Source organism: Pseudomonas sp. NPDC089547, assembly GCF_050280665.1.
Classification (GTDB): domain Bacteria; phylum Pseudomonadota; class Gammaproteobacteria; order Pseudomonadales; family Pseudomonadaceae; genus Aquipseudomonas.
On record NZ_JBNNVS010000041.1, the window covers coordinates 1 to 49,642 of the forward strand.

General features: G+C 56.6%; 39 protein-coding genes and 1 pseudogene. 15 read left to right on the top strand and 25 right to left on the bottom strand.

The window, feature by feature from the left end:
• Nucleotides 1-98: 98 nt before the first annotated feature.
• Nucleotides 99-1,907, bottom strand: coding sequence for a sodium-extruding oxaloacetate decarboxylase subunit alpha (gene oadA / locus ACQKPZ_RS22180; protein WP_427542201.1), 1,809 nt, complete (start codon nucleotides 1,905-1,907; stop codon nucleotides 99-101).
• Nucleotides 1,908-1,918: 11 nt separating this feature from the next.
• On the bottom strand, nucleotides 1,919-3,334 hold the full coding sequence (locus tag ACQKPZ_RS22185) for an acetyl-CoA carboxylase biotin carboxylase subunit (protein WP_427542204.1): 1,416 nt from the start codon (nucleotides 3,332-3,334) through the stop codon (nucleotides 1,919-1,921).
• A gap of 189 nt (nucleotides 3,335-3,523) precedes the next feature.
• On the opposite strand from ACQKPZ_RS22185, the gene ACQKPZ_RS22190 reads away from it, so the two are divergent.
• On the top strand, nucleotides 3,524-4,486 hold the full coding sequence (locus ACQKPZ_RS22190) for a LysR family transcriptional regulator (RefSeq protein WP_427542207.1): 963 nt from the start codon (nucleotides 3,524-3,526) through the stop codon (nucleotides 4,484-4,486).
• On the opposite strand, the gene ACQKPZ_RS22195 is transcribed toward ACQKPZ_RS22190, so the two are convergent.
• Complete coding sequence (locus tag ACQKPZ_RS22195; protein WP_391131305.1) at nucleotides 4,428-4,646, bottom strand: PA3496 family putative envelope integrity protein; 219 nt, start codon at nucleotides 4,644-4,646, stop codon at nucleotides 4,428-4,430. The genes ACQKPZ_RS22190 and ACQKPZ_RS22195 overlap by 59 nt on opposite strands.
• Before the next feature lie 212 nt (nucleotides 4,647-4,858).
• Entirely contained in the window at nucleotides 4,859-5,725 is an 867-nt protein-coding gene (gene hexR, locus ACQKPZ_RS22200) for a transcriptional regulator HexR (protein ID WP_391131303.1), read from the bottom strand.
• A gap of 103 nt (nucleotides 5,726-5,828) precedes the next feature.
• On the opposite strand from hexR, the gene zwf reads away from it, so the two are divergent.
• From zwf to ACQKPZ_RS22225, 5 genes are all read left to right on the top strand, one after another.
• The gene (gene zwf / locus ACQKPZ_RS22205; protein WP_427542210.1) at nucleotides 5,829-7,271 is read left to right on the top strand and encodes a glucose-6-phosphate dehydrogenase; all 1,443 of its coding nucleotides are present in this window, start codon (nucleotides 5,829-5,831) and stop codon (nucleotides 7,269-7,271) included.
• Nucleotides 7,272-7,360: 89 nt separating this feature from the next.
• Complete coding sequence (locus ACQKPZ_RS22210) at nucleotides 7,361-7,678, top strand: hypothetical protein (protein WP_427542213.1); 318 nt, start codon at nucleotides 7,361-7,363, stop codon at nucleotides 7,676-7,678.
• Between the two features lie 139 nt (nucleotides 7,679-7,817).
• Nucleotides 7,818-10,004 (top strand): DNA helicase II, encoded by a 2,187-nt coding sequence (gene uvrD, locus ACQKPZ_RS22215; RefSeq protein ID WP_427542216.1) that lies wholly within the window; start codon nucleotides 7,818-7,820, stop codon nucleotides 10,002-10,004.
• A gap of 99 nt (nucleotides 10,005-10,103) precedes the next feature.
• Nucleotides 10,104-10,958, top strand: coding sequence for a Tim44 domain-containing protein (locus ACQKPZ_RS22220; RefSeq protein WP_427542218.1), 855 nt, complete (start codon nucleotides 10,104-10,106; stop codon nucleotides 10,956-10,958).
• Between the two features lie 114 nt (nucleotides 10,959-11,072).
• Nucleotides 11,073-11,480, top strand: coding sequence for an SMI1/KNR4 family protein (locus tag ACQKPZ_RS22225; protein ID WP_284357001.1), 408 nt, complete (start codon nucleotides 11,073-11,075; stop codon nucleotides 11,478-11,480).
• A gap of 293 nt (nucleotides 11,481-11,773) precedes the next feature.
• On the opposite strand, the gene ACQKPZ_RS22230 is transcribed toward ACQKPZ_RS22225, so the two are convergent.
• Nucleotides 11,774-13,534, bottom strand: a complete 1,761-nt coding sequence (locus ACQKPZ_RS22230) for a cation:proton antiporter (RefSeq protein ID WP_427542221.1) — start codon at nucleotides 13,532-13,534, stop codon at nucleotides 11,774-11,776.
• A gap of 341 nt (nucleotides 13,535-13,875) precedes the next feature.
• Here ACQKPZ_RS22230 and ACQKPZ_RS22235 point away from each other — a divergent pair, with 341 nt between their 5' ends.
• A complete protein-coding gene (locus ACQKPZ_RS22235; RefSeq protein ID WP_003253263.1) occupies nucleotides 13,876-14,361 on the top strand; it encodes an acyl-CoA thioesterase in 486 nt (161 codons plus the stop codon).
• Here the strand turns inward: ACQKPZ_RS22235 and pdxY are convergent.
• Nucleotides 14,358-15,230: a pyridoxal kinase PdxY gene (gene pdxY / locus ACQKPZ_RS22240; protein ID WP_427542224.1), complete on the bottom strand. Its 873-nt coding sequence runs from the start codon at nucleotides 15,228-15,230 to the stop codon at nucleotides 14,358-14,360. The genes ACQKPZ_RS22235 and pdxY overlap by 4 nt on opposite strands.
• Before the next feature lie 121 nt (nucleotides 15,231-15,351).
• On the opposite strand from pdxY, the gene ACQKPZ_RS22245 reads away from it, so the two are divergent.
• On the top strand, nucleotides 15,352-15,744 hold the full coding sequence (locus ACQKPZ_RS22245; protein WP_391131289.1) for a DUF3301 domain-containing protein: 393 nt from the start codon (nucleotides 15,352-15,354) through the stop codon (nucleotides 15,742-15,744).
• On the opposite strand, the gene ACQKPZ_RS22250 is transcribed toward ACQKPZ_RS22245, so the two are convergent.
• The 3 genes from ACQKPZ_RS22250 to zigA are packed head-to-tail and all read right to left on the bottom strand — an operon-like array spanning nucleotide 15,745 to nucleotide 18,587.
• Nucleotides 15,745-16,716 carry a CobW family GTP-binding protein gene (locus ACQKPZ_RS22250; RefSeq protein WP_427542227.1) on the bottom strand — a complete coding sequence of 324 codons (972 nt, stop codon included), beginning with the start codon at nucleotides 16,714-16,716 and terminating at the stop codon, nucleotides 15,745-15,747.
• Between the two features lie 39 nt (nucleotides 16,717-16,755).
• Nucleotides 16,756-17,382 carry a DUF1826 domain-containing protein gene (locus tag ACQKPZ_RS22255; protein WP_427542229.1) on the bottom strand — a complete coding sequence of 209 codons (627 nt, stop codon included), beginning with the start codon at nucleotides 17,380-17,382 and terminating at the stop codon, nucleotides 16,756-16,758.
• Complete coding sequence (gene zigA, locus ACQKPZ_RS22260) at nucleotides 17,379-18,587, bottom strand: zinc metallochaperone GTPase ZigA (protein WP_427542232.1); 1,209 nt, start codon at nucleotides 18,585-18,587, stop codon at nucleotides 17,379-17,381. The genes ACQKPZ_RS22255 and zigA overlap by 4 nt, the downstream gene beginning before the upstream one ends.
• Nucleotides 18,588-18,702: 115 nt before the next feature.
• Here zigA and ACQKPZ_RS22265 point away from each other — a divergent pair, with 115 nt between their 5' ends.
• Entirely contained in the window at nucleotides 18,703-19,083 is a 381-nt protein-coding gene (locus ACQKPZ_RS22265; RefSeq protein ID WP_391131280.1) for a glutamine synthetase, read from the top strand.
• A gap of 25 nt (nucleotides 19,084-19,108) precedes the next feature.
• Nucleotides 19,109-20,014, top strand: coding sequence for a GTP cyclohydrolase FolE2 (folE2, locus tag ACQKPZ_RS22270; RefSeq protein WP_427542235.1), 906 nt, complete (start codon nucleotides 19,109-19,111; stop codon nucleotides 20,012-20,014).
• Here the strand turns inward: folE2 and ACQKPZ_RS22275 are convergent.
• Complete coding sequence (locus ACQKPZ_RS22275) at nucleotides 19,998-20,525, bottom strand: DUF3617 domain-containing protein (RefSeq protein WP_391131277.1); 528 nt, start codon at nucleotides 20,523-20,525, stop codon at nucleotides 19,998-20,000. The two genes, folE2 and ACQKPZ_RS22275, sit on opposite strands and share 17 nt — an antisense overlap.
• Nucleotides 20,526-20,656: 131 nt before the next feature.
• On the opposite strand from ACQKPZ_RS22275, the gene cls reads away from it, so the two are divergent.
• Entirely contained in the window at nucleotides 20,657-22,096 is a 1,440-nt protein-coding gene (cls, locus tag ACQKPZ_RS22280; protein ID WP_427542238.1) for a cardiolipin synthase, read from the top strand.
• 149 nt (nucleotides 22,097-22,245) lie between these two features.
• Here the strand turns inward: cls and cfaB are convergent, their stop codons facing one another.
• On the bottom strand, nucleotides 22,246-23,430 hold the full coding sequence (cfaB, locus tag ACQKPZ_RS22285; protein ID WP_427542241.1) for a C17 cyclopropane fatty acid synthase CfaB: 1,185 nt from the start codon (nucleotides 23,428-23,430) through the stop codon (nucleotides 22,246-22,248).
• A gap of 205 nt (nucleotides 23,431-23,635) precedes the next feature.
• On the opposite strand from cfaB, the gene lpdA reads away from it, so the two are divergent.
• The 3 genes from lpdA (at nucleotide 23,636) to ACQKPZ_RS22300 (ending at nucleotide 29,073) form a co-directional block, all read left to right on the top strand.
• On the top strand, nucleotides 23,636-25,036 hold the full coding sequence (gene lpdA / locus ACQKPZ_RS22290) for a dihydrolipoyl dehydrogenase (protein WP_391131271.1): 1,401 nt from the start codon (nucleotides 23,636-23,638) through the stop codon (nucleotides 25,034-25,036).
• A gap of 372 nt (nucleotides 25,037-25,408) precedes the next feature.
• Nucleotides 25,409-27,313, top strand: coding sequence for an ATP-dependent nuclease (locus ACQKPZ_RS22295; RefSeq protein WP_427542244.1), 1,905 nt, complete (start codon nucleotides 25,409-25,411; stop codon nucleotides 27,311-27,313).
• Nucleotides 27,310-29,073, top strand: coding sequence for a UvrD-helicase domain-containing protein (locus ACQKPZ_RS22300; protein ID WP_427542247.1), 1,764 nt, complete (start codon nucleotides 27,310-27,312; stop codon nucleotides 29,071-29,073). Before ACQKPZ_RS22295 ends, ACQKPZ_RS22300 begins: the two co-directional genes overlap by 4 nt.
• Before the next feature lie 672 nt (nucleotides 29,074-29,745).
• On the opposite strand, the gene ACQKPZ_RS22305 is transcribed toward ACQKPZ_RS22300, so the two are convergent.
• From ACQKPZ_RS22305 to ACQKPZ_RS22340, 8 genes are all read right to left on the bottom strand, one after another.
• Entirely contained in the window at nucleotides 29,746-30,984 is a 1,239-nt protein-coding gene (locus tag ACQKPZ_RS22305) for a hypothetical protein (protein WP_427542250.1), read from the bottom strand.
• A 487-nt stretch (nucleotides 30,985-31,471) separates the two neighbouring features.
• Entirely contained in the window at nucleotides 31,472-32,815 is a 1,344-nt protein-coding gene (locus tag ACQKPZ_RS22310; protein ID WP_427542253.1) for a hypothetical protein, read from the bottom strand.
• The gene (locus tag ACQKPZ_RS22315) at nucleotides 32,812-33,969 is read right to left on the bottom strand and encodes an ATP-binding domain-containing protein (RefSeq protein WP_427542256.1); all 1,158 of its coding nucleotides are present in this window, start codon (nucleotides 33,967-33,969) and stop codon (nucleotides 32,812-32,814) included. The genes ACQKPZ_RS22310 and ACQKPZ_RS22315 overlap by 4 nt, the downstream gene beginning before the upstream one ends.
• Nucleotides 33,970-33,986: 17 nt before the next feature.
• Entirely contained in the window at nucleotides 33,987-35,336 is a 1,350-nt protein-coding gene (locus ACQKPZ_RS22320; RefSeq protein ID WP_427542259.1) for a serine/threonine protein kinase, read from the bottom strand.
• An 18-nt stretch (nucleotides 35,337-35,354) separates the two neighbouring features.
• Nucleotides 35,355-35,834 carry a hypothetical protein gene (locus tag ACQKPZ_RS22325; protein WP_427542262.1) on the bottom strand — a complete coding sequence of 160 codons (480 nt, stop codon included), beginning with the start codon at nucleotides 35,832-35,834 and terminating at the stop codon, nucleotides 35,355-35,357.
• A gap of 376 nt (nucleotides 35,835-36,210) precedes the next feature.
• Nucleotides 36,211-37,554, bottom strand: coding sequence for an ATP-binding protein (locus ACQKPZ_RS22330; RefSeq protein WP_427542265.1), 1,344 nt, complete (start codon nucleotides 37,552-37,554; stop codon nucleotides 36,211-36,213).
• Nucleotides 37,551-39,560, bottom strand: a complete 2,010-nt coding sequence (locus tag ACQKPZ_RS22335; protein ID WP_427542268.1) for a transposase — start codon at nucleotides 39,558-39,560, stop codon at nucleotides 37,551-37,553. The genes ACQKPZ_RS22330 and ACQKPZ_RS22335 overlap by 4 nt, the downstream gene beginning before the upstream one ends.
• Nucleotides 39,557-40,516 carry a hypothetical protein gene (locus ACQKPZ_RS22340; protein ID WP_427542271.1) on the bottom strand — a complete coding sequence of 320 codons (960 nt, stop codon included), beginning with the start codon at nucleotides 40,514-40,516 and terminating at the stop codon, nucleotides 39,557-39,559. The genes ACQKPZ_RS22335 and ACQKPZ_RS22340 overlap by 4 nt, the downstream gene beginning before the upstream one ends.
• A gap of 608 nt (nucleotides 40,517-41,124) precedes the next feature.
• Here ACQKPZ_RS22340 and ACQKPZ_RS22345 point away from each other — a divergent pair.
• Nucleotides 41,125-42,708: a TnsD family Tn7-like transposition protein gene (locus ACQKPZ_RS22345; protein WP_427542274.1), complete on the top strand. Its 1,584-nt coding sequence runs from the start codon at nucleotides 41,125-41,127 to the stop codon at nucleotides 42,706-42,708.
• 112 nt (nucleotides 42,709-42,820) lie between these two features.
• Here the strand turns inward: ACQKPZ_RS22345 and ACQKPZ_RS22350 are convergent, their stop codons facing one another.
• The 6 genes and pseudogenes from ACQKPZ_RS22350 to ACQKPZ_RS22375 all read right to left on the bottom strand — a co-directional run.
• The gene (locus tag ACQKPZ_RS22350) at nucleotides 42,821-43,993 is read right to left on the bottom strand and encodes a TniQ family protein (protein WP_427542277.1); all 1,173 of its coding nucleotides are present in this window, start codon (nucleotides 43,991-43,993) and stop codon (nucleotides 42,821-42,823) included.
• Between the two features lie 147 nt (nucleotides 43,994-44,140).
• On the bottom strand, nucleotides 44,141-45,976 hold the full coding sequence (gene glmS / locus ACQKPZ_RS22355; RefSeq protein WP_427542280.1) for a glutamine--fructose-6-phosphate transaminase (isomerizing): 1,836 nt from the start codon (nucleotides 45,974-45,976) through the stop codon (nucleotides 44,141-44,143).
• A 3-nt stretch (nucleotides 45,977-45,979) separates the two neighbouring features.
• Nucleotides 45,980-46,756 (bottom strand): DeoR/GlpR family DNA-binding transcription regulator, encoded by a 777-nt coding sequence (locus ACQKPZ_RS22360; protein WP_427542283.1) that lies wholly within the window; start codon nucleotides 46,754-46,756, stop codon nucleotides 45,980-45,982.
• A 304-nt stretch (nucleotides 46,757-47,060) separates the two neighbouring features.
• On the bottom strand, nucleotides 47,061-48,428 hold the full coding sequence (gene glmU / locus ACQKPZ_RS22365) for a bifunctional UDP-N-acetylglucosamine diphosphorylase/glucosamine-1-phosphate N-acetyltransferase GlmU (protein WP_391131174.1): 1,368 nt from the start codon (nucleotides 48,426-48,428) through the stop codon (nucleotides 47,061-47,063).
• 122 nt (nucleotides 48,429-48,550) lie between these two features.
• A complete protein-coding gene (locus tag ACQKPZ_RS22370) occupies nucleotides 48,551-48,970 on the bottom strand; it encodes a F0F1 ATP synthase subunit epsilon (protein ID WP_016489909.1) in 420 nt (139 codons plus the stop codon).
• A 43-nt stretch (nucleotides 48,971-49,013) separates the two neighbouring features.
• Nucleotides 49,014-49,642: pseudogene (locus tag ACQKPZ_RS22375) on the bottom strand (F0F1 ATP synthase subunit beta); the annotation flags it as partial.

Consider the following 49,642-nt stretch of genomic DNA (forward strand, 5'->3'; position numbering starts at 1 on the left):
GAACGCCGGTTTGTTGATGTGTTTGCTCGCACGAACATCATCCATCAAACCGGCGTTCTTGTTTCTGTCTTTCCCGGGATTCCGTGAAGAACCTTAAATCAGCCCTCGATCTCGATCAGGATCTCACCCGGCGTTACACGGTCGCCCTTGGCCACGTGGATGGCCACGACCTTGCCGGCGATGGCGGCCTGCACTTCGGTCTCCATCTTCATGGCTTCGGTGATCAGCACGGCCTGGCCGGCCTTGACCATGTCGCCTTCCTTGACCAGCACATCAACGATGTTGCCTGGCATGTTGGTGCTGACGTGGCCCGGCTCGCTGGCCTGCTTGCGCTTGCTGCCGCCACCGCCGACAAACTCGTTGAGCGGCTCGAACACCACCTCTTCCGGCATGCCGTCGATCGACAGGTAGAAGTGACGCTTGCCTTCGGCCTTCACCCCCACACCCGTGATGTCTACGCGGTAGGTTTCGCCGTGCACGTCGATAACGAACTCGGTCGGTACGCCTTCACCGCCCGGGGCCGCCACCGCGCCGGCTTCCGGAATCGGCAGCAGGGCTTCTGGGGTCAGGGTGCCGGCTTCGCGCTCTTCGAGGAACTTGCGGCCGATGTCCGGGAACATGGCGAAGGTGAGCACGTCCTCTTCGCAACGGGCCAGGGCGCCGATGTCGCCACGCAGCTTGGTCATTTCCGGCTTCAGCAGGTCGGCCGGGCGTACGTCGATCACTTCTTCGCTACCGATCGCCTGACGGCGCAGCTGCTCGTTGACCACGCCAGGGGCCTTGCCATAACCACCCTGCAGGTACAGCTTCACTTCGTTGGTGATGGTCTTGTAACGCTCACCGGCCAACACGTTGAAGAACGCCTGGGTGCCGACAATCTGCGAGGTTGGCGTGACCAGCGGCGGGAAGCCAAGGTCTTCACGCACACGCGGGATCTCGGCCAGCACTTCGTTCATGCGGTTGAGTGCGCCCTGCTCCTTGAGCTGGTTGGCCAGGTTGGAAATCATGCCGCCCGGCACCTGGTTGACCTGCACGCGGGTGTCGACGGCGGTGAACTCGCTTTCGAACTGGTGGTACTTCTTGCGCACGGCGTAGAAGTACAGGCCGATTTCCTGCAGCAGTTCCAGGTCCAGGCCAGTGTCGAATTCGCTGCCCTTGAGCGCAGCAACCATCGACTCGGTACCCGGGTGGCTGGTGCCCCAGGCAAAGCTGGAGATGGCGGTGTCGATGTGATCGGCGCCGTTTTCAACAGCCTTGAGCTGGCACATGGCAGCCAGGCCAGCGGTGTCATGGGAGTGGATGAACACCGGCAGCGACTGCTCGGCCTTCAGCGCCCTGACCAGCTCGCCGGTAGCGAACGGCGTCAGCAGGCCGGCCATGTCCTTGATCGCGATCGAGTCGCAACCCATGGCTTCCATCTGTTTGGCCTGGGCTACAAAAGCGTCGATGGTGTGCACGGGGCTGACGGTGTAGGCGATGGTGCCTTGGGCGTGCTTGCCGGCGGCCTTGACCGCTTCGATGGCCACGCGCAGGTTACGCACGTCGTTCATGGCGTCGAAGATGCGGAACACGTCGATGCCGTTGACTGCAGCCTTGGCCACGAAGGCTTTGACCACATCGTCACTGTAGTGGCGGTAGCCCAGCAGGTTCTGGCCGCGCAGGAGCATTTGCAGGCGGGTATTGGGCAGGGCTGCGCGCAGCTTGCGCAGGCGCTCCCACGGGTCTTCTTTCAGGAAGCGCACGCAGGCGTCGAAGGTGGCGCCGCCCCAGACTTCCAGCGACCAGTAGCCGACCTTGTCGAGCTTTTCGCAGATCGGCAGCATGTCTTCGGTACGCATGCGGGTAGCCAGCAGGGACTGGTGGGCGTCGCGCAGGATCGTGTCGGTTACGTGAATTTTCTTGGACATTATGGGGTTCCTCACAGGCCTGCGTGGGCGGCGATGGCGGCGGCGATGGCCAGGGCCAGCTCTTCGGGTTTGCGCTTGATCGAGTAGTTGGTCAGTTCAGGGTGGCTTTCGACGAAGCTGGTATTGAACTGGCCGCTACGGAATTCCGGATTGCGCAGGATTTCCTGGTAGTACGCGGCGGTGGTCTTGACCCCTTGCACGCGCATGTCGTCCAGGGCCCGCAGGCCGCGGTCCATGGCTTCTTCCCAGGTCAACGCCCACACCACCAGTTTCAGGCACATGGAGTCGTAGAACGGCGGAATGGTGTAGCCGGTGTAGATCGCCGTGTCGGTGCGCACGCCCGGGCCGCCGGGGGCGTAGTAACGGGTGATCTTGCCGAAGCTGGGCAGGAAGTTGTTCTTCGGGTCTTCGGCGTTGATACGGAACTGCAGCGCGTAACCGCGGTGCAGGATGTCTTCCTGCTTGACCGACAGCGGCAGGCCCGAGGCAATGCGGATCTGCTCACGGACGATGTCGATACCGGTGATTTCCTCGGTGATGGTGTGTTCCACCTGCACCCGGGTGTTCATTTCCATGAAGTACACCTCGCCATCGGCGAGCAGGAACTCCACGGTACCGGCGTTCTCGTAGTTCACGGCCTTGGCCGCACGCACCGCCAGGTCGCCGATATAGGCGCGCTGCTCGGGGGTGAGCTGTGGGCTTGGCGCAATTTCGATGAGCTTCTGGTTACGACGCTGGATCGAACAGTCGCGCTCGAACAGGTGCACCACGTTGCCGAAGCTGTCACCGAGGATCTGCGCCTCGATGTGCTTGGGGTTGACGATGCACTTTTCCAGGAACACTTCGGCCGAGCCAAAGGCCTTGGTGGCCTCGGAAATGACCCGGGGGAAGTTCTGTTCCAGTTCTTCGCGGCTGTTGCAACGGCGAATACCGCGGCCGCCACCACCTGAAGTGGCCTTGAGCATCACCGGGTAACCGATGCGCTCACCTTCGCTCAGGGCTTCATGAATATCGGCAACGTTGCCTTCGGTACCGGGGGTTACCGGTACACCGGCGGCGATCATGGTGCGGCGCGCTTCGGTCTTGTCGCCCATGCGGCGAATCACGTCGGCGGCCGGGCCGATGAACTTGATCCCGCGCTCGGCGCAGATCTCTGCCAGTTCAGCGTTTTCCGACAGGAAACCATAGCCCGGGTGCAGGGCATCACAGCCGGTTTCCACAGCCAGGTTCACCAGCTTGCGCGGGTTCAGGTAACCGGCCAGCGGCTCGGCACCAATGCTGTGGGCTTCATCGGCGCGTTTGACATGCAAGGCGTGCCGATCGGCGTCGGAATAGATCGCTACCGAGCGTATGCCCATCTCGGCGCAAGCACGCACGATCCGAACTGCGATTTCACCTCGGTTGGCGATCAGGATTTTTTTTATCACTGGAGTCTTCCCAAAGCCGTAGGAACAGTCGAGCCGGTTCTACCGGTCGGCGCGTGACCAGTCGTTGCTGGCCAGTCGCGTATTCACCCTAGCGCTGTAGGTCGATAAACAAAAATCAATATTTGTTAGGGACAGCATTAGCAAAAGCTTATAGTTAGGTAACAAGGTATTGCCGAAGAGCCGATAAAAATGCGTAAGTCCTTGATGCGTATGACTTTGCGTCAATTGCAGATCTTCAATGAGGTGTGCGATTTGCGCTCGTACAGCCGAGCGGCGGAGGAGATGGCGCTGACGCAACCCGCCGTTAGTCTACAGATCCGCCAGCTTGAAGAGCTGATCGGCCAGCCGCTGTTCGAGTACGTGGGCAAGAAGCTCTACCTGACCGAAGCGGCCGAAGCCCTGCAACGCGCAAGCCGTGACATTTTCGGGCGGCTGGAGAGCCTGGACATGCAGCTGTCTGACATGCAGGGCTCACTGCAGGGGCAGCTGAAGCTGGCGATCGAGTCCAGTGCCAAGTACTTCGTGCCACACCTGTTCGCCGCCTTCAAGCAGCGCCACCCGGAGGTCAACCTGACCTTGACGGTGGTCAACCGCGCCCAGGCCATCCGCCGCCTTTCCGACAACCGTGACGACCTGATCATCATGTCGATGGTGCCGCAGGACATGGGCCTGGAGTTTCTGCCGTTCCTGAACAATCCGATTGTGGCAGTGGCACCGCCGGAGCACGCGCTGTGCAAGCTTGAGCAGTTGCGCCTGCAGGACCTGGAGCCTCATACCCTGCTGGTCCGCGAACAAGGCTCAGGCACGCGCAAGGCTTGCGAGGAGTACTTCAAGGACAAACGCGTGCACTTCACCCAAACCCTCGAAGTGGCTTCGGCCGATGCCCAACGCGAGTGCGTGATCGCCGGCCTGGGTATCGCCCTGCTGACCCGCCATGCAGTCAACCTGGAGCTGGCCACCGGTATGCTGAAGGAGCTACCGGTGGAGGAGCTGCCGCTGTACCGCAGCTGGTGCGTGGTGCAGTCCAAGGCCAAGCGGCAATCGCCGGTGGCCTTGGCGTTTCTGGCGTTCATTCGCAGCGAACGTGCGTTGATCAGCGCGCTTGTTGAGCGTTTTTCGGGGAAGCTGACGCTGAAGACTGCCACACTGTGAGTGCTTGCAACTCGGGATAATCCACCAAGTCGCGCAGCAATTGACGTTGGTCGCAATAGATCTCGATCGCGCGGCGGTATTCCATGCGGCGCTGATCCTTTTCCTGCTGTTTGCGAGCCTTGGCGTTGGGTTGGTAGTTACCTTCGTGGTCGCGTGCCATTGCCTGTCTCCCAGATAGGATGCGGGAGTTTCAGACTGGCCTGTTCGGTTTACGGTTTGGCTGTGGAATGGTGACAGAATCGTGAATTTTCGCTGCCTGTACCGGCCTATTCGCGGGCTCGCCCGCTCCCACAGGCACCCCACAGTATTCGGCCCTGTGGCTATCCTGTGGGAGCGGGTTTACCCGCGAAGAGGCCGGCACAGGCAATGAGATCAGTCGTCTGTAGCCTTGATCGACTTGGGCGACAAACGCAGGCTGCGCAAACTGCGTTTAACGCTTTTAAGGTGGTTGACCAGGCTCGGCCCACGCGCCATGGCCACGCCCATGGCCAACACGTCGATCACCACCAGGTGAGCGATACGTGAGGTCAGCGGTGTGTAGATTTCGGTGTCCTCATGCACATCGATCGCCAGGTTGACCGTCGACAACTCGGCCAGCGGGGTCTGGCTGGGGCACAGGGTAATCAGGTTGGCGCCACTCTCACGCACCAGGTTGGCGGTAATCAGCAGGTCCTTGGAGCGGCCCGACTGGGAAATGCACACCGCCACATCACCCGGCTTCAGAGTAACCGCCGACATCGCCTGCATGTGCGGGTCGGAATACGCGGCCGCACTGAGCAACAGGCGGAAGAACTTGTGCTGGGCGTCCGCCGCTACTGCACCCGATGCGCCAAAGCCATAGAACTCCACCCGCTGCGCCTGTGCCATGGCGCTCACTGCCTGTTGCAACGCATGCGGGTCGAGGTGCTCGCGCACTTCCATCAGGGTGTGCAGGGTGGTGTCGAAAATCTTCAGGCTGTAGTCGGCAACCGAGTCGTCCTCATGGATGGCGAACTGACCAAAACTGGCCCCGGCGGCCAGGCTCTGCGCCAGCTTCAGCTTGAGGTCCTGGAAGCCCGAACAACCGATGGCCCGGCAGAAACGCACGATGGTCGGTTCACTGATACCCACGTTATGCGCCAGGTCGGCCATGGAGCTGTGCATGACGGCAGCCGGGTCGAGCAGCACGTGGTCGGCCACTTTGAGTTCCGATTTGCGCAGCAGGTGGCGCGATTGGGCGATATGTTGCAACAGATTCACGGGCTGGACTCGGTTATGATCGGCTGGCCGGGTTGTAGCTTTCTTGTAGTTATACTACATGGACGCCAACCCGCCCAGTTAAACGAACGTGGAGAGTGGCGGTTTGACTATTCCTTGCGACATTCTGGTGTTCGGTGGCACCGGCGATCTGGCCCTGCACAAATTGCTTCCCGCGCTCTATCACCTGTTTCGCGAGACCCGCCTGAACAATGCCGTGCGCATCATCGCGCTGGCGCGGCGCAACCTGCCCCGCAACGACTATCTCAAGCTCGCCGAGCGCCACTGCAGGGCTCAGATTGCCCGCAACGACTTCGATGAAGAGGTGTGGCAGCGGTTTTCTGCCCGGGTCGACTATTTCGCCATGGATGCTTCGCAAAGCGCCGATTTTGGCCGCCTGGCACGCTACCTGGGCGAACCCGGCGGGCTGACCCGCATCTTTTACCTGGCCACCGATCCCAACCTGTTCGTATCAATTGCCAACCACCTGCGTAACGCTGGCTTGGCCGACCCCGAAGCGCGCATCGTGCTGGAAAAGCCGATCGGCCACTCGCTGGCGTCTGCCACCGCCATCAACGAAGCCATCGGCGCGGTGTTCGACGAGAACCAGGTATTTCGCATCGACCACTATCTGGGCAAGGAAACCGTACAGAACCTGATGGCGCTGCGCTTTGCCAACGCCCTGCTGGAACCGGTGTGGCGCAACAGCCAGGTCGACCATGTGCAGATCAGCGTTTGCGAGACCCTGGGGGTAGAGAACCGCGGCGCGTACTACGACCGCGCCGGGGCAACACGCGACATGCTGCAAAACCACCTGCTGCAGCTGCTGTGCCTCGTGGCCATGGAGCCACCTGCGCAGTTCGAGGCTGAAGCGGTACGTGACGAAAAGGTGAAGATCCTGCGGGCCCTCAAGCCGATTACTGGCCAGGACGTGCAGGACAAGACCGTGCGTGGCCAGTATGGCGCCGGGCATATCGGCGGCCAGGAAGTACCGGCCTATTACTTTGAAAAGGACGTCGACAACGACAGCGATACTGAAACCTTCGTTGCCATGGAGGCGCACATCGACAACTGGCGCTGGGCAGGTGTGCCCTTCTACCTGCGTACCGGCAAGCGCATGGCGCGGCGGTCTTCACAAATCGTCATCCAGTTCAAACCGGTACCCCATGAGCTGTTCAGCGGCGGCCAGGTAAACCAGCTGCTGATCCAGCTGCAACCGGATGAACGCATCAGCCTGCGCATGATGACCAAGAGCCCGGGCAAAGGCATGCGCCTGGAACCGGTAGACCTGGACCTGAACCTGGCCCAGGTGTTCAGCCAGACGCGCCGTTGGGAGGCTTACGAACGCTTGCTGCTGGACATTGTTGAGGGTGATTCGACACTGTTCATGCGCCGCGATGAAGTGGAGGCGGCCTGGCACTGGGTCGACCCGGTGATAAAGGGCTGGCAGGAGCACTTTCAGGCGCCACGCCACTATGTAGCCGGCAGCAATGGCCCGGAACAGGCCGTCAGCCTGCTGGCCAGGCATGGCAGGCATTGGCACAGCTGAAGCGCTTCGCTCTGCGTTGCGGGTAGGCGCTGCACGCAATCTGTCGCTCGGAAGGTGCATACGGCCCTTCCCTAGACAGGAGTATCAACATGTTCATCGAATGCAAAACCTGGACAGCCCAGCTCGACAAGATGCCACCAGGCACTCGCCTGCGGGTGCACGGCACAATCACCGTGGGCCATCCAGGCGTAGTACCGGTACTGGTCAAGCGCGCCATCCAGGACAGATCCTTTGCACTGGCCCTGGAGCTTGAGCTGAAAGAAGAGGAAGGCATCTTCAATCAGGTTGTCTGCGACAAGGAAGTGCGCATTGAACTGCCGGGCGAGCATGGCCCAATCCCGAAAGTGGATATTTTCCACGACGGTAAGGTGATCGCCACCATCACCGACATCATCGAAACCCACTGATGCCGACTGGCGGTCACGGCAGGCGAACAGCCTGCCGTGACCGCTTCGTACCAGGCGCGAGCTACCTATGGCCGCATCAGAGGGTGAATATTCATACAGTGCCATTTACCCTGCCCCTGCTGCGCCCTAGAATGGCCCGATGCACACAGATGACCTCTCCCTCCTGCTGAACTCCCTCAACGATGCTCAACGCCAGGCCGTCGCGGCCAAGCTCGGGCGTCAACTGGTGCTTGCTGGCGCCGGCTCCGGAAAAACCCGCGTGCTGGTGCATCGCATTGCCTGGCTGATCCAGGTGGAGCAGGCATCACCACACTCGATCCTGTCGGTGACCTTCACCAACAAGGCGGCGGCAGAAATGCGCCATCGGATCGAGCAACTGCTGGGGATCAACCCGGCAGGCATGTGGGTCGGCACGTTCCACGGCCTGGCCCATCGTTTGCTGCGGGCACACTGGCAGGAAGCGCGGCTGGCGCAGAACTTCCAGATTCTCGACAGCGACGACCAGCAACGCCTGATCAAGCGGGTGATGCGCGAGCTGGGGCTGGACGAGCAGAAGTGGCCTGCACGCCAGGCCCAGTGGTTCATCAACGGGCAAAAGGACGAAGGCCTGCGCCCACAACATATCCAGGCTGGCGGCGACCTGTTCCTGGCGACCATGCGCGAGGTCTATACCGCTTACGAGCAGGCCTGTGAGCGCGCCGGGGTCATCGACTTCTCCGAGCTGCTGCTGCGTGCCCTGGACCTGTGGCGCGACCACCCAGGCCTGCTGGAGCATTACCAGCGCCGCTTCAGCCACGTGCTGGTGGACGAGTTCCAGGACACCAACGCCGTGCAGTACGCCTGGCTGCGCCTGCTGGCGCGCGGTGGCCACAGCCTGATGGCGGTGGGTGACGACGACCAGTCGATCTACGGCTGGCGCGGGGCCAAGATCGAGAACATTCACCAGTACACCGCCGACTTCCCTGACGCCGAAATGATCCGCCTTGAGCAGAATTACCGCTCCACCGGCGGCATCCTCAAGGCCGCCAACGCGCTGATCGTCAACAATACCGGGCGCCTGGGCAAAGAACTGTGGACCGACATGGGCGAAGGCGAGCCGCTGACCCTGTACGCGGCCTACAACGAGCACGACGAAGCGCGCTACGTGGTGGAAACCATCGAAAGCCTGGTCAAGCAGGGCAATGCACGTAACGAAATCGCCATCCTGTACCGTTCCAACGCCCAGTCGCGGGTGCTGGAAGAAGCCCTGTTGCGCGAGCGTGTCCCCTACCGTATCTATGGTGGCCAGCGCTTCTTCGAACGCGCCGAAATCAAGAACGCCATGGCGTACCTGCGGCTGATCGAAGGGCGTGGCAACGATGCTGCCCTGGAGCGGGTAATCAATGTGCCGCCGCGTGGCATTGGCGAGAAAACCGTCGAAGCCATCCGCGAGCACGCCCGCCACAGCCAGGCATCAATGTGGGAGGCCATGTGCCAACTGCTCGCTGCCAAGGCCCTGAAAGGCCGCGCCGCCAGCGCCCTGGGTGCGTTCATCGAACTGATCGAAGGGCTGGCTGCCAAAGTCGTGGACATGCCACTGCATACCATGACCCAGACCACCATCGAACAGTCCGGGCTGATCATCTATCACCAGGAAGAAAAAGGTGAAAAGGGCCAGGCACGGGTAGAAAACCTTGAGGAACTGGTCAGCGCAGCGCGCAACTTCGAGCCCACCGACGAAGACGCCGATCTCTCGCCGCTTTCGGCCTTCCTCGGCCACGCCTCGCTGGAGGCTGGCGACACCCAGGCCGACGAGCACGAAGACAGCATCCAGCTGATGACGTTGCACAGCGCCAAGGGCCTGGAATTCCCCTACGTGTTCCTGGTGGGCATGGAAGAAGGCCTGTTCCCGCACAAGATGAGCCTGGAAGAACCCGGCCGCCTGGAAGAGGAACGCCGCCTGGCCTATGTCGGGATTACCCGCGCCATGCGTCAGCTGATCATGACCTATGCCGAGACACGCCGCCTCTATGGCAGCGAGACCTACAACAAGGTGTCGCGTTTCGTACGTGAAATTCCGGCAGGCCTGATCCAGGAAGTGCGCCTGTCCAACAGTGTCAGTCGCCCGTTCGGTGGGGCCAAGGCAGCCACCAACAGCAACCTGTTCGCCAATGCCAGCATTCCGCAGACGGCTTTCAACCTTGGCCAGCGTGTTCAGCATGCGGTGTTTGGCGAGGGTGTGATCCTCAACTTCGAGGGCTCCGGAGCCCAAGCGCGGGTGCAGGTTAATTTTGCCGAAGGTAGCAAGTGGCTGATGCTGGGCTATGCCAAGCTCGAGGCCCTGTAACATTCAGGCAAAAGCTCGAAACACTCTGTCGCTGGTCATGTGCACGGGAACCTGTGCACCATGACGCGCGTGCAATCCACAACAGGGGATATCCCACTTATGCAACGTTTTCTTAGCATCGCTCTGGCGCTCTGCGTCGGCCTGACGCTGAGCCTGGACGCCAATGCCAAGCGTTTCGGCGGCGGCAAGAGCTCGGGCTCCGCGCCTATCCACCAGACCCGTCAGGCTACGCCAACCACGCCTGCCGCCGCGCCGACCGCACCTGGTCGTGCAGCCCCGGCCGCCAGCGGTGCTTCGCGCTGGTTGGGCCCACTGGCCGGCCTGGCCGCCGGTGGTCTGCTGGCGTCCATGTTCATGGGCGACGGTTTCGAAGGCTTCCAGATCATGGACTTCCTGATCGTGGCGCTCATCGCCTTCCTGGTGTTCCGCTTCATCGCTGCACGCCGCCGTCAGCAGCAGCCGCAAATGGCCATGCCAGGCCATGCGCCAATGCAGCGTGAGGCTCACGCGCAGCCTGCCCAGCCGTCGGTCTTTGGTAGTTCCGCCGCACCTGCCGCCGCAGCTGCGCCGGTAATCAACGCCCCGGCATGGTTCAACGAGCAAAGCTTCCTGGCTGCCGCCCGTAACCACTTCCAGTCGCTGCAGCAGCACTGGGATGCCAACGAAATGGACAAGATCGCCGAGTTCGTTACCCCGCAAATGCTCGAGTTCCTCAAGCGCGAGCGTGCTGAACTGGGTGACGGCTTCCAGTCCACCTACATCGACAACCTCGAAGTACAACTCGACGGTGTCGACGACCGCGCTGACCGTACCGACGCCACCCTGACCTTCCGTGGTGTGTCGAAGAACTCGCGCTTCGACCAGGGCGAAGTGTTCAGCGAAAGCTGGCACATGGTTCGCGCCCCAGGCGAGAACCAGCCTTGGCTGGTGGCCGGTATCCGTCAAAACGGCTAACCGCTGCGTGCTGCACAAAAAACCCCGGGCCTGTCCCGGGGTTTTTGCTTTTGCCAGAGTGGCCTACTAGGGTATAACGCGCAGCGTTGTCATCTAGGTCAGAGGAAGTGAACCGTGGAAGAAGTGATCGAACAACTCCGTGAAGCCAATCAGCCCGTACCCGTGCCCCTTGAGCTTCCCGACGAGGACCAGTTGGTCGAAATCGAAGAAGAGCTGTTCATCAACATTCCGTTCGTGTTCAAAGAGTTTCTACTGACCGTCAGTGACGTGGTGTATGGCTCGCTGGAGCCGGTGACTGTCACCGACCCGCAGTCGCACACTTACCTGCCCGATGTCGCCGCCAACGCCTGGGATGCCGGCGTGCCGCGAGACCTTATTCCGCTGTGCCAGGACGGCGACAACTACTACTGCGTCGAGGAAGACGGAACCGTGGTGCTGTGGGAAGCGGAAGAGGAAATTGTTGGCGAAGACAGCTGGGAATCGGTGTGGCACTGGGCGCGGGATGTTTGGCTGGAGAGCTGATCACTACCCTTTGCCAGGTTAGCGCGCGCCCCTGGAGCGGCCTTGTGTCGCGATAGGGCTGCGAAGCAGCCCCGGCAATCTTCGCACCAGTGCAGAAATCGTGGGGCTGCTTCGCAGCCCTATCGCGACACAAGGCCGCTCCTACAAGGTCGTGCGTAGGCAGAAACAGGAATGATTATGGCTTAGTGCCATCAATGGAGTTAAAATCGCCAGGCTTTCTGCGCCTGGCGACATTGCTACCGCTCCATCCCCTCGGACGACGATGAAATCTTGCGCAGGGAGCATTGCTCCCCTCAGTGCGTGTTCTCGCGACTGTTCTCCAGCGTCTCCAGCAAAGCAATCTGCATGCGCGTATGCACACGGATGAACCAGCGCCACAACAACGCCACCACCACCGCAGCCACCACGGCAATCACCAGCAGCAATTCACTGGTCGGCAGAATGCTCGCTGAAAGCGCCGAAAGCAGCAGGAAAATCACCAGCAGCGACAATAGCGGGATGACCTCGGCAATCACGCGGCGCACACGCTGGGTATGCCGCCCGGCCATTTCCGGCTTCACGCCCATCTCTGCCAGCAGCATCGACAGTGCCTTGAGCTTGCGATAGGCGGCAATCAGGAAGGGCAGCGACAGCAACAGCGCCGCCCCCCAGATCATCGCCTTCTGCTGGCTGACATCGCTGACCCACTCACTAAGCCAGTTGCCGATACGCCCTGCGAAGTAGCCGCCACTGAAGAAGATGGCGACCACCAGCGCCAGGTTCACGCCCACTTGCAACAGGATGCGCCGGATCATCGCCGCCAGCATGGCGCCCTCGCCCTGTGGCTGGATGTTGCGTAGCCACTCGCCATACAACGAGAGCACCCGCGCCAGGCGGCTAGGCACAATATTGCCAAGCTTTTGCGACAACGGGTCGGCCGCGCGGATCAGGTAAGGCGTTAACAGGGTGGTGATTGCCGATACGGCGACCGCCACGGGGTAAAGGAAGTCGCTGGTCACCTGCAAGGTCATGCCCAGCGCGGCGATGATGAACGAGAACTCGCCAATCTGCGAAAGCCCCATGCCAACCCGCAACGACGTGCGCCCATCATTGCCGGCAATGAACGCCCCCATGCCGCAGGACAGCATCTTGCCCAACACTACCGCCAAGGTGATGACCACGATCGGCCAGGCGTAATCGACCAGCACTTGAGGGTCGATCATAAGGCCGATGGCAACGAAGAAGATGGCGCTGAACATGTCGCGCACCGGCTCGATCAGGCGCTCGATTTTCAGTAGCTGGCGTGACTCGGCCATGATCGCGCCAATCAGGAAGGCGCCCAGCACCATGCTGTATTCAAGCTTCACCACCAGCAGGCAGAAGCCGAAGCACAGGCCCAGCACGGTAATCAGCAGCATTTCGTTGCTTTCGAACTTGGCCACATAGGCCAGCAGGCGCGGCACCAGCAGGATGCCGATGACCAAGGCGACGATCATGAACAGCGAGAGCTTGCCGACGGTGGAGAACACCTCGCCCGAGCTGACCGTGCCGCTGACGGCGATGCCCGACAACAGCGCGATGATACCGATACCCAGGATGTCCTCGACGATCAATACGCCAAAGATCAGCTGGGCAAAGCGCTCGTTCTTCATCTTCAGGTCATTCAGCGCCTTGACGATGATGGTGGTCGAGGAAATGGCCAGGATGGCGCCGAGGAACAGTGAATCCATGGTGTTCCAGCCGAACCAGCGGCCGATTTCGAAGCCGATCCAGATCATCAGCACGATTTCCAGGAACGCCGCGATAAACGCCGTAGCGCCCACCTTGAACAGCTTGCGCAGGCTGAACTCCAGCCCCAGGCAGAACATCAGGAAGATCACCCCCAGCTCGGCGAGGGTCTTGATGGTGTCCTCGTCATGGATCAAGCCGAACGGCGGGGTGTGCGGGCCAATGATGAAGCCGGCGACGATGTAACCCAGCACCACGGGCTGCTTGAGCCGGTGAAACAGAATAGTGACCACGCCAGCGACCAGCATGATGACTGCCAGGTCCTGGATGAAGCTGATGGCATGCATGGCGTGATACTCCTTTTCTCGTCTTTTCTGGATGCCTGGGCAGACCGCTCCTCTGCCAAGGCAAACCCGAGCGAGCAGCAAGTACATACTGTATTGAATGCAGGAAACCCCATGTTGCATGGGCGTACTCAGGTTAACATCGCACCCCGCCGCAAAAAGCCGGTGCAATATGCAGAAACAGATCGGCTGGAAACGCGCCGCTGATGGCATGATCAGCGTGACGATGGCGCGTCAGCCAACGTCCCGTATCAGCAAGGCAAATTCAAAAGAGGGGAACAGAAGTGTCAGCAGATAACGCCCTCCATTCGCCCGATTCAGCGCAACCTCACCGTGAGCACACTATGGAACCTGGAAACGCCCAGCTGAGCATGACCGTCCTGATGACCCCGGACATGGCCAACTTTTCTGGCAACGTACATGGCGGCACCCTGCTCAAATACCTCGACGAAGTGGCCTACGCGTGCGCCAGCCGCTATGCCGGCAGCTATGTGGTGACCTTGTCGGTTGACCAGGTAATCTTCCGCGAGCCCGTGCACGTGGGTGAACTGGTGACCTTCCTTGCATCGGTCAACTACACCGGCAACACCTCGATGGAGGTCGGTATCAAGGTGGTGACCGAGAACATCCGCGAGCGCTCGGTTCGCCACTCCAACAGCTGCTTCTTCACCATGGTCGCGGTCGACGACAACCGCCGCCCGGTACCGGTGCCGCCGCGCCAGCCGCACAGCAGTGAAGAAAAGCGCCGCTTCCTGCAAGGTCAGCAGCGCCGCCAGATCCGCCAGGAACTGGAGAAGCGCTATCAGGACCTGAAAACCGACGCGATTTAAAACGCCAGCTGCTGCGCCTCGAAGCGCACCCGTGGGTGGGCGATGCGGTCCTGGGCCCGTACCAGCTGCAGTTCGTAGCTGGCGCAGGCCTGGGTTTCCAGCAAAACCTCATGCACTGCGGCAGCGGTGTACTCGAATGCCTGTACCCAGCTGTCGCCGAGCAGCACGCGCGCCAGGAACAGGCCCGAGGTGAGGTCGCCCACCCCCACCGGCTGACGCGGGAACGCCAACAGCGGGCGGCGCAGGTGCCAGCTGCGTTCGGCGGTCACCAGCAGCATTTCGAACTGGTCTTCGCCCCGCCCGGGGTAAGCCAGGTGCTTGACCAGCACCACCTGCGGCCCACGCTGCAGCAGGCTGCGCGCCATGTTTACGCAATCCTCCAGCGACTGCGCGCGGCGCCCACAGAAGCTGTCCAGCTCCAGCTGGTTGGGGCACAGGATGTCGGCCCTGGCCGCTGCCTCGTCGAGCAGGAAATCGCTGACTTCCGGTGGCACGATGCAGCCCTTTTCAGGGTGCCCCATGACCGGGTCGCACAAGTACAACGCTTTTGGGTTTACCGCCTTGATACGCTCGACCCCGGCCAGGATCGCCCGCCCTTGCTCGGCACTGCCCAGATAGCCGGAAAGCACCGCATCGCAGTGCCCCAGCTCGCCGATGTTGGAAATACCTTCTACCAACGCAGGAATTTGCGCCGGGGCAAGCACTTCACCCGCCCACTGGCCATACTGAGTGTGATTGGAGAACTGCACGGTATTGAGCGGCCAGACATTGACCCCGATACGCTGCATGGGAAACACCGCAGCGCTGTTTCCGGCGTGGCCGAACACCACATGGGACTGGATGGCGAGCAGGTGCGGGGTACGTTTCATGCGGGAAGTTTCCAAAGCTGTTTCAAAGGATTGTGCACAGCGCAGTATGAACTCGATTGCCACCTGTACGACAGGCCAGGGACGCAGTTAAGCTGGATCTACCTGTTTGGAGCATATGCAAATGTTGACCCTGGAGAACCTCTTCGTCCTGATGCTGGTAGCCACGGCAGGCGCCTGGTTGTGGCACAACCATGGGTTGCGCGAAAAAGCCCTGGAACGGGTCAAACAGCATTGCGCCAAGCTCGACCTTGAGCTGCTCGACGACGCCGTCGCACTGAAGCGCATCGGCTTTGTCCGTGATGCCAATGGCCGCAAGCGCCTGGCACGCATCTATGCCTTCGAGTTCACCGTCACCGGCGAGCAACGCCACCCCGGTACCGTGACCCAGTTCGGCGCACACAGCGTGCAGATCGAACTGGCGCCCTACCCATTCGAAATCAAGACCCCGCCCCGCACCGACAACGTCATCGAGATGCAGCAGTGGCGCCAGGAACACAATCGCTGGCGCAACTGATCAGATCACGCGGCATTCGCTCAACCCGGCTTGCAATGCGGGTTGCGATTGCGGCTGATCGAAAATCAGCTCGATACGCGTATCCCTGCGCCAGTCGCTCGGCTGCCAGTCAGGCATGGTTCCATTCAGCCCATTGAATGATTGCCAGCCCTCCTCGCTGTGGATAACCCCCTTCGCACGCCGCCATGGCCAAGTGCGCAAGAACGCCATTAGCCGCTGTGGATAAAAACGCTGCGCAGGGTGCCAGCGCCAGCCAATGCTCCAACCTCCCTCCCCCTCCTGGGCAAGACAGATCGGCTGGCCGGGGTCTGTCCACACTATTGTTGGGGCTCGCCCAAGATTGTCGACAATCCTGTTTTCATCAAATGGGCTGTCGACAATCTTTGCGCCCCCGCCAGGAAGGCTTGATAAAGGCACCTGACCTTGTACGGACCAGAGTATGTTCTTGTCAGGAAACTTATTAGTTATCAACAACTTGGATATTTCATCCACAGCCTCTGACTTGTTGAAAACCACGCTGTCGGACGCGTTGAAAGCCTGTTGCTGGGCCTCCGGAAGCGGCTCGTTTCGCACAATGGATTGCGCATCGACAACCATCAACAATGGCTGGATTGTCAGCACTCCAGACCAAGGGACCTGCTGTAATTGAGCAAGCAACTGCAACGGGTGACCCAGACCGGACGGCTCGATAAACAGCCGGTCAGGCCGGGATTTGCGCAACAACCGGCCCAGGCCCACCTGGAACGGCATACCGTTGACACAGCACAGGCAGCCGCCCGCAACCTCACCGATGGCGATGCCATCTTCGTCACGGCTGAGCAAAGCCGCATCCAGGCCAACCAGGCCGAATTCGTTGATCAATACCGCCCAGCGTTCGTTGTCCGGGCGCTGGGCCAGCAAGTGGCGGATCAGGGTAGTCTTGCCGGCCCCCAGTGGGCCGGCAATCACATGGGTGGGAATGTTCTGCAGCATGGGATGGCTTCAGGCGGGGTGGTAGCTCACTATGCGCCGTCAAGCTAGCCAGTCAAGGCTGAGCAACAGGCGCCCCTGCTGGCCCGAGGGTGAGCGGTGCACCAGGCCCGCGCCTTCGTTCCCCTGCCACTTCTCGCCTTTAAGCACAGCCACCTGGCCAGCGTGCAGATGCTGGATGTTATCCACAGAAGAAAGTGCTGTGTGTAACTCACCACGTGGGCTTTCCTGCTCTCGCAGCCACTCGCTACCGGGCCCTGTGTAGGTGGTAAGCAGCCGCACAGGCACGTTATCCACATGGAAACGCGGGCACATGGGGCCGGCCAGTACCCGCAAGCGCAAACCGACCCGCCGTGCACCCAGCAGACAGGCGTAGGCAGCCACCAGCCAGGTCACATCGGCTACGAAGGCTTCGTAGCCTTGCAAGTCGGCCGCTTCACGCAGAAGGTCTGGCAAAACCGGCATCTGTTGCTCGTCCACATCGATTACGCGCTGATCTGCCAGCGGTTGGCCAAGGCTGACCACCAATTCGGCAAAATCCTCCAGCTGTGGCGGCAAGCGCCGGCGCCAAACCGCCAGGTTCACGCCATCTCGTAATACTTCGGTAAGCACCTGAGGGGTTTCACCGAACACCTGAAAGATATCCACAGGCTTGAGCGCCGGGTTCATGCGGCCTCCTCCTGGTACCAAGGGCCAAATGGATCGTCTAGGCGCAACCAGCCCATGTGGCCCAAGCCCATTTCTTCATCCGTCAACAGGCATGCATCAAGTTCTGTGGATAACTGTTCGAAGTCGATACTCTGCCCGATAAACACCAGTTCCTGCCGGCAGTCACCGGTCTCAGCGGTCCAGTGTTTCAGGATCTCGGTCGTGTTATCCACATCCTGGGGCCAATGATCTCGCGGTACAAAACGCCACCAGCGACCCGCCAGGCCATGGCGCATCATGCCACCCGCCTGCGACCAGCTACCGGCTTCCTGATACTTGCTGGCCAACCAGAAAAAGCCCTTCGAGCGCAGCAGGCGACCATTGCTCCAGGGCTTGTGGATAAAGTCGAAAAAGCGCTGTGGATGAAGCGGCCGCCGGGCCTGCCAGGTGGTGGCTGCAATGCCATATTCTTCAGTCTCCGGCACATGCTCGCCGCGCAATTCTTGCAACCAACCAGGCGCCTGGGCGGCCTGGTCGAAGTCGAACAGGCCAGTGTCCAGGATGCGTGCCAACGGCACCTGGCCCATGACCATGGGCACGATCTGCGCCCGGGCATTGAGGCTGCGCAAAATGGCCATGAGCTCATCGCGCTCGTGCTGGCTGATCAGGTCGATCTTGCTCAGCAGCAGCACGTCGGCGAACTCGACTTGTTCGATCAGCAGGTCACTGATCGATCGTTCGTCTTCCCCACCCAGTGTTTCGCCACGGCTAGCCAGGCTGTCTGCTGCCTGGTAATCGCGCATGAAATTCAGGCCATCGACCACCGTGACCATGGTGTCCAGACGCGCCATATCAGACAAGCTGCGGCCCTGCTCGTCGCGAAAGGTGAAAGTCTCGGCAACTGGCAGTGGCTCGGAGATACCCGTGGACTCGATGAGCAAATAATCGAAACGGCCTTCTTCGGCCAGCCGCGCCACCTCTTCCAGCAGGTCTTCACGCAGTGTGCAGCAGATGCAGCCGTTGCTCATCTCGACCAGTTTCTCTTCAGCGCGGTTAAGGCTGACGTTGCGCTGCACCTCGCTGGCGTCGATGTTGATTTCACTCATGTCGTTGACGATGACCGCAACCCGCAGGTTGTCACGGTTACGCAGTACATGGTTGAGCAAGGTGCTCTTGCCGGCGCCAAGGAAGCCGGACAGCACGGTGACGGGGAGACGATTGGACATGGCGAAACCTCTTCAGGCGAGCGCATTCGAAACGATGCATTGCACAATGTTATAAAGTAACAATACAATTTCGCCAAGCCGTTCTCGACGGACGCGTATTCACCGGGGATGAAAAATGAACCTGCCACGCGCCATGGTGTTGTTTTTGCTCGCCATGCCCACTTCGCTGTTCGCCATGCCAAAGAGCAGCCCGTTGGCGGTGTGTACCCGCAGCGCGACACTGCTTGCCTGCCAGGACGGCAAGGGCAGCTACTACAGCGTGCGCAGCGAAGGCAGCACGTTCTACCTGCGCGGCTATGACTCCGGCAGCCGGCGCCTGTGGGCACAAACCAACAGCCGCTATGGCACGTTGACCTTTTTTACCGGCCTGGCGAGCGATGGCGAAGCCTGGGTGGGTTACAGCCGTCGCGTTGGCTGGACCACCCTGAACCGCGTATCCAGTTCCAGCGGGCAGCGCTTCAAGCTGCATTGCAGCTTGGTAGGCGGTTGCCAGTGATGACTCTTTTTGTTTGGAATTCCAGATGACCCAGCTCAAGCTCCCCGACATCGCTGCACAAACCCTGGAGTACACCTTGCCTTTGGACTGGGTGGGCATGTGCGGGATCGCCTTGCCTGTGCAATTCGAAGGGCGCACAGCAGCCGCCAAAATCGATGCTGGGGTAAGTCTGGTAGACGGCAGCTCACGCGGCATCCATATGTCGCGGCTTTACCTTGCCCTGGAGTCATTGGAGCACCAGCCCCTCACCCCGCTAACAATCAGGCAGCTACTGGCTGATTTCCTGAGCAGCCATGAAGGACTTTCTTCGGCAGCCTACCTGCGCCTGCGCTTTGAGCATCTGCTGAAAAGGCCGGCCTTGATCAGCCCACTGGCAGGCTGGAAGAGCTATGCCGTAACGGTCGATGCACGAATAGAAAATGAAATGTTCCACGTGGAACTATCTGTTTCCGTACCCTATTCCTCCACCTGTCCATGCTCCGCTGCACTCGCACGGCAGCTGATTCAACAGCAGTTCCTGGACGACTTCAGCGAAGAGCAGGTCGAAAAATCCGCAGTTTTGCAGTGGCTTGGTAGCGCCGAAGGTATTGTGGCCACGCCCCACAGTCAACGCAGTACCGCGCAAATCCAGGTACGGCTGCGCAGCAATGAACACGCATTACCCATCACCGAATTGATCGATTGCATTGAGGCAAGCTTGGGTACCGCTGTGCAGACTGCGGTGAAGCGCGCGGACGAACAAGCCTTCGCCTTGGCCAATGGGCAGAACCTGATGTTCTGTGAAGACGCCGCACGACGACTGCACAAGGCACTACGGCAAACGGAATGGAGCACGGCCTTCAAGCTGCGCGTTGAGCACGCAGAAAGCCTGCATGCTCACGACGCCGTTGCCACCAGCCAATGGCAATGGGACGTCAGCTGCGCGGTTTGACCGTGCCACAATCATTGCCCAGCCACACCGCACGGGTGTTCATACTGCCTTGCTGCTGCACACCCGAGGCGTTGAAGGTACCACTGACCTGAGTGGTGAATTCCCGGTCGCTAAGAAAGGTAGCCTGGCCAGTACCCTGCGCCTTGGGGCAGCTGAACTGAAACTTCCACACATTACCGGTACGGTCCGTGATCTTCTGGGTACAACCTGACTTCGGGTCCTGCAAGGGGATATCGTTGGTCGCCACCTGCTCGGGCGTGAGGCAGGAGCGCACGCCGTTGCCACCCACTGTCACCCCTTGTTTGGCCAACACCCCCTCCATCATCGCGCGCTGCTCGGGTGGCAGGTTTTTCAACTGACTGAGCATGAACTGCATGTCGGGTAACGGCTTGCCATCGACCTGCATGTTGCTGGTGGTCAGCTCCCACAAACCTGGCTGCAGCACCTGGGCATGCACCAGAGGGCTGCTCACAGCTAGGGCCAACGCCAACAGTGGCAGACGAATCTTCATGGACGATCGCTCCTGGAAAAACCGGCCAAGCGGGCCGGGCTGAACCTTGGACGCCAAATCCACCTTCAGGTTGCAAGGCGGGCCGGGAACGTGTTCTGTTAGCTCAAGTGTACTCGGCAAGCAGGATGCATATGGATTACCACAGCCCCTACTTTTTTGGTTACCTACTCGGCCTGATTCACCTACTGGGTATCGTCGCCGCACTGCACGCGATCTTTACCGTGCGCACCGCCCAAGGCGCCATCGCCTGGGCCATGCCCTTGTTCTTCATCCCCTACCTTACCTTGATCCCTTATCTGGTTTTTGGCGCCCGTTCGTTCTATGCCTATATCAAGGCCAGGCGCCAGGCCAACCAGGAAATGCACGTGGCCATGGCCAACCTCAACTGGCGGCCCTGGGTAGAAGAAGCCCTCACCGCCCGTGAATCAGAAAGCTACGCAGCCCTGCGCGCCATGCCCAAACTGGGGCGCATGCCTTGTCTGGCCAATAACCAGGTGAAGTTGCTGATTGATGGTAAAGCCACCTTCGATGCCATCTTCGCTGCCATCGACAAAGCCCGCGATGTGGTGCTGGTGCAGTTCTTCATCATCCATGACGACAACCTCGGCAAGGCATTACAGCAACTGCTGTTGCGCAAGGCTGCCGAAGGGGTGCAAGTCTTCGTGCTCTACGACCGCGTCGGCAGCCATGCATTGCCAGCTAGCTACAGCCAGCAACTGCGGGAAGGTGGTGTACAAATCCACGCCTTCGCCACCCGCCGCGGCTGGTTCAACCGCTTCCAGGTGAACTTCCGTAACCATCGCAAGATTGTGGTGGTGGACGGCCTGCTCGGTTTCATCGGTGGCCATAACGTGGGCGACGAATACCTCGGCGAGCATCCCCAGCTTTCCCCTTGGCGCGACACCCATGTGCAGATCAGCGGGCCAGTGCTGGCCTGCCTGCAGGAGTCATTCGCCGAAGACTGGTACTGGGCCACGCGCCAGTTACCACCGCTGATCCTCCCAGATACCTACCCGGATAACGGCGTGCTTTGCCAGGCCTTGGCCAGCGGCCCGGCCGATCCACAGGAAACCTGCTCGCTGTTCTTCCTCGAAGCGATCCATTCGGCTACCCGACGGGTGTGGATCACCAGCCCTTATTTCATCCCTGACGAGGCGGTGTTCGCCGCCTTGCGCCTCGCCGTACTGCGTGGGGTTGATGTGCGGGTGCTGATCCCGTCTCGGCCAGACCACCGGGTTGTCTATGCCGCCTCCAGCCTGTTCGCCTTCGAAGCGGTGCGTGCGGGTGTGCGCATGTTCCGCTATCAGCCGGGCTTCCTGCATCAGAAGGTGGTGCTGGTGGATGACGATGTCAGCGCGATTGGCAGCGCCAATTTGGACAACCGCTCGTTCCGCCTGAACTTCGAAATTACCCTGCTTACGGTAGATCGTGGCTTCGCCGATCAGGTCGAGCAGATGCTGAAGGATGACTTTGAGCAGGCACAGGAGATCACGGCTGAAGACAGCCGCGATACCCATCGGCTGCAGCAATTGGGGATGCGCATTGCACGGCTTATCTCCCCGATCCTTTGATGTTAAACGCGGTCCCTGTAGGAGCGGCCTTGTGTCGCGATGGGCCGCAAAGCGGCCCCGGCAACTTGTGCGGCACTGCTTAAACCCCGGGGCCGCTTTGCGGCCCATCGCGACACAAGGCCGCTCCTACAAGTTGGCACAATGCAGATCTAGCGGTACAAGTCCTCGCGGGTCCAGGGCAGGTCATGATGCCCATCGGCATACGGCTTGACCGCCAGAATCTGATGCAGATTGATCCACCCCTTCTGGAACGCATAAGCACACCCGGCCAGGTACAGGCGCCAGATTCGCAAGGTCTTCTCCGGCACCAGCGCCGCCGCCTTGTGCAGCTGGTTCTCCAGGTTCTCGCTCCAGTGGTGCAGGGTTTTGGCGTAGTGCAAACGCAGGCTCTCCACATCCACCACCTCCAGCCCTGTTTCACAGATGCTGGCGGTGATCATCGACAAGTGGGGTAGCTCGCCATGGGGGAATACATAGCGGTCGATAAATTCACCCGCGCCGCGCCCAACCGGCCTGCCATCGATGTGCTTGGCAGTGATGCCATGGTTCATCACCAGCCCCCCTTCCCTCACTGCCCCGAACAGCTTTTGGCAATACAACGACAAGTTGGCATGCCCGACATGTTCGAACATGCCAACACTCACAACCTTGTCGAAGCGTCCATCCTGCGGCAGGTCGCGGTAGTCGAGAATCTGCAGCTCCACCTTGTCGGCCAGGCCTTCGGCTTTCACTCGCTGGCGGCCGAGCTTCAATTGCTCCTTGCTCAAGGTAATGCCGAATACCTTGGCGCCATATTCGCGTGCAGCGAAACGCGCCAGCCCACCCCAACCGCAACCGACATCGAGCAAGTAGTCACCCGCGTCCAGCCGCAGCTTGCGGCAAAGGTGGTCGAATTTATCCTGCTGCGCTTGATCCAGCGTATTGTCCGGTTCACGGAAGTAGGCGCACGAATAAGCCATGTCCTGATCCAGCCACAGCTGGTAGAACGCGTTGGAAACGTCGTAGTGGTAGGAAATGGCTTCGGCGTCAGTGTGCTTGTCATGAGACAGGCGTTGCGGCAGCTGTTCATCTTCCTCCCTGAACAGCGCTTCACTCAGCTCATCGCATACACGGATGGCTTCACCAATATCGCCTTCCAGCTCCAGCTTGCCTTCGACGAATGCAGTGCCCAGCTGTTCCATGCTTGGGTGGGTCAGCTGGCCGATCAGCTGTGGCTCCTTGACCAGGATGGTGACCTGGGGGCTTGGCCCCAGATCGAACTGGTTGCCGTCCCACAGTTTCAACCGCAGCGGCAGGTGCAAGCTCTGAAGTGCCGGTGGAAGTTGCGCAAGCATGAACGACCCTCCTGTCCGAAATTGGCCACGACGCCTGATATTTCGAACGTCGCCGGATCAGAGTAGTTCATTCGTGGGAGCTTTCCTCTAAACAAGACCATGGTCTAGAACCAACTGATCTTATCCATACGGTGGATTGTATACAATTCTTGCGTCTCGGCTTAACCTTGTGCCCCTCTCGCTTCCTCATCCTGGAGTTGAACCCATGAAATCCTATGACGTGGTGATCATCGGCGGTGGCCCTGGCGGCTACAACGCAGCCATCCGAGCCGGCCAGTTGGGCCTGAGCGTGGCCTGTGTGGAAGGCCGCTCAACCTTGGGCGGCACCTGCCTGAACGTGGGCTGCATGCCCTCCAAGGCACTGCTGCATGCCTCCGAACTGTACGAGGCCGCCAGCGGTGAAGAGTTCGCCCACCTCGGCATTGAAGTAAAGCCCACCCTCAACCTCGCCCAGATGATGAAACAGAAGGACGAGAGCGTGACCGGCCTGACCAAGGGCATCGAATACCTGTTCCGCAAGAACAAGGTCGACTGGGTCAAAGGCTGGGGCCGCCTGGATGGCGCCGGCAAGGTTGTGGTGAAAGCTGAAGATGGCAGCGAAACGGTGCTGCAGGCCAAGGACGTGGTCATTGCCACCGGTTCCGAACCCACCCCTCTGCCGGGCGTGACCATCGATAACCAGCGCATCATCGACTCGACCGGCGCGCTGTCGCTGCCGCAAGTGCCCAAGCACTTGGTAGTGATTGGTGCCGGCGTGATCGGCCTGGAGCTGGGTTCGGTGTGGCGTCGCCTGGGTAGCCAGGTAACCGTCATCGAGTACCTCGACCGCATCTGCCCAGGTACCGACACGGAAACCGCCAAGACCCTGCAAAAGGCACTCGCCAAGCAAGGCATGGTGTTCAAGCTGGGTAGCAAAGTCACCCAAGCCACTGCGAGTGCCGATGGGGTTAGCCTGACGCTGGAGCCTGCCGCCGGCGGCAGCGCAGAATCGCTGCAGGCCGATTACGTGCTGGTAGCTATCGGCCGCCGCCCTTATACCAAAGGGCTGAACCTTGAAAGCGTGGGCCTGGAAACCGACAAGCGCGGCATGCTCGGCAACCAACACCACCGCACCTCAGTGCCAGGTGTATGGGTGATTGGTGACGTCACTTCCGGCCCGATGCTGGCGCACAAGGCAGAAGACGAAGCGGTAGCCTGCATCGAGCGCATCGCCGGCAAGCCGCACGAGGTCAACTACAACCTCATCCCTGGGGTAATCTATACCCGCCCGGAGTTGGCCACCGTGGGCAAGACCGAAGAGCAACTCAAAGCCGAAGGGCGTGCCTATAAAGTAGGCAAGTTCCCCTTCACCGCCAACAGCCGCGCCAAGATCAACCATGAGACCGAAGGCTTCGCCAAGGTCATCGCCGATGCCGAAACCGATGAAGTCCTCGGCGTGCATCTGGTTGGCCCAAGCGTCAGCGAGATGATCGGCGAGTTCTGCGTGGCCATGGAGTTCTCGGCTTCGGCAGAAGACATCGCCCTCACCTGCCACCCGCACCCGACCCGCTCCGAGGCCCTGCGCCAGGCAGCGATGAATGTGGACGGGATGGCGATGCAAATCTGACCGAAGCGGTTCTTTTCCAGATAGCAGAAAGAAGAAAGCCCTCCACGTGGAGGGCTTTCATGGTTTTCCTCAATAAAGACCGTATTTTCAATGCCTTACGGAACGCAGGCTGTGGACCTTTCTGACACTTTCGCCAACCTGTCACAGCCCGCGACTTCTAGGTATCGAGCCAAGCATCCAGACAAAAAAGCCTGTAAATGACAATAACTAACTGATTTTTATGCCTTTTTTCGATTCTTCGGCAGTCTACTTTCTATTTAAACCTTGAGGCCCTCAAACGCTCCGCCTTTTTCGGCAAGTGCTTGACTACACCCCTATTGCACATCCCACCCCGAATGAGATTCCATCCGCAAATCAAGGATGGAGATTTTCATGTACCTCGCTGAACTCGCCATAAAAAACTTCCGCAAGCTGCGCGACACAACACTGAAATTTCAGCCCGGGCTGAACGTTCTGGTCGGGCCCAATAATGTGGGAAAAAGCGCCGTTGTCGACGCGCTGCGGACGCTTCTGGCCGGGCACGAAGAGCCGTACCCACGTCTTGATATCGCCGATCGCCACCGGCCTCTTGAAGGCGAACCAGGTGGCGACATCAGCTTTCATTTTGTTTTCAGAGAACTGAGCCTTGATGACGAGGCTGACTTTATCGCGGCCCTGAAACCCTCAGCTGACAACGCTATGGAAGCGCACATCCACGTCCGCTACACCGATGCCGATCAATCTGGTCGCTTCAGGGTTAAACGATGGTGCGGAGATCACCAGGACATTGCTCTTACTTCGGACATGATGGAAAACCTGCGTGGGGTCTATCTTCAGCCTTTGAGGGATGCCGCACAGGGGCTTCGCCCCAGCCGCAACAGCCAGCTGGCTCGCTTGCTCCACTTACTGACTGATGACCAAGGCCGAGAGGCAATCAACGCCGCGCTGAAAGACCTGGATGACCAGTTGCAGCAGAATGAGTCGATCAAAAATACCCATGCCGCGATCTCTGCGCGCCACGGCGCCATGATGGGTGAGCAGTTGGCGCAGGTGCTTGCAGTGGGACTCAGTGCAACAGATTTCCAGCGTCTTTCAGCTCGACTTTCCATGACCGCGCAGTCCATGGAGATTGAGCAGAACGGCCTTGGGTTCAACAATCTTATTTTCATGGCCGTGGTGCTGAGCGAACTGGCCAGAAACCCAGAGGCTGCTTACCGCAGCTTGATTGTCGAGGAGCCGGAAGCGCATCTACACCCCCAACTGCAGCGCGTGCTGTTGAGCTACCTGGCAGGCATTCCTACGAATGAAGGTGAAAAGCCTGTGCAATTGTTCGTCACCAGCCACTCGCCAAACTTCGCCAGCAATTCAAAGCTTCAGTCCCTGGTGTGCTTGGTCGAGAACGATGCAGGTGTAGAGACTTTCTTCCCTCGCGATGTCCAGTTCGAAAAGGGTAAGCGAGAGAAGCTCGAACGCTACTTGGACGTGACCCGGGCAGAGCTGTTTTTCGCCCGTCGCGTCATTTTCGTCGAAGGCGCCGCCGAGCTCATGCTGGTGGACGCTCTCGCGAAACGGCTGGGTTTCGATTTGAAGGATTACGGCATCAGCCTCATCAGCGTCGAGGGACTTAACTTTGACTCGTTCCTCCCGTTGTTCGGTGAGAAAGGACTGCGTATACCTGTGTCTGTGGTCACAGATGCCGACCCGTTTGAAGAGGAAGAGATACCTGAATTAGCGGGAGCAGAACTGACTGATGCGGAGGTCGCGGAGGAGCTCCTCGCTGAGGCGGCGTATCTTGAAGAGACCGACGCACTGAACGAAGAAGAAATCGAAGAGCCTGCCGACTTGGAGGCCGGTGATGGCCAGGGGAAGAAGAAAAAGGTCAAGCGCAAGGCTGTCTATCCTGGGCTAGGCGAAGCCATTCAGGTATCGAGCAACACTTTGAAGATGAAGGCGTCCGAAGACCAGTATGTAAAAGTGCACCACGGGGTTAAGACACTGGAGTATGACCTAGCTTTGCATGAGGAAAATCGAGACGCAATGCTGAAAGCATTGGCTGAGTTTCATCCGAATATCTCGAAGGCGCTGCGTAAGATCGTAGACGCTACACCAGACAACACTGCGAAAGCAAAGGCGCTGTTCTGCGGTATGTTCGAGCGCAAGGACAGCCGTAGCAACGTTCAGAAAGGCCGTTTCGGTCAAGCGCTCGCCGAGCAGATTTCCCTGACACCTGGATGCAAAGTTCCTGCGTACCTTGAGCAGGCGATCAAGCACGTTTGCCAAGGAGCGGGCAAGCTATGAAATTGTCCGATGAGCAAAAGGCAGTGATCCACGCGCCATTACAGGCCATGGCCGTTACCGCCTGCGCCGGTAGCGGAAAAACTGCCACGGCAATCCGCAGACTCATCGCGATTCGGGAAAAGCTCGCAGATCACCGCGGGCGGGTCTTGCTGCTGTCGTTTTCCAATGTCGCTGTGAACACCTTCAACAAAGGTTACGCGCAGCTCGCATCAGGTTTACCAGACGACGCCAATCGTAAGCGCGTAGAGGTGGACACATTGGATGGCTTCTTCACCCAGCATGTTCTACGCCCCCATGCCTTCCGCTCCATGGGCGCCTCGCAAGCCGCCTATCTCGTGTCGGGATCAGAACCCTTCTTAAACAATTTCCAGTACTGGAGGAATGAGCAGGAGAAGGAGCGCCCTATCCCGCTTAAAGATCTGCAAGTGGGCGTAGAGGCTGGAAAAGCAGTCTTTTTTATCGAAGCTCGTGCTGGCGTTGAAAAGCTTGACCGCGGGAAGGCCAGAGCACTGATAGAGAAGCTAGGGCGTACTGGCGCGTATACCCATGAGCTGGGGCGCTATTGGGTCTATCGAACGTTCATTCAACAACCTGCAATTCTGCGAGCGCTCGTCACTCGCTATCCCCAAATTCTGGTAGATGAATCGCAGGATCTGGGGTCGATGCATCAGGCAATCCTTGAGCAACTGATCAATGCGGGCGCCCAGGTTTCATTGATCGGTGACGTTAACCAAGGCATCTTCGCTTTCGCCGGTGCCGATGGCATGTTTTTGAAAACCTACGCCGACCGCCCGGGAGTGCAAGACTATAAGCTTACGCGCAACTACCGTTCCCTCCCCCCCATCATAGATATTGCCAACCGGCTTTGCGGCCGCAACGATGAGCCAGACAGGGAAGCTGATCAAGGCGGAGCGTTTTTCATTGGCTACAAGGGCACCCGAATTCCCCATCTCATCACGGCGTTCAAAGCTCGCTTCAGTGAGTTGGGAATTGAGGCTTCAGATTCAGTCATTCTAAGCAGAGGAACTGATCGAGCCGCGAAGCTTTCAGGGAAGCCAGCGGCTCCAGGACAAGGTACGGTGAAGCTATTCGCGGAGGCTTCACTTGCCCGTGACCAACAGGGTCGGTTAAGAGATGCTTTCCGCCTAGTGTGCAGCGCGGTGGTTAGCCTTATTGACGATGCTCCGCATGGCCTCAGCTCTGCGCTACAGGCTTCGCCTCACGAGGAGTGGCTGCTGAGGCTCAGGCGATTATTGTGGGCATTTGTTCGAGATGCCGAGACGGGGCTTCCCTCCTCGTCGCTGCAAGCTTGCGCAGAGTGGCATCCGAAGCTCTTGGGCAATCTGCGCGCACTACTCGCAAAAATTGACCAACAGTTCGCGCTAAAAACGATTGCTACCTTCGGTCACATGATGGCCAAAAAGCGCTTGAAAGACATCCCGCTCACTGGCGCCAAGGCCGGTGAGCAGGAGCCACATGGCTTGAGGGTTGAAACTGTTCACCAGGTTAAAGGCGAGTCCATAGGAGCCGTGCTCTATGTCGCGACCAAGGCCAACATCTGCGCGATGCTGGGCGGCACAGAGACGGAGGACGGCCGCATCGGCTATGTGGCACTGACGAGAGCGAAAAATCTTTTCTGGCTAGCCGTTCCAGACAGCTGCTTAGACGAAGTGCGAGAGGACCTCATCAAGGCTGGCTTCACAGAGGTGCCAGCCGATAAGGCGGGTAAACGCTTAAAGAAAGACCCAACGGTCGAGTGAATACCCCCTTTCTCACTGTGTCCGGCGGGCTCATCACTCTCAAGCTAACAGGTGCTTTATGAAAACCACAAACGTCCGAAGATTCAGACCCGGCGATCCTTCACGACCGACGCGTGCCTTTTCAGTAAGGGATGAGGAGTAGTCGCAGCAATCCTTTAGCTCCCAGTCTGGCGACCTTGGGTTCAGAATCCGACCGGCAATGCCCGCCGTCACTACTTCAGAGGAACCAGCTTCCTCTGCTGCCAAAATTGCGGGGGGGGCTCATGCTGGTACCCAGGCCCGACAAATGCGCAGTTGCAGCCCTCAATCGCAAGGTTATCCAAGGCGGCACGCGTGTCAATCAAGATCTGATGCATGGCGGTGGCCGGCCCTCACAGAGATGACACTGGAGATTCAGTCTTCGGTGATATAATCGTCCAGACACTCGGGCAGCAACGTGACTTGCGTCCGGGATTCACCTTCAATGAATCGCTTCATGATCGTCCCCGCCACGATCTCAACGATCAGAAGGTTAGACAATCGCAAGCGTTTTCACCCAGCCTGGACCCATAGCAGCCGTTGGCGGAAGTCAAGCTGCGGCTAGTGTAGTGGGCTGCTCATTCGTTGATCTAGTTCATTTTTTCCTTTAAATGAAAACGAGATTTATGATTAAGTAATTAACCGCGCATGGCACTAGATTCCGACAGCCATGGACCTGAAAAGCTTTCGAGTTCTGTCGTAGGCGGAATCCTCAAGTTCCATGTTAACAAAATAACATGCACTTCTTAGTGGAACAGGATGGATGGACTCTTTATATTCAAAGCATAGATCCAGATTGGCTTGATAAAAGACACCAACTATTGCGTCGCTTAATTTGTCGCGCTCAGATTTCTTAAGGTTTCTTTGGAAAACCATTTCCAGTTCATGGCCTATATATGTTTTTATAAGACCTATGAAATTCTGATCGCTAAGAATTGAATTTAATATTCCATCCGCAGCAATTCCATGTGAGAGCGAGCATCTACTCTCTACAAGCAGTTCGTAATTCTTGACAAACAGAGAAAATAGATCTTGACTAAACTCGAAGATTCTTTGTCTGTCGACAAGATTTGAAATATCTACAGCTATTATTCCGGTTTTTGCTTGCCCAGCTTGAATGCGTTTATTTAGTTGAGAAGCACCATCCGAAAATTCGCTCCGAAATTTTTTTTCGCTGTGTAAATATTTACATTCGATCGCAAGCCCTTGAGAGCTTATGACTACATCACACTCAGTCGACAGGTCTATTTCTGCACTTTGTGAAAAGACCTTGCTAAACCTGCCGGCCATAGAAACTTCAAAAAAGCTATGATTATATTTTTCATTCTCGTCATCTAAAATAAATTTACCACCAAGAAGGTCTATCAGCTTTTGGTCTTCAACAATTACATTGCGGTCACTTCTAAACAATTCATTGAGATTACAATATTTGTTTATAATTCCGAAAAGTCTAGCAATTGCAGGTAGATCCATTTCACTAATTCTACCCAGCTCTTTTTTATAGTGCCATAGCTTTGTATTTTCAACTGGAGCCCCAAAGTCAAGACTCTTCTTGAGCGCCCTATAATTTTTGATTAATTCATCGTAATCGGCATGCAATGACTCTACGCGCTGTGAGCGTACTACGGAACTCATAAATTCCTCAAGTAAGTGGTTAAAGGAGTTAGTAGGTAGAATTTTTAATCTTTGTACCTCGCGAAGGGTAACCTCGATTAAGCTTCTACGATGCTCTAAGAACTCTGGATAGAGGTCAAGATGCCACTGTTTTGAGGTTTTCTCAAGTGCTTTGCAGTCGGGCCTTGAGAGTTCATCAGCTAACCAAATTCCAAAAGCCATATTGGCTAGATTTATCGTTTGACGATTCTCGCCTCGTTGAATATGACGGTGCAGCATCCTGATCGAAGAGCGATTCAATGCCGGTTTTGCCTACCTTGAAAGGTATCTAAGGGTCGTTCTCTGCCGGTCACGATTCCATTTCAAGCGATGGGTGATGCACTCGCGTCGCCAGGAGCCTCCGTGCAAAATGCGCATCCTCATGAGTGGTCAGCGTTGGGGCCTTCTATGATCGTCGGTATGAGGGCGATATATGGCTCATTTAAAATCTGTGTTCTAGAGTGCCTTAGGCACACATAACGACTCTAGATTTCACAATCTGTAATCTACTTGCAAGTATCCGCCCTGGTCATCGTGGTTCTCTGGCTTCGGTAAAGTCCGCAGACTCAGTGTCAGCCAACACCACGATGACCATCCCCTATCACCTTGGGCAACTTCGGCTAGTTCAATTACAAAACTTCCCAGGGCTCGACGTGTGTCATCGGTTCGCTGGTGTCTACAGCCATGTCTCGGGGTCAATTCCCCCGGCCAAAGCATAGAGAATGTCTTACTTCTTCCGTCCTCGGGGCTTTCCAAACGTGCTATCAGGGCGCAGGTGCTCCCTATCCACAATACCGTAAACATCCTCTAAAGCACGCATTGCTGTTATAAGCTTCCCACGTAGCGCCTCTTGGCGCTCAATTGCTTCCGAAGCTTCTAGAGTTCTTTGCGAGGAAGCTTTCCGTCTGGCAACGTTGGCAAAGCAGCCCACAACCATCGGTGCAATTTCTACCTCAATTAGCCATGGCGAGCGCGTGCGAAACTGAAGAGGGGCACTCCGTCGCTTATTAAGAAGAATGTTGAGTTCCTCGATTGAAATATCCGAGTTCACATCAGTATTTTGTTGAAACGCTTGTCTCAACACAACACCTCCAAAGCCATTGAAGTTTCTCAGCGCAGAGTCATTACCTAACATGACTACGAATGCGCCGTATGCTGTCATAACTAATCCAGCGGGGTCCATACTTTTAGCTAGATTTACGAATTCAAATGAGCCTGGTTCGATTAAGCTGATAAGAAAGCCTTGTTCTAGAGCGCTGTAGACTCCACCAACAGAGCTCTGAAGGGCTTCCATTACAATATCATATCTTTTCTCGCGGCTGCTAACAGATCTCAATTCACGAGCAATCTGAGGAACTGAACGTTTGAGAAGATCACGTTGGTCCCGGTGCTTCTGAGCTTCTAGCCACAATTGGATTCGCTGACCTAATACTTCAGGCGAAATGCTTTCGAAGTGTACACTATCAGAAAGCGTGCATAAAAAATCTGAGACACTCACAATATTAGCGATTGCAGATGGATTAACTTCATTATCAGTCAGTACACTCGCCTCCAACCAACGATCAGCGAGACGAGCTAGCGATTTACCTTTCCAGCCTCTAATGATCGACTGAGCACAGACGAAAGACAAAGTACGACGAACTGAGTCCATCCCCATAGTTCGAAGTTCATCTACGGAGCTAATAAGCGATGTAAGCTCACCTATGATTAGACCGACAAACCCCAAGGCAGTAGTTTTTTCAAGCGACTTAATATCGAATGGATTACTAATGCTAAAATCTTCTACATTCCAAAACTTTGTGATAGAGGTTACTGGCATCACTGCGCTTGGAAGCGCCAACAGCCGGGGGAGAATATTACTTACATCATAGCTATTACCGATAACTATAGATGGCGCATCAGATTCCTGCCATTTATCATTTTCCCATAAGACACGCAACTGACTGGCAGACAAATAGCCTCCAAATTCAGAACTTGTTAAGGAGTATGATCTGGCCTTTGCCTCTCCAGGGCGTGAAAGAATGCGTAGGAGCTCACTGTGTTCGACATCTACACCTTGAAATTTTTTCATATTTTCTTACCGAATAAGTTCTTGATTGAGACTTTGTCCGTATTAGGCTTTGCAAGTGCGGAAGCAAAGAAAGCATGAAGAGGATTTAGGTGATATATATCCAATATAGTTTTGGCTCTTGTAACCGCCATAAAAACAACTCGTCTCTCGTGCTCATTAAAACTCGAAAGCTCATCAGCTGAAACTATATGAGCGCATCGATATTCTAGGCCTTTGGACGAATGGACCGTGCTCACCCATATAGGTAGGTTAGGATCAAAGTCACTTGCCATAGCATTAGTAACAGAACCAGTCAAACCCGAATCCATTATAAGTTTATCGAATATTTCTCTAACCTTTGCTCGACGGGGAACTAGTACACCTATCGTTTGGTTTGGATATATCGCTAATTGCTTAATTAACTTTTTACTAAGAAGCCGAACTTGTTCATCAAGGCTGACACCCCCGACAACATCCACATCACCCGGATCACCCTTATATTCATGAGTATCGAGCATTGGAGTATGCCCGAATTTTCCGGCCATTATCTTGTCGGCTATCTTCAGGATCGCGGGAGCTACTCGATAGTGATATTTGAGAGTGATGGATCCCGCCCACGAATACTCTTTAAGCCATTTGGATCCAGATGCACCGGAGCCATATATTCCTTGGCGCAAGTCAGCAGCACAGCATAAATTTTTGGCTAGATACTTAAAAATATTAAGATCCTCGACAGAGTAATCTTGTGCCTCATCAACAAATATAACAGGATATGAGTTATGACCCATACCACGACTCATCAGTTCAGTCATGGCATTTTTTAGAGCCGCCTCCCGTTCACTGTAGGATTCTCCTGCTTTTCGCGGAGGCAAAAAATCGTGATCACCAAGTACCTGTTCCAGCAACTTGCGCTGAGTGATGATGCGGTTCGCTGGGAATGAGTACAGATCCGCACCTGTACGAACAAAGTTCTTCAACAAGCTGGTATAGCAAACAATGTAAAATTCCGCATCAGGTGACGCAAGAACTAAATGATTTGCGCGAAGTAGAAGTAAGTTTGTCTTCCCACTTCCAGGCGGCCCCATTAGTATTAGGTCTTTATCAAGATCTTCTTCAAGAACTTGGATTTGCTCGTCAAGCAACTCACTCTCATCAACCCACCATGTGCTAGACACTACTAAACCTCCATTGTTTAATCGGCGATCAACTCTTCAATTATAGTGATCATCCATTCTTGAAAAATTTCTGAGAAATTTTCAAAATTCGTAAAAGCAGGCCCAAGCTTGGTCCAACCAATTTCTGTATTGTCCAAACCCTTAGATGCTCTGACATGTACATCTACGGTTTGCCGATCGTTGAAAACCTCAATGGCGATTTGAAACCGGAATTTAGTGTTAAGGCCAAGCTTGGGTGCTGGATCAAACGAGTACGTGATAGCAGGATTTGGATACACATGCCCGTCAACAGAGGTCGCTCTGGAAGGCATGAATCCGTGTAGCGCTGCAAGTGCTATATCAAACTTTTCCCTGGCAGCGTTTACTGTCTGAACTAATCTAACTTCCTCCAATCGACGATTTTCTTGCTTTTCTAGAGCGTCTGCAGGATTTAAAATATTATTAAGCTTCAGCCTACGTTGAAGAGCCTGCTTCCTTTCATCAAGCGATGGCTTAACTGACTCATGAGCGGAGCCCATGAAATGCTCCCAGGAAACCAAATCAATCCTTTCCCTAGGATTTTTTACGAGGCATCGGGTCGCAAGGCTGCACAAATGATCGCCAACTTCATTGGATACAACTACGACTTGTTCATGGTTTATAGCCAGTACGAGATCAGCATGTCTCGCTGTAGCATGGTGAAAAATAGGTTTTCTGACAATGAGATCGTGTAGCACTGCACCGATTTGATAGAAGGTAATAGCACGCCAGCCTTCTAGTGACTTTTCTTCACGACCATGTATCATCTCAGGCGGGCTGTACTGATGTGTACCAATGAAAGCTTTGGACACTTGCAAAAGTGTAGCGGAATCGTCGTCATGCGGCTTCATGACTCCAAAGTCTAGCAACTTCAAAGATGAGTAGTCTTCACTCACATGTATATTGCTTGGTTTTATATCCCGATGTGTAATCCCCCATAGCTCAAGCTGCATAGCTGCGCTAGCTAATTGCTCAATTAACAAAGAAATCTTGTCAGAAGGTATTACATCCAAAACATCACTCAGCGGCTGTCCCTCTACGGCTTCCATTACTACGAAAAAGTGTCCATTTTTCTCACACAACCCTGCATCAATAATAGCCACTATATGGTCATGATGCTTATCTATCAAACTACGCTCGCGATCGACTCGTATCTGCTGTGCTTCTCTGCCATACTGTTCAACCAGAACTGGGTGAAATACTTTAATTACTGCTGCCTGCTTACCACGTTGCGCACTTAATACAACAGCAGATTTTCCATGTGAAATATAACCTGTTGGCTTCCATCCCGCTATATCCGGGCCTGCCATAAGGGTGTCCGAAAATAACTTAGCTTCTGCAAAATCCATCTTACATGACTCACAAAATTAGCAAATTTGGTAGCGGAAGCTTTCGGCGACTAGCATCACCTCGCACCCAGTAGCGGCTGCCTCACTAAGCCCACTATTTTGATGTTGGACAAAATCGAGACCATCCATACGTGTACGTATCTCTAGAGCGCTGGGATTTGAAGTACTCCAGTAGAATTGATAAACACTAAATAGATCTTTACAGTTAGGGCTATAGCAAACTGAATAATTACCAACTGGCTCAATTAATATTAGCGAAGAAGCACTGGTAACATAACCAGCAGCGATGAGTGGATCCCCCGTACAAAATAGCGATTTTTCTCGATAGGCAACACCGAACCGGTCGAGGAACCATTCGTTCAAGATCTGGTGCGTGGCCAGCGGCATATCCCGGGGTTTTCTTGCCCTCTGGAGATTTGGATTGGAGAACTCCCCAGTAGCGCCTGTCAGGTGCTTGCGGGAATGCGCACGAAAAAGCTTTCGGCCGATTGGTACCATTATTGCTTCCTTTTGAATGGAGCGTCCTGACAACGCATGGGATTGGCCCGTAGATGTAGTCTCACTCGCCTCTTAGTCACAGCGAGGGTGACCTTGCGACTTCGCCCATCATAGATACATTCAACGAGTCAAGGAACTGGCCGTATAAACCAGGCTTGCCGGTCCATCCCGCCGGCCAGACCGATAGGTTAAGGGCGACGATCGGCGCTTCTCTAGACCTCACTCAGGCTTGAAGATGGTCTGTATGCTGTCGACCCAAGGCTGTATCATTCGAGCCAGATCGCTACTGGTCCTGTAAACCACTTTTTTTACCTGTAAACCACCTAGGTTTACAGGTAAAAAAGTGGTTTACACGCTCTATCCGCCAGGCATTTTTTCAGCTGGGTTTTTTAGGCTTGCCCGAATTCATTTCCTCTACATACTTCGCGAACGCCACCTGAGTTTCACCAAGGGTGGCTTTAGGTAAAGGCTTGCGCCGCGGGGGTTTGGCGTGGGGGCTTCGGCTTGCTGACTCGATATGCTTTATCGCTTTGCGCTCCTGCTCGGTCATGGAGGAGTCGATCGCCAGTGCAGTGACGCGTTCGTCTCTCTCCTGCCTGGCGAACTGCACAATGTTGGATGTGTGGGTGGGCGGCACCTCTAGAGGACAATAGAGGTCCTTCCGTTTCGTCCCTCTAGGGCCTTCCACCGCTATCCGGTACAACTCCTCTACATCTCTCCTGCTGCTGGAGTACTCCGTAGACCGGTAGGCCTGGCTTAGATCACTCAGCACGATGTGGCTTCTGCGGGCCTTGCGACACTCAATGTAGGCAAGGCTCAGCAGGTGCACGGCCAATCGCTTCAGTCCGAAGGTCAAGCGGTAGAGCTCCGCAGCGAACTCCCCCTCATTGGCTCGTATCTGGCCGCTGCTTACCCTGACGCACTCAGCGACGTATGCCTTCCAGTCAGTGCCGGCCGGATCGTCCGGCTGCATGACTCTGGGCTGGATCAACAATCGCTGAGTGTCCTCCTGATTTCGTCCCATGAGCTTGTGCAACAGGCTGTAATTGGCGAGGTAGATCATCGGCAGACCTATCCGAGCCAGGGTCAGGAGTATGTCGGTCACCACGGCAGTGCCTTGGCCTTTGACGATATGCTGAGTCTCGTCCAGCAGTAGAAGTGATACGGCATGCCTGTGGACGATGCAACGGCATAAGTTCAACAGCTGGGAAGCGTTGGTTTTCTGTTCAGTAGGGTCGAAATTCAGCAAGAAATCAGCGAGCAATTGCCTTCCGCGGGCTTTGTCGCGGGCACTTGCGTACCAATAGGAGACCAGCGGTACGTTGTCCTGAAAATGGGTGCTTTCGAACTCAGCATTCGACGGAAGCAAACGCATCAGCGCCGCAATGGTCTGGGATTTTCCTACCCCGGCCAGGCCACTTAAGCAGATGGGTGCGACCTCGACATCCGGCGGGTTGTAGATTTTTGATTGGTAATCGCGCTCACTCGTAAACAAGCTTCGGCTGAACAGATCCGCTCGCCCAACCATTTCCTGGATGAAGGTCAGCGAAAACTGATTGGGCAGGTAGATCTGCTTCAGCCTGTCCAATACCACCTCACCCGCGATCATTGGATTCAATTTGCTGAGGTCGCCCAACGGTTCAGGTTGAACGGTCACACGCTTGCGGATTTGCTCGATCTCAAAGCATCCGTCAAACCGTGATTCGATTGCGGCGTTCATTGCGATTTCCCTGTGAAACGAGCAACGTCTGCACTGTCGCGCTTGGCAGCAGCATTCTTGGGTGCCCCACCAGGCTTACGTACACCCCCACCCCACGTTTCACCGGTGGCCTGCTCGAAACGATTTTGGTAGAACCACCTTGTCGCTGGAATTTCCTCTTCGAGATCGGCTTCGCTGTCGCGCCGCATTTGGCCAAGCTCGCACAATTCTCGAAGGGTCAAATCGATTGTTCCCTCTGTCGTCTTCACAGAGCGCATCACATCGAGCTCATAGAGAACACCCTCGACCTCGATCCAGATGTGCCTCACACACATTGTCAGCACATAGGCAGTGGTCTGAATCACACCATGCCTAGCAGCGCGATCAAATACCCCGGTTGCAATCAAAGCTTCAGATCGGTATTTCCGTTTGTGCAGGTAAACCGCATCCCTAGTGATGCTGACCGGCGTAGGGGTCAAAAAAGTTCTGACTGCAGTTTCGAACTCCATTGAAATAGCCGAGTTTCGCCCTCGGGCATCCCAGTAATCCCAGATGCCCTGTGGGGTTGGCCTTACGCCAGCCAAGACCATGTCGTCATTAAGTCTCCTTGTGGCAACAGACGAAGCATTGTCAATAACAACCCTCCAGAGCTCCCTGCGCGCCAGCGAGATGAAATTCTTATCGCTGAGGAAATGGCTTGGCTGGGCTGTCGGATGTTTATCCCGTGGATGAGACGACTCAACCGTGGCTTTGGATTGGCCTGAGAAGGTTGGCGTCAACTCGAACGCTCCGAGCCAGTTTATCTCTGGTAAGCAGTCGAAGTTCGCTCCTGGGCCTCTGTCAAAGATGATGTCACCCGAAAGCCCCTCACAAGCCCATTCTTCGGGATCCAAGACAAATCCGAAAAGCTCGCAGAATTTGACTTTGTTGATTGCCATGCAAAAAAGCGCCATCCGGTAAGCTTCCATGGTTTCGCCAGCCTCGGAAAAACCGATTGCCGTGACCGCCCCAGAAAGCCCGCATGTGCCCCGTATAACGCAATAACCTTTCTGTGCAGTTCCCTCAATCATCCCTGCAGGGTTTTCGAAGAAGTGATACCCGTCAAATTCAACGAGTTGGTTAATGTTGGTCAATAGTTCGGCAAACTCACCTTCGGAGCCAGAAAGCTTTCTACTGTCATAGCGTCCCTTGAGCGCCAAAGACAGTTCACGCTGGGGAATTCGTTTTTTTATCGCGTACCAAAACTGCCGCTCCGTGGGGAAGGGTTTACCGTCAGGATGAATGAATTTATGCCCTGGGCCTTTCTTTTGGACAGATATGCAGCCGAAAAACTTTGTAAGCACGTCGCTGTAAATCTGACCTTGTGTTTTATGCTTGGATTTCTCACAAAGGAAGCCCTCAAGTATTTTGTCTCGCATCGTGCGGTCAGCATGGAATCCCCACTTTTTGCCTTTACGCGAAGGCCTCCCTAGCCTTTGCTTGCAGGCATGATCCTCACGACTCCACCGGCCGGCCTGGTGTAATGGAGGCAGCAGGGCCCATTTGTTCCGCCCGAACACGATGTACGTTAAGAACCAAAGCCGCAGCCGGGTAGGGTTTTGCGGTGGCGATTGATCTTTGGCATGTGCGGCAATTTCTCGGGAAAGTTTGTCACCAGACAGTATCTTATTGGCACGTTCGACTAGACCGGCGATTGCGAAGTACCTACGATTGACTTTCTGATCATAACTCTCTTGAGCTGATTTCCGACTTTCTTCTAGATGTTGAATCGACACGCCTTGGATATTGGCGAGCCAGGGAGGAAACTTATCCGGAGCTTCTTCGATCAACAGGCCATTCTCAAGCGCCTCCTCAAACTCGATGCGACCGAAAGTAATCAGCTGTGCTTTCAGACTACTCTTAGCCTTACTGAAGAAGACCAGCCGAACCCGATTGTTGACTCCATCACTGAGCAAGAAATGGTATACCTCACCTTTTTGCAGTGACTTGTAGCCTTCTGGCGCAACAATGCGCGACCCCATCATCATGAGGAACACTCCTCAAAGAGCCAGCCATACACCGCCAAAACATCGGGCCCGTCTTTCTGAAGCGGCTGATCAATCAAAATCGGATCGAGCAGACTCACCGGAAGGTGGCGGTACCAGATGTCCTGGTAGATCTGACAGATGAACTGATCACGTGCGCCCCAATGATCTGCATATTGGATAGCAATCAGCGCCGGTGGCACGCCTTCATCAACAGCTTCTTTCACCGCGCAGCTAAAATCCTCCAGCAAGCTGGGTTCTACCCTCAGGGGAAGACCATGCATTGGGAACAGTAGCCCCAGATTCTGAACGAGCGTGGGTTGGAGCAGGTCCAGGGATACCTGAACGGTTCTGATGCCCGCACTGGCGTAGTAGGCTTCCTCAAGCGTTGCGCGAAGCTTAGCTTTCGTTCTGTCCTTCTTCTGCTGCGTGGGAGTCTTGGACTGGCCGCTCCTGCGTTCGCCAAAGGCATCTTTCCTATCCTTGACCGTCCAATTCAGTGCATAAGGTCCATTTTTTCCATGCAGGTAGAGCAGTAGGTCTCCCTGGTAGGGGAAAGGCATTCTCTCTCGTTGTCCGTCGGAACCTTGTACTACGATCTCGAAGTGCTGGAAGCCAATCTCCTGCGCAATGTCGGTTGTTCCCCGTACTGGATGAGGGAAAACCCCATGCATCAGAGGATGCCCAAACAGCGGATGCGAGCTGTTAATTGGCCATAGCATCTTCTGCTCATGCAAATCAAACAGACCAGGATGATAGAGAGCCAACTGAGTGAATACGCGCTCAGGTCGCGAGAGTGTATGGATAGTGCGGCCCAGCAAGCGACTGTTAAGCCGACTGGGTCTGGAGGTCTTCGGTGCCTCACCTGGAACCGCCATGATAGAGGGGGCGTACTGGTCCCCCCATTTGAACCCGGCTTGGCGTTCCATTATCAGTGCGAAGCGTTGTTGCAGAGTCATCTCAATTGTCCATTGCCACCGGTTTTGCCGATGCGCCTGGGCTGGGGATAACAGGCAAGCCATCGGCCAAACCCTTGTACTGCGGGCTCAGGCCCCTTCACGGCGCTGTGGATAACGCCAACCTTCTTGTGGACGAACGAAGTCGTGCGGGGCTTGACGCCCCACATGCGCGAGATAGACAATGGAAGGGTCAGGGTCTCTTTCTGACTTATCCACAGGGGGCCTGAGCTGTCACTCGGGCTCCCTGTTCTATCTGACTTTTCTAGCGCTGCTGCTAGTTATGTCATGTGAAAATCCTTGATCAGGTGGCGTAGCCGCCTTACGGCTACTTGCTCGGGAATAGTTATGATGTCAGAGGTGTCCAGCTAGACGCTGGGTTGAACTCGTTTCGCTTTAAACTTAAATTTTATCGCTCAGTTTTAATTTCTGACAACAGATTAGCGCACGCTATTTTTTGGCCGAAATCTAATAATTAAACTCTGGTTTAACAAAATAGGTTTTTACCCTATTTCTATCTAACCAATTCTTGGCAATATTCCTAACGGGAATTTTCAAGGCTTGGGCTCTGCGTTTATTCTGTACCCGGACCTGGATCCGAGCTTGAGAAATTGCTTCCGCTCCGAAATGCCCCTATCACCAGATGGGCCGAGGACGAGACTTTCTATAGCCTCTGCAGCCGTCAGCACGTTGTACTGAGCAGCCCAACCCCGTTGTCTACATCCGCTTGGCTTTTCGGCTCGCCAACAGCGTCAACCGCTCACGATCTTCCCTTCAACCTGGCTGCGCTGAACGGTGCAGCTGCAGCAAGCTGGGGAAGTGCTCGATCGATTATTTTTGAGCACACAATCCTGCCATTTTTTCTGCCCTTCCAATCGGCTCACCATGAAGTGGAAGCGATGCAGGTAATGGAAGGCACAAGCCTAGGTTCGCTGAAGTACAAGTTAGGCCTCCTTACCGGCCGGTTCGGTGCTGAGCATCCGCTGAAAGCATGCTCGCAGTGCATGGAGACAGACCTCGCTACACATGGATTCACCTACTGGCATCTCGCCCATCAGTACCCAGGCGTTCTGGTATGTCCTACGCATCGGGAGATGTTGAGAGAAAGTTGCTACAACCGGCAGTGGTCTGGACGCTTCCACTGGATATTGCCACGTGAAAGCACGCTTGAGCCGACCAAGGTCCCCGCTCCCGAACCATCGCAAAAGGCATTGGAGCAGGTCGCAACGGCGGTCTTGGATCTGGCCGTCTGCGGGCGTCGCCGGCGATTTCGCCCAGACCTAGTGAGAACACTTTACAAGACAGCCTTGGCTTCTGGGATCGAGCTCACAATGGACGCCTTCGCTCATCACTGCGCCTCGCTCCAACCGTTTCCAATCTTCGCCTCGTTACCGAGGACGCCTCAGCAAGTGCCAACTTTCTGGGCGCAGCTCGTCCGCGACCGGCAGAGCCACAGTCATCCGCTCAGGCACCTGCTCGCGATCACCTGGCTATTTGGATCAGTGAGCGGTTTTGTCGAGGCGTACGATCTCGCTGTTGGACATCTGGAGTCTCAAGAGAGGCAGGCGGACCACGAGGAAGCTGATTACCAATGCTGCAAATCTCTCTGCAAAGATTTTCCTATCAAGACGCCGCAGACGCGCAGGCCGAAGGTGCTTAAGCTACCCATTCGAAACGACATCTTGGACTGCCTGTGCCGCGGGGAGCCGAAGAACGAGATCTGCGCAAGATTCGGAATCACGGTGTCGACGGTAAACAAGCTGCTTCGTTCAGAGCCGGAAGTGAAGAGGTCTTGGATAGAGCAGTCTCTAATGACCAACGTGGAGAAGCATCGATCCCTATGGATCGTCGCAGCAGCCACCCAACGTAACCGTACTCCACACGACATCCGAGCACTTGCCCCAGACATATACGCTTGGCTCTATCGGAATGACCGTGAGTGGCTGCTTTCACAAACACGAGAGCTCCCTTCGGGACGGCTGGGTAACCATTCTCGGGTGAACTGGGAGAAGCGTGACGAGGACCTGCTCATCCAGGTCAGTCGCACCTTCATCGAACTGGGTAGAGTTGGCAGAGATGGCGAGGTCAGCCGTCGAGCGCTTTTTCTCGCCTGTCCTACGCTGGCCGGAGCCCTTGAAAAGTACGGCCGCTACCCACGCACACGAGCCTTTGTGAAATCGATAGTCCTTATCTAGCCGTGTCACGGTCGACCGCCATGTTTCGCGGCGTAATAAAAATAGACCATCCTCCCTTACTGCCCGTGGCGCATTTATGTTTCGCTCCCTGGTGGGAGCTGAATGCGAACTCTTAAACAGCAGCTCTGTCCAGTTGCCCCATATTCTCTCTGGTTCTGACACCCAGTCTGGGAACGGGAGGTAAGACAAGGTGTGACCTTTTGATCAAACGTCTCGATGGGCTGTCGCTCTGCATACAACAGCTATAGTGGTACAGTGAATCTAAATCACGAAATGCCGACTGACTAGAGAGACGCATCGACTTATCACAGGGATAGGGGCAGGAAAGAACTGCTATACCCATTGTATAGTCTTCCGTGACGTACCAAGCAGACTCATCACCCATTGCTAAGTAGGTGCCCCATCCATTCTGAACCAACCTAGAAATGCCGTGCTCGCCGATGTCCCGCGTGAATTCATCAATGTCGCCATAATGCGAAAAAATTGCTTTTAATATTAGCTCAAGGGAGCTCTCTACGTGCGCAGCATCATTGTCGACGGTTTGATCCTGCATGCGAATGGCCGCTAATTCGAGGTCTTTCTCCAACCAGTAGATGTCGTGCCACGTGGTGACCCCTTCCGGCATCATAGCCTTCACCTTCCGCCGCACAGCACTCACTGCAGCCTCGGCCGAGATGTGGCGAGCTGATGTGCAAAATGCATGGTTGAAGCGTGCTCGTTGGAACTCGGCGCCGTCACTATTAATGGAAGGTGCCACCTCCCACAAGTAATGGCCATCACAGCCTCTCCACATTACATCTAGACGATGTTTCGGATCGCCCAATGAAGTTTTGCAATACGGGCAGTGTGTAAGCAATAACGTATTATGCTTGTGGCAAACAGTGTCGTTTTCAAACCGGGAATATGCCCGACGCCAATATGAGAAACCAAGCATTGCTAAGTCTTCCTTAGCGCACTCAGGACAGTAACTTACATTTTTTTCGGTGTACGGCTCACCCTTAAATGGATAGAGCTTCCGCGAGTAGGAAATATCCTGAGAATGTTTAACAACGTAATTCACAGCGAGGGAAGTATGAAGGGAAATCAGCCGATCGAAACCATAGCTTCCATCCCACCCCAGAAAGACCGAAATTTCTTTCAGGTCAGATTTGAAGAATCGAACCTTATTTTGAAATTTACGGATGTCGTCGACAGCATGAGAGTCCCAGCAGAGGAACAAAGAACGTTCCAGATACGAACGAATTGACTCTTCTGGCTGAATTTGCAAACGCGGTATGGAGAGCATGCTGAGACTGCTTGGATAACGTAACTGTGTCGGGCCGACCCACGCGACCGCGGCCCCTATGGGAGGCAGCAGTCGCGCATGACAGCTTTTATTGTGGCGGTACCGCTTTTATTGTCGGAAACCATTCAAACCGGCAACTAGCGTTGTTTACTCAACCGTAACCGACTTGGCCAGGTTACGCGGCTGGTCTACGTCGGTGCCCTTGAGCACGGCCACGTAGTACGACAGCAGCTGCAGCGGAATGGTGTACAGGATCGGCGCCAGGGCATCGGCGATGTGCGGTACCTTGATCACGTGGGTGCCTTCACCATTGCTCATGCCAGCCTGCTCGTCGGCGAACACCACCAACTCGCCACCACGGGCACGCACTTCCTGCAGGTTGGACTTCAGCTTCTCCAGCAGTTCGTTGTTAGGCGCAACGGTAACCACCGGCATGTCGTTGTCCACCAGGGCCAACGGGCCGTGCTTCAGCTCGCCTGCCGGGTAAGCTTCGGCGTGGATGTAGGAAATCTCCTTGAGCTTCAAAGCACCTTCCATCGCCACCGGGTACTGCGCACCACGGCCGAGGAACAGGGTGTGATGCTTGTCTGCGAACAGCTCGGCGATCTTCTCGACAGTCGCGTCCATGGCCAGGGCTTCGCCCAGACGGGTCGGCAGACGACGCAGCTCTTCCACCAGCTCGGCCTCGACACCGGCTTCCAGGGTACCGCGCACTTGGCCAAGGGCCAGGGTCAGCAGCATCAGCGACACCAGCTGGGTGGTGAAGGCTTTGGTCGAGGCCACGCCGATTTCCGGGCCGGCCAGGGTCAGCAGGGTCAGGTCCGACTCACGCACCAGCGAGCTGATGCCCACGTTGCAGATTGCCAGGCTGCCGAGGAAGCCCAGTTCCTTGGCGTTACGCAGCGCAGCCAACGTGTCGGCAGTTTCGCCGGACTGCGAGATGGACACGAACAGGGTATCCGGCTGCACCACTACTTTGCGGTAACGGAACTCACTGGCCACTTCCACCTGGCACGGGATGCCAGCCAGGCTTTCCAGCCAGTAACGGGCGACCATACCGGCGTGGTAGCTGGTGCCGCAGGCAACGATCTGCACGTTGCGCACTTTTGCGAACAGTTCGGCAGCTTTCGGGCCAAAGGCCTGGACCATCACGTTGTCTTTGCCCAGGCGGCCTTCCAGCGTGCGCTGCACGACGCTTGGCTGCTCATGGATTTCCTTGAGCATGAAGTGGCGGTAGTTGCCCTTGTCGGCAGCCTCGGCGCCTTCATGGTACTGCACGGTTTCGCGCTGGACCTTGTTGCCCTGCTGGTCCCAGATGGTGACCTGGTCACGGCGGATTTCAGCGATGTCGCCTTCTTCCAGATACATGAAGCGGTCGGTGACCTGGCGCAGCGCCAGTTGGTCGGAGGCCAGGAAGTTTTCGCCCAGGCCCAGGCCGATAACCAGCGGGCTGCCGCTGCGTGCAGCCACCAGGCGGTCAGGTTGCTTGGTGCTGATCAGTGCCAGGCCATAGGCACCATGCAGGCGCTTCACCGCAGCTTTCAAAGCATCGGCCAGGTCGGGGATGCTCTTCAGGGTGTGGTGGATCAGGTGGACGATGACTTCGGTATCGGTCTGCGAAGTGAACACGTAGCCCAGGCCTTTCAGCTCTTCGCGCAGTTCTTCGTGGTTCTCGATGATGCCGTTGTGCACCACAGCCACTTCATTGCCCGAGAAGTGCGGGTGGGCGTTGCCTTCGGTCGGTGCACCGTGGGTAGCCCAACGGGTGTGGGCAATGCCCAGCTGGCCAGCCAGCGGGTCGGCGGCAACAGCGGCTTCAAGCTCGCTGACCTTGCCGATACGGCGGCGACGCTGCAGTTCACCGCTTTGGGTGAGAACGGCCAGCCCGGCGCTGTCGTAGCCGCGGTACTCAAGACGCTTGAGGCCCTCGATCAGGATGGCTGTGATATTACGCTCGGCGACAGCACCAACGATTCCACACATGTTTTATTTCTCCTGGCTGATCGCGGCGCAGATCAGGTTGATGCCGCGAGCTTCAATTTGTTCGCGTGCCGCAACGGGCAGGCGTTCGTCTGTAATAAGGGTGTGCACGCTGCCCCAGGGCAACTCAAGGTTGGGGATCTTGCGCCCCACCTTGTCCGACTCGACCATCACGATCACTTCGCGGGCAACTTCGGCCATGACCCGGCTAAGCCCGAGCAACTCGTTGAAGGTAGTGGTGCCCCGGCCAAGGTCGATGCCATCGGCACCGATGAACAGCTGGTCGAAATCGTAGGAGCGTAGAACCTGCTCGGCGACCTGGCCCTGGAACGATTCCGAATGCGGATCCCAGGTACCACCTGTCATCAGCAGTACCGGCTCGTGTTCAAGGTCGCAGATGGCCCGTGCCACGTTCAGCGAGTTGGTCATGACCACCAGGCCAGGCTGACGCCCCAGTTCGGGGATCATCGCTGCCGTGGTGCTGCCACTGTCAATGATGATGCGCGCATGTTCGCGGATCCGGCCAACGGCGGCGCGAGCAATGGCCTTCTTGTAGGAAGACACAGGCTGGGCTGGCTCACCGAGCAGTTCTTGCGGCACCGGTACCGCACCCCCGTAGCGGCGCAATAACAGGCCGTTGGTTTCAAGGGCGGCCAGGTCTTTGCGAATGGTCACTTCCGAAGTCTCGAAACGCTTGGCCAAGGCGTCCACGCTCACCTCGCCCTGCTCGCTGAGCATGGCCAGTATGTTGTGGCGGCGTTGCGGTGTGTTCCGTTTCGACATGAGCGCTTAAGTTTCGTTTCGAAAGATAATAATTGCAATCAAAACCTAAGATGGGCGATTCGTCAAGCTGTTGCTGCCCTGTGGATAGTTTCTTCTGCTTCGGCGCGGTCCCTGTAGGAGCGGCCTTGTGTCGCGATGAGCTGCAACGCAGCCCCCTGGATTTCAAGGGGGCCCACAGATTGTGGGGGCTGCTATGCAGCCCATCGCGACACAAGGCCGCTCCTACAAGGAATTACCGATCGCTCAATAAAAAAGCCGACTTATTCACATAAGTCGGCTTTCGATCGAAACAGCTGTGAATAACTCAGCTCTTCTTGATCTTCTCTGGCCGCTTCCAGCCCGCGATGTTGCGCTGGCGCGCACGCGCCACGGCCAGGTCACCAGCCTCCACGGTCTGGGTAATGGTCGAACCGGCAGCCGTGGTCGCACCAGCCTGGATTTCCACAGGCGCTACCAGCGAATTGTTCGAACCGATGAACACGTCTTCGCCCATCACCGTCTTGAACTTGTTCGCGCCATCGTAGTTGCAGGTGATGGTGCCGGCGCCAATGTTGGTGCGCGCACCGATTTCAGCATCGCCCAGGTAGGTCAGGTGACCAGCCTTGGCGCCCTCACCCAGGTGGGCGTTTTTCAGTTCGACGAAGTTACCCACATGGGCCTTGGCCTCCAGCACGCTGCCCGGGCGCAGGCGAGCAAACGGCCCAGCATCGCTGCCCTCGCCCATCACGGCCCCTTCAAGGTGGCTGTTGGCCTTGACCACCGCGCCTTTGCGCAGGGTGGTGTTCTTGATTACGCAATTCGGGCCAATCTGCACATCGTCCTCGATGACCACCTTGCCTTCGAGAATCACGTTGATGTCGATCAGCACATCACGACCAACGGTCACTTCACCCCGTACATCGAAGCGCGCCGGGTCGCGCAGGGTCACACCCTGGGCCATCAGGCGGCGGCCTTCACGCAGCTGATAGTGACGTTCCAGCTCGGACAGCTGGCGGCGGTCGTTGGCGCCCTGCACTTCCATCGGGTCGTGCGGCTGTTCGGTGGCCACAACCAGGCCATCGGCCACCGCCATGGCGATGACGTCGGTCAGGTAATACTCGCCTTGGGCGTTGTTGTTCGACAGGCGGCCCATCCAGTCGGCCAGGCGGGCGGCTGGCAGGGCCAGAATACCGGTGTTGCCTTCCTTGATTGCTTTCTGCGCGTCGTTGGCGTCCTTGTGCTCAACGATGGCAGTTACCTTGCCCTGCTCGTCCCGGACGATCCGACCATAGCCGGTCGGGTCATCCAGGGTGACAGTCAGCAGGCCCAACTGCTGGTCGTTCGCCTTGGCCAACAGACGCTGCAGGGTCTCCACTTCGATCAACGGTACATCGCCGTACAGCACCAGCACGGTGTCGGCGGTCACAGCCGGCAGTGCCTGGGCTACCGCATGGCCAGTACCCAACTGTTTTTCCTGCATGACGAAGTTCAGGTCGTCAGCGGCCAGGCGCTCGCGAACCAGCTCGGCACCGTGGCCAATGACCACGTGAATACCTTGCGGCTGCAGCTGGCGCGCACTGTGGATAACATGGCCGAGCATGGAGTTGCCGGCAACCGGGTGCAGCACCTTGGGCAGCGCCGAGCGCATGCGGGTGCCTTGGCCGGCGGCGAGAATAACGATATCGAGTGACATTACTGGCTACCAATCCTGGGCGGTCAGTGAAATGACCGGGGGGGAGAAATCAGAAAAAGAAAAAGGGTAGCCGAGGCTACCCTTTTACTCAATCGCAACAGAAGTTATCAGCCAAGGGCCAATTACTTGCCTTTGCGCATTTGCTGGACGGTACGCAGCTGAGCTGCGGCCTCGGCCAGACGTGCGGCGGCGGCACCGTAGTCGAAGTCCGCGCCTTTCAGATTCAGGGCGTTCTCAGCAGCCTTGAGGGCCTCCTGAGCCTGAGCTTCATCCAGGTCTGCAGCACGTTGCACGGTATCGGCAAGCACCTTGACCATGTTCGGCTGAACCTCGAGGAAGCCACCAGAGATGTAGAACACCTCTTGGGCGCCACCCTGCTTGGTCAGCGTGATCGGACCTGGCTTCAGATTGGTGATCAGCGGCGCGTGACCCGGAGCGATACCAAGATCACCCAGGTTACCGTGCGCAACCACCATCTCGACCAGACCGGAGAAAATTTCTCCTTCCGCGCTGACGATATCGCAATGGACTGTCATAGCCATCTGCTTGCCTCAACCTGATAGCGCCCCTTGCGGGGCGCAGGAATTACAGTTTCTTGGCTTTCTCGATCGCTTCGTCGATGCTGCCGACCATGTAGAACGCTTGTTCTGGCAGGTGGTCGTAGTCACCTTTGAGGATGCCGCTGAAGCCAGCGATGGTGTCTTTCAGGGAAACGTACTTGCCTGGCGAACCGGTGAAGACTTCGGCCACGAAGAACGGCTGCGACAGGAAGCGCTGGATCTTACGAGCGCGGGCTACCAGTTGCTTGTCGGTCTCGGACAGTTCGTCCATACCCAGGATCGCAATGATGTCCTTCAGCTCTTTGTAGCGCTGCAGAACATACTGAACGCCACGAGCGGTGTCGTAGTGCTCGTTGCCGATCACGTTCGGGTCCAGCTGGCGCGAAGTCGAGTCCAGTGGGTCGACCGCTGGGTAGATACCCAGGGAGGCGATGTCACGGGACAGAACGACGGTGGCGTCCAAGTGGGCGAAGGTGGTCGCTGGCGACGGGTCGGTCAAGTCGTCCGCAGGTACGTATACGGCCTGAACGGAGGTGATCGAACCTTCCTTGGTGGAGGTGATGCGCTCTTGCAGAACGCCCATCTCTTCAGCCAGGGTCGGCTGGTAACCTACTGCCGAAGGCATACGGCCCAGCAGTGCGGATACTTCGGTAC

Excerpts from the sequence above, each read along its gene's own strand:
- oadA (WP_427542201.1), bottom strand. The coding sequence starts at position 1,907 with ATGTCCAAGAAAATTCACGTAACCGACACGATCCTGCGCGACGCCCAC.
- ACQKPZ_RS22190 (WP_427542207.1), top strand. The coding sequence starts at position 3,524 with ATGCGTAAGTCCTTGATGCGTATGACTTTGCGTCAATTGCAGATCTTC.
- ACQKPZ_RS22195 (WP_391131305.1), bottom strand. The coding sequence starts at position 4,646 with ATGGCACGCGACCACGAAGGTAACTACCAACCCAACGCCAAGGCTCGC.
- ACQKPZ_RS22210 (WP_427542213.1), top strand. The coding sequence starts at position 7,361 with ATGTTCATCGAATGCAAAACCTGGACAGCCCAGCTCGACAAGATGCCA.
- uvrD (WP_427542216.1), top strand. The coding sequence starts at position 7,818 with ATGCACACAGATGACCTCTCCCTCCTGCTGAACTCCCTCAACGATGCT.
- ACQKPZ_RS22220 (WP_427542218.1), top strand. The coding sequence starts at position 10,104 with ATGCAACGTTTTCTTAGCATCGCTCTGGCGCTCTGCGTCGGCCTGACG.
- ACQKPZ_RS22230 (WP_427542221.1), bottom strand. The coding sequence starts at position 13,534 with ATGCATGCCATCAGCTTCATCCAGGACCTGGCAGTCATCATGCTGGTC.
- ACQKPZ_RS22235 (WP_003253263.1), top strand. The coding sequence starts at position 13,876 with ATGGAACCTGGAAACGCCCAGCTGAGCATGACCGTCCTGATGACCCCG.
- pdxY (WP_427542224.1), bottom strand. The coding sequence starts at position 15,230 with ATGAAACGTACCCCGCACCTGCTCGCCATCCAGTCCCATGTGGTGTTC.
- ACQKPZ_RS22245 (WP_391131289.1), top strand. The coding sequence starts at position 15,352 with ATGTTGACCCTGGAGAACCTCTTCGTCCTGATGCTGGTAGCCACGGCA.
- ACQKPZ_RS22250 (WP_427542227.1), bottom strand. The coding sequence starts at position 16,716 with ATGCTGCAGAACATTCCCACCCATGTGATTGCCGGCCCACTGGGGGCC.
- ACQKPZ_RS22255 (WP_427542229.1), bottom strand. The coding sequence starts at position 17,382 with ATGAACCCGGCGCTCAAGCCTGTGGATATCTTTCAGGTGTTCGGTGAA.
- zigA (WP_427542232.1), bottom strand. The coding sequence starts at position 18,587 with ATGTCCAATCGTCTCCCCGTCACCGTGCTGTCCGGCTTCCTTGGCGCC.
- ACQKPZ_RS22265 (WP_391131280.1), top strand. The coding sequence starts at position 18,703 with ATGAACCTGCCACGCGCCATGGTGTTGTTTTTGCTCGCCATGCCCACT.
- folE2 (WP_427542235.1), top strand. The coding sequence starts at position 19,109 with ATGACCCAGCTCAAGCTCCCCGACATCGCTGCACAAACCCTGGAGTAC.
- ACQKPZ_RS22275 (WP_391131277.1), bottom strand. The coding sequence starts at position 20,525 with ATGAAGATTCGTCTGCCACTGTTGGCGTTGGCCCTAGCTGTGAGCAGC.
- cls (WP_427542238.1), top strand. The coding sequence starts at position 20,657 with ATGGATTACCACAGCCCCTACTTTTTTGGTTACCTACTCGGCCTGATT.
- cfaB (WP_427542241.1), bottom strand. The coding sequence starts at position 23,430 with ATGCTTGCGCAACTTCCACCGGCACTTCAGAGCTTGCACCTGCCGCTG.
- lpdA (WP_391131271.1), top strand. The coding sequence starts at position 23,636 with ATGAAATCCTATGACGTGGTGATCATCGGCGGTGGCCCTGGCGGCTAC.
- ACQKPZ_RS22295 (WP_427542244.1), top strand. The coding sequence starts at position 25,409 with ATGTACCTCGCTGAACTCGCCATAAAAAACTTCCGCAAGCTGCGCGAC.
- ACQKPZ_RS22300 (WP_427542247.1), top strand. The coding sequence starts at position 27,310 with ATGAAATTGTCCGATGAGCAAAAGGCAGTGATCCACGCGCCATTACAG.
- ACQKPZ_RS22305 (WP_427542250.1), bottom strand. The coding sequence starts at position 30,984 with ATGCTGCACCGTCATATTCAACGAGGCGAGAATCGTCAAACGATAAAT.
- ACQKPZ_RS22310 (WP_427542253.1), bottom strand. The coding sequence starts at position 32,815 with ATGAAAAAATTTCAAGGTGTAGATGTCGAACACAGTGAGCTCCTACGC.
- ACQKPZ_RS22320 (WP_427542259.1), bottom strand. The coding sequence starts at position 35,336 with ATGGATTTTGCAGAAGCTAAGTTATTTTCGGACACCCTTATGGCAGGC.
- ACQKPZ_RS22325 (WP_427542262.1), bottom strand. The coding sequence starts at position 35,834 with ATGGTACCAATCGGCCGAAAGCTTTTTCGTGCGCATTCCCGCAAGCAC.
- ACQKPZ_RS22330 (WP_427542265.1), bottom strand. The coding sequence starts at position 37,554 with ATGAACGCCGCAATCGAATCACGGTTTGACGGATGCTTTGAGATCGAG.
- ACQKPZ_RS22335 (WP_427542268.1), bottom strand. The coding sequence starts at position 39,560 with ATGATGATGGGGTCGCGCATTGTTGCGCCAGAAGGCTACAAGTCACTG.
- ACQKPZ_RS22340 (WP_427542271.1), bottom strand. The coding sequence starts at position 40,516 with ATGACTCTGCAACAACGCTTCGCACTGATAATGGAACGCCAAGCCGGG.
- ACQKPZ_RS22350 (WP_427542277.1), bottom strand. The coding sequence starts at position 43,993 with ATGCTCTCCATACCGCGTTTGCAAATTCAGCCAGAAGAGTCAATTCGT.
- glmS (WP_427542280.1), bottom strand. The coding sequence starts at position 45,976 with ATGTGTGGAATCGTTGGTGCTGTCGCCGAGCGTAATATCACAGCCATC.
- ACQKPZ_RS22360 (WP_427542283.1), bottom strand. The coding sequence starts at position 46,756 with ATGTCGAAACGGAACACACCGCAACGCCGCCACAACATACTGGCCATG.
- glmU (WP_391131174.1), bottom strand. The coding sequence starts at position 48,428 with ATGTCACTCGATATCGTTATTCTCGCCGCCGGCCAAGGCACCCGCATG.
- ACQKPZ_RS22370 (WP_016489909.1), bottom strand. The coding sequence starts at position 48,970 with ATGGCTATGACAGTCCATTGCGATATCGTCAGCGCGGAAGGAGAAATT.